This window comes from Kocuria sp. CPCC 205258 (assembly GCF_040981005.1).
Taxonomy (GTDB): Bacteria; Actinomycetota; Actinomycetes; order Actinomycetales; family Micrococcaceae; genus Kocuria; species Kocuria rosea.
In genome coordinates, this window is record NZ_JAVKPS010000003.1 from 57,326 (window position 1) to 111,468 (window position 54,143).

At 72.1% G+C, this 54,143-nt stretch carries 60 protein-coding genes and 1 pseudogene (2 of these 61 running past the window's edge); 33 read left to right on the top strand and 28 right to left on the bottom strand.

From position 1 onward, the window contains the following. From RF644_RS06140 to RF644_RS06150, 3 genes are all read right to left on the bottom strand, one after another. A protein-coding gene (locus RF644_RS06140; RefSeq protein ID WP_368795850.1) for a DUF1801 domain-containing protein crosses the window boundary here: on the bottom strand, positions 1-392 show its 5' portion. It extends 37 nt beyond the left edge of the window; 392 of the gene's 429 nt are visible here — the first part of the coding sequence; the start codon lies at positions 390-392; the stop codon falls past the left edge of the window. Positions 393-608: 216 nt separating this feature from the next. Further along, complete coding sequence (locus RF644_RS06145) at positions 609-920, bottom strand: winged helix-turn-helix domain-containing protein (protein WP_368795851.1); 312 nt, start codon at positions 918-920, stop codon at positions 609-611. Then, positions 917-1,360 carry a hypothetical protein gene (locus RF644_RS06150; RefSeq protein ID WP_368795852.1) on the bottom strand — a complete coding sequence of 148 codons (444 nt, stop codon included), beginning with the start codon at positions 1,358-1,360 and terminating at the stop codon, positions 917-919. Before RF644_RS06150 ends, RF644_RS06145 begins: the two co-directional genes overlap by 4 nt. A gap of 244 nt (positions 1,361-1,604) precedes the next feature. Between RF644_RS06150 and RF644_RS06155 the strand changes: the two are divergent. Together RF644_RS06155 and RF644_RS06160 are read left to right on the top strand one after the other, a co-directional pair. Then, positions 1,605-1,960, top strand: a pseudogene (locus RF644_RS06155) (recombinase family protein). A gap of 188 nt (positions 1,961-2,148) precedes the next feature. Then, a complete protein-coding gene (locus tag RF644_RS06160) occupies positions 2,149-3,357 on the top strand; it encodes a heparan-alpha-glucosaminide N-acetyltransferase domain-containing protein (protein WP_368795853.1) in 1,209 nt (402 codons plus the stop codon). A 229-nt stretch (positions 3,358-3,586) separates the two neighbouring features. Here RF644_RS06160 and RF644_RS06165 read toward each other — a convergent pair whose 3' ends face one another. The 3 genes from RF644_RS06165 to RF644_RS06175 all read right to left on the bottom strand — a co-directional run bounded on the left by RF644_RS06165 (position 3,587) and on the right by RF644_RS06175 (position 6,893). After that, positions 3,587-4,078 carry an excalibur calcium-binding domain-containing protein gene (locus RF644_RS06165; RefSeq protein WP_368795854.1) on the bottom strand — a complete coding sequence of 164 codons (492 nt, stop codon included), beginning with the start codon at positions 4,076-4,078 and terminating at the stop codon, positions 3,587-3,589. Positions 4,079-4,466: 388 nt separating this feature from the next. Then, complete coding sequence (locus RF644_RS06170; protein ID WP_368795855.1) at positions 4,467-4,868, bottom strand: hypothetical protein; 402 nt, start codon at positions 4,866-4,868, stop codon at positions 4,467-4,469. A 993-nt stretch (positions 4,869-5,861) separates the two neighbouring features. Continuing rightward, positions 5,862-6,893, bottom strand: coding sequence for a hypothetical protein (locus RF644_RS06175; RefSeq protein ID WP_368795856.1), 1,032 nt, complete (start codon positions 6,891-6,893; stop codon positions 5,862-5,864). 505 nt (positions 6,894-7,398) lie between these two features. Here RF644_RS06175 and RF644_RS06180 point away from each other — a divergent pair. Beyond that, positions 7,399-7,935 (top strand): DinB family protein, encoded by a 537-nt coding sequence (locus RF644_RS06180; protein ID WP_368795857.1) that lies wholly within the window; start codon positions 7,399-7,401, stop codon positions 7,933-7,935. 355 nt (positions 7,936-8,290) lie between these two features. Here the strand turns inward: RF644_RS06180 and RF644_RS06185 are convergent, their stop codons facing one another. Together RF644_RS06185 and RF644_RS06190 are read right to left on the bottom strand one after the other, a co-directional pair. Next, a complete protein-coding gene (locus tag RF644_RS06185) occupies positions 8,291-8,803 on the bottom strand; it encodes a hypothetical protein (protein WP_368795858.1) in 513 nt (170 codons plus the stop codon). Positions 8,804-8,916: 113 nt separating this feature from the next. After that, positions 8,917-9,861 (bottom strand): NAD-dependent epimerase/dehydratase family protein, encoded by a 945-nt coding sequence (locus RF644_RS06190; protein ID WP_368795859.1) that lies wholly within the window; start codon positions 9,859-9,861, stop codon positions 8,917-8,919. A gap of 93 nt (positions 9,862-9,954) precedes the next feature. Here RF644_RS06190 and RF644_RS06195 point away from each other — a divergent pair, with 93 nt between their 5' ends. Both RF644_RS06195 and RF644_RS06200 read left to right on the top strand, forming a co-directional pair. Further along, positions 9,955-10,602 carry a TetR/AcrR family transcriptional regulator gene (locus RF644_RS06195; RefSeq protein WP_368795860.1) on the top strand — a complete coding sequence of 216 codons (648 nt, stop codon included), beginning with the start codon at positions 9,955-9,957 and terminating at the stop codon, positions 10,600-10,602. Positions 10,603-10,692: 90 nt separating this feature from the next. Continuing rightward, entirely contained in the window at positions 10,693-11,184 is a 492-nt protein-coding gene (locus RF644_RS06200; RefSeq protein ID WP_368795861.1) for a TspO/MBR family protein, read from the top strand. Positions 11,185-11,367: 183 nt separating this feature from the next. Here RF644_RS06200 and RF644_RS06205 read toward each other — a convergent pair whose 3' ends face one another. Beyond that, on the bottom strand, positions 11,368-11,643 hold the full coding sequence (locus RF644_RS06205) for a hypothetical protein (RefSeq protein ID WP_368795862.1): 276 nt from the start codon (positions 11,641-11,643) through the stop codon (positions 11,368-11,370). A gap of 79 nt (positions 11,644-11,722) precedes the next feature. Here RF644_RS06205 and RF644_RS06210 point away from each other — a divergent pair, with 79 nt between their 5' ends. Further along, entirely contained in the window at positions 11,723-12,352 is a 630-nt protein-coding gene (locus RF644_RS06210) for a TetR/AcrR family transcriptional regulator (protein ID WP_368795863.1), read from the top strand. A gap of 373 nt (positions 12,353-12,725) precedes the next feature. Here the strand turns inward: RF644_RS06210 and RF644_RS06215 are convergent, their stop codons facing one another. The 3 genes from RF644_RS06215 to RF644_RS06225 all read right to left on the bottom strand — a co-directional run bounded on the left by RF644_RS06215 (position 12,726) and on the right by RF644_RS06225 (position 15,378). Next, positions 12,726-13,346 (bottom strand): hypothetical protein, encoded by a 621-nt coding sequence (locus RF644_RS06215; protein WP_368795864.1) that lies wholly within the window; start codon positions 13,344-13,346, stop codon positions 12,726-12,728. Between the two features lie 188 nt (positions 13,347-13,534). Next, entirely contained in the window at positions 13,535-14,569 is a 1,035-nt protein-coding gene (locus tag RF644_RS06220; protein WP_368795865.1) for an NAD(P)-dependent alcohol dehydrogenase, read from the bottom strand. After that, positions 14,566-15,378, bottom strand: coding sequence for a DUF4386 domain-containing protein (locus tag RF644_RS06225; RefSeq protein WP_368795866.1), 813 nt, complete (start codon positions 15,376-15,378; stop codon positions 14,566-14,568). The genes RF644_RS06220 and RF644_RS06225 overlap by 4 nt, the downstream gene beginning before the upstream one ends. 389 nt (positions 15,379-15,767) lie before the next feature. Between RF644_RS06225 and RF644_RS06230 the strand changes: the two genes are divergently transcribed. Both RF644_RS06230 and RF644_RS06235 read left to right on the top strand, forming a co-directional pair. Next, a complete protein-coding gene (locus RF644_RS06230) occupies positions 15,768-16,478 on the top strand; it encodes a DUF4386 domain-containing protein (protein WP_368795867.1) in 711 nt (236 codons plus the stop codon). A 473-nt stretch (positions 16,479-16,951) separates the two neighbouring features. Then, positions 16,952-17,257, top strand: coding sequence for a DUF4386 domain-containing protein (locus RF644_RS06235; protein WP_368795868.1), 306 nt, complete (start codon positions 16,952-16,954; stop codon positions 17,255-17,257). A gap of 207 nt (positions 17,258-17,464) precedes the next feature. Here RF644_RS06235 and RF644_RS06240 read toward each other — a convergent pair whose 3' ends face one another. Further along, entirely contained in the window at positions 17,465-18,046 is a 582-nt protein-coding gene (locus tag RF644_RS06240) for a TetR/AcrR family transcriptional regulator (RefSeq protein ID WP_368795869.1), read from the bottom strand. Between the two features lie 90 nt (positions 18,047-18,136). On the opposite strand from RF644_RS06240, the gene RF644_RS06245 reads away from it, so the two are divergent. Both RF644_RS06245 and RF644_RS06250 read left to right on the top strand, forming a co-directional pair. Then, on the top strand, positions 18,137-19,153 hold the full coding sequence (locus RF644_RS06245) for a DoxX family protein (protein ID WP_368795870.1): 1,017 nt from the start codon (positions 18,137-18,139) through the stop codon (positions 19,151-19,153). A 155-nt stretch (positions 19,154-19,308) separates the two neighbouring features. Further along, on the top strand, positions 19,309-20,358 hold the full coding sequence (locus RF644_RS06250; protein ID WP_368795871.1) for a serine hydrolase domain-containing protein: 1,050 nt from the start codon (positions 19,309-19,311) through the stop codon (positions 20,356-20,358). Positions 20,359-20,462: 104 nt separating this feature from the next. Here the strand turns inward: RF644_RS06250 and RF644_RS06255 are convergent, their stop codons facing one another. From RF644_RS06255 to RF644_RS06270, 4 genes are all read right to left on the bottom strand, one after another. Next, positions 20,463-20,867: a hypothetical protein gene (locus RF644_RS06255; RefSeq protein WP_368795872.1), complete on the bottom strand. Its 405-nt coding sequence runs from the start codon at positions 20,865-20,867 to the stop codon at positions 20,463-20,465. A gap of 104 nt (positions 20,868-20,971) precedes the next feature. Continuing rightward, positions 20,972-21,709: a hypothetical protein gene (locus RF644_RS06260; RefSeq protein WP_368795873.1), complete on the bottom strand. Its 738-nt coding sequence runs from the start codon at positions 21,707-21,709 to the stop codon at positions 20,972-20,974. A gap of 53 nt (positions 21,710-21,762) precedes the next feature. Next, positions 21,763-21,915, bottom strand: coding sequence for a hypothetical protein (locus RF644_RS06265; RefSeq protein WP_368795874.1), 153 nt, complete (start codon positions 21,913-21,915; stop codon positions 21,763-21,765). Positions 21,916-22,027: 112 nt separating this feature from the next. Beyond that, positions 22,028-22,495 carry a hypothetical protein gene (locus tag RF644_RS06270; RefSeq protein ID WP_368795875.1) on the bottom strand — a complete coding sequence of 156 codons (468 nt, stop codon included), beginning with the start codon at positions 22,493-22,495 and terminating at the stop codon, positions 22,028-22,030. Positions 22,496-22,585: 90 nt separating this feature from the next. On the opposite strand from RF644_RS06270, the gene RF644_RS06275 reads away from it, so the two are divergent. Both RF644_RS06275 and RF644_RS06280 read left to right on the top strand, forming a co-directional pair. Next, a complete protein-coding gene (locus RF644_RS06275) occupies positions 22,586-23,110 on the top strand; it encodes a flavodoxin domain-containing protein (RefSeq protein ID WP_368795876.1) in 525 nt (174 codons plus the stop codon). A 196-nt stretch (positions 23,111-23,306) separates the two neighbouring features. Next, positions 23,307-23,975, top strand: a complete 669-nt coding sequence (locus RF644_RS06280) for a GAP family protein (RefSeq protein ID WP_368795877.1) — start codon at positions 23,307-23,309, stop codon at positions 23,973-23,975. A gap of 31 nt (positions 23,976-24,006) precedes the next feature. Here RF644_RS06280 and RF644_RS06285 read toward each other — a convergent pair whose 3' ends face one another. Beyond that, a complete protein-coding gene (locus RF644_RS06285; protein WP_368795878.1) occupies positions 24,007-25,149 on the bottom strand; it encodes a calcium/sodium antiporter in 1,143 nt (380 codons plus the stop codon). A 165-nt stretch (positions 25,150-25,314) separates the two neighbouring features. Between RF644_RS06285 and RF644_RS06290 the strand changes: the two genes are divergently transcribed. Both RF644_RS06290 and RF644_RS06295 read left to right on the top strand, forming a co-directional pair. Beyond that, positions 25,315-25,878 carry a DinB family protein gene (locus RF644_RS06290; protein ID WP_368795879.1) on the top strand — a complete coding sequence of 188 codons (564 nt, stop codon included), beginning with the start codon at positions 25,315-25,317 and terminating at the stop codon, positions 25,876-25,878. A gap of 33 nt (positions 25,879-25,911) precedes the next feature. Next, entirely contained in the window at positions 25,912-26,484 is a 573-nt protein-coding gene (locus RF644_RS06295; RefSeq protein ID WP_368795880.1) for a DUF664 domain-containing protein, read from the top strand. A gap of 14 nt (positions 26,485-26,498) precedes the next feature. Here the strand turns inward: RF644_RS06295 and RF644_RS06300 are convergent, their stop codons facing one another. Both RF644_RS06300 and RF644_RS06305 read right to left on the bottom strand, forming a co-directional pair. Next, complete coding sequence (locus RF644_RS06300; protein ID WP_368795881.1) at positions 26,499-26,708, bottom strand: hypothetical protein; 210 nt, start codon at positions 26,706-26,708, stop codon at positions 26,499-26,501. Between the two features lie 94 nt (positions 26,709-26,802). Next, entirely contained in the window at positions 26,803-27,534 is a 732-nt protein-coding gene (locus RF644_RS06305) for a DUF72 domain-containing protein (protein ID WP_368795882.1), read from the bottom strand. Positions 27,535-27,710: 176 nt separating this feature from the next. On the opposite strand from RF644_RS06305, the gene RF644_RS06310 reads away from it, so the two are divergent. Continuing rightward, positions 27,711-28,301: a thymidine kinase gene (locus RF644_RS06310; protein WP_368795883.1), complete on the top strand. Its 591-nt coding sequence runs from the start codon at positions 27,711-27,713 to the stop codon at positions 28,299-28,301. A gap of 33 nt (positions 28,302-28,334) precedes the next feature. Here RF644_RS06310 and RF644_RS06315 read toward each other — a convergent pair whose 3' ends face one another. From RF644_RS06315 to RF644_RS06325, 3 genes are all read right to left on the bottom strand, one after another. Then, on the bottom strand, positions 28,335-28,832 hold the full coding sequence (locus RF644_RS06315) for a hypothetical protein (protein ID WP_368795884.1): 498 nt from the start codon (positions 28,830-28,832) through the stop codon (positions 28,335-28,337). A 404-nt stretch (positions 28,833-29,236) separates the two neighbouring features. Further along, entirely contained in the window at positions 29,237-30,916 is a 1,680-nt protein-coding gene (locus RF644_RS06320) for an MDR family MFS transporter (protein WP_368795885.1), read from the bottom strand. Further along, positions 30,913-31,614: a TetR/AcrR family transcriptional regulator gene (locus RF644_RS06325; RefSeq protein ID WP_368795886.1), complete on the bottom strand. Its 702-nt coding sequence runs from the start codon at positions 31,612-31,614 to the stop codon at positions 30,913-30,915. Before RF644_RS06325 ends, RF644_RS06320 begins: the two co-directional genes overlap by 4 nt. A gap of 164 nt (positions 31,615-31,778) precedes the next feature. Between RF644_RS06325 and RF644_RS06330 the strand changes: the two genes are divergently transcribed. Beyond that, positions 31,779-32,390, top strand: coding sequence for a hypothetical protein (locus RF644_RS06330; protein WP_368795887.1), 612 nt, complete (start codon positions 31,779-31,781; stop codon positions 32,388-32,390). On the opposite strand, the gene RF644_RS06335 is transcribed toward RF644_RS06330, so the two are convergent. Beyond that, complete coding sequence (locus RF644_RS06335) at positions 32,365-33,258, bottom strand: SDR family NAD(P)-dependent oxidoreductase (protein WP_368795888.1); 894 nt, start codon at positions 33,256-33,258, stop codon at positions 32,365-32,367. The two genes, RF644_RS06330 and RF644_RS06335, sit on opposite strands and share 26 nt — an antisense overlap. A gap of 146 nt (positions 33,259-33,404) precedes the next feature. On the opposite strand from RF644_RS06335, the gene RF644_RS06340 reads away from it, so the two are divergent. Beyond that, positions 33,405-34,103, top strand: a complete 699-nt coding sequence (locus RF644_RS06340; RefSeq protein WP_368795889.1) for a type 1 glutamine amidotransferase domain-containing protein — start codon at positions 33,405-33,407, stop codon at positions 34,101-34,103. A gap of 43 nt (positions 34,104-34,146) precedes the next feature. Here the strand turns inward: RF644_RS06340 and RF644_RS06345 are convergent, their stop codons facing one another. Beyond that, positions 34,147-34,350, bottom strand: a complete 204-nt coding sequence (locus RF644_RS06345; RefSeq protein ID WP_368795890.1) for a hypothetical protein — start codon at positions 34,348-34,350, stop codon at positions 34,147-34,149. 185 nt (positions 34,351-34,535) lie between these two features. Between RF644_RS06345 and RF644_RS06350 the strand changes: the two genes are divergently transcribed. Both RF644_RS06350 and RF644_RS06355 read left to right on the top strand, forming a co-directional pair. Continuing rightward, positions 34,536-35,279 carry an MBL fold metallo-hydrolase gene (locus RF644_RS06350; protein WP_035923923.1) on the top strand — a complete coding sequence of 248 codons (744 nt, stop codon included), beginning with the start codon at positions 34,536-34,538 and terminating at the stop codon, positions 35,277-35,279. Between the two features lie 154 nt (positions 35,280-35,433). Next, a complete protein-coding gene (locus RF644_RS06355) occupies positions 35,434-36,441 on the top strand; it encodes an NAD(P)-dependent alcohol dehydrogenase (RefSeq protein ID WP_368795891.1) in 1,008 nt (335 codons plus the stop codon). Positions 36,442-36,484: 43 nt separating this feature from the next. On the opposite strand, the gene RF644_RS06360 is transcribed toward RF644_RS06355, so the two are convergent. Further along, the gene (locus tag RF644_RS06360; RefSeq protein WP_368795892.1) at positions 36,485-37,660 is read right to left on the bottom strand and encodes a CAP domain-containing protein; all 1,176 of its coding nucleotides are present in this window, start codon (positions 37,658-37,660) and stop codon (positions 36,485-36,487) included. Positions 37,661-37,985: 325 nt separating this feature from the next. Here RF644_RS06360 and RF644_RS06365 point away from each other — a divergent pair, with 325 nt between their 5' ends. The 3 genes from RF644_RS06365 (at position 37,986) to RF644_RS06375 (ending at position 41,132) form a co-directional block, all read left to right on the top strand. Then, positions 37,986-38,414, top strand: a complete 429-nt coding sequence (locus RF644_RS06365) for a hypothetical protein (RefSeq protein ID WP_368795893.1) — start codon at positions 37,986-37,988, stop codon at positions 38,412-38,414. 38 nt (positions 38,415-38,452) lie between these two features. Beyond that, positions 38,453-39,790: a M20/M25/M40 family metallo-hydrolase gene (locus RF644_RS06370; protein ID WP_368795894.1), complete on the top strand. Its 1,338-nt coding sequence runs from the start codon at positions 38,453-38,455 to the stop codon at positions 39,788-39,790. 79 nt (positions 39,791-39,869) lie between these two features. Further along, entirely contained in the window at positions 39,870-41,132 is a 1,263-nt protein-coding gene (locus RF644_RS06375; RefSeq protein WP_368795895.1) for an acyl-CoA dehydrogenase family protein, read from the top strand. Between the two features lie 28 nt (positions 41,133-41,160). Here RF644_RS06375 and RF644_RS06380 read toward each other — a convergent pair whose 3' ends face one another. Then, positions 41,161-41,394: a DUF5703 family protein gene (locus RF644_RS06380; RefSeq protein ID WP_035923920.1), complete on the bottom strand. Its 234-nt coding sequence runs from the start codon at positions 41,392-41,394 to the stop codon at positions 41,161-41,163. Positions 41,395-41,434: 40 nt separating this feature from the next. Here RF644_RS06380 and RF644_RS06385 point away from each other — a divergent pair, with 40 nt between their 5' ends. The 3 genes from RF644_RS06385 to mshC all read left to right on the top strand — a co-directional run bounded on the left by RF644_RS06385 (position 41,435) and on the right by mshC (position 44,123). Beyond that, entirely contained in the window at positions 41,435-41,800 is a 366-nt protein-coding gene (locus RF644_RS06385; RefSeq protein WP_126350146.1) for a primosomal protein, read from the top strand. Positions 41,801-41,911: 111 nt separating this feature from the next. After that, positions 41,912-42,742 carry an undecaprenyl-diphosphate phosphatase gene (locus RF644_RS06390; RefSeq protein WP_368795896.1) on the top strand — a complete coding sequence of 277 codons (831 nt, stop codon included), beginning with the start codon at positions 41,912-41,914 and terminating at the stop codon, positions 42,740-42,742. Positions 42,743-42,839: 97 nt separating this feature from the next. Then, entirely contained in the window at positions 42,840-44,123 is a 1,284-nt protein-coding gene (gene mshC, locus RF644_RS06395; protein ID WP_368795897.1) for a cysteine--1-D-myo-inosityl 2-amino-2-deoxy-alpha-D-glucopyranoside ligase, read from the top strand. Between the two features lie 124 nt (positions 44,124-44,247). Here the strand turns inward: mshC and RF644_RS06400 are convergent, their stop codons facing one another. Continuing rightward, on the bottom strand, positions 44,248-45,156 hold the full coding sequence (locus RF644_RS06400; protein WP_109244326.1) for a PAC2 family protein: 909 nt from the start codon (positions 45,154-45,156) through the stop codon (positions 44,248-44,250). 74 nt (positions 45,157-45,230) lie between these two features. Here RF644_RS06400 and RF644_RS06405 point away from each other — a divergent pair, with 74 nt between their 5' ends. The 8 genes from RF644_RS06405 to RF644_RS06440 form a co-directional block, all read left to right on the top strand. Continuing rightward, on the top strand, positions 45,231-45,941 hold the full coding sequence (locus RF644_RS06405) for an HAD family phosphatase (RefSeq protein WP_017833505.1): 711 nt from the start codon (positions 45,231-45,233) through the stop codon (positions 45,939-45,941). Beyond that, complete coding sequence (locus tag RF644_RS06410) at positions 45,938-47,071, top strand: site-2 protease family protein (protein WP_368795898.1); 1,134 nt, start codon at positions 45,938-45,940, stop codon at positions 47,069-47,071. Before RF644_RS06405 ends, RF644_RS06410 begins: the two co-directional genes overlap by 4 nt. 126 nt (positions 47,072-47,197) lie before the next feature. After that, positions 47,198-48,328, top strand: a complete 1,131-nt coding sequence (locus RF644_RS06415; protein WP_368795899.1) for a tRNA (adenine-N1)-methyltransferase — start codon at positions 47,198-47,200, stop codon at positions 48,326-48,328. Positions 48,329-48,402: 74 nt separating this feature from the next. Then, the gene (gene arc / locus RF644_RS06420; protein ID WP_368796165.1) at positions 48,403-50,127 is read left to right on the top strand and encodes a proteasome ATPase; all 1,725 of its coding nucleotides are present in this window, start codon (positions 48,403-48,405) and stop codon (positions 50,125-50,127) included. Then, entirely contained in the window at positions 50,124-51,761 is a 1,638-nt protein-coding gene (dop, locus tag RF644_RS06425) for a depupylase/deamidase Dop (RefSeq protein WP_368795900.1), read from the top strand. The genes arc and dop overlap by 4 nt, the downstream gene beginning before the upstream one ends. 35 nt (positions 51,762-51,796) lie before the next feature. Further along, positions 51,797-52,006 carry a ubiquitin-like protein Pup gene (locus tag RF644_RS06430; RefSeq protein ID WP_109222713.1) on the top strand — a complete coding sequence of 70 codons (210 nt, stop codon included), beginning with the start codon at positions 51,797-51,799 and terminating at the stop codon, positions 52,004-52,006. 5 nt (positions 52,007-52,011) lie between these two features. After that, positions 52,012-53,457 (top strand): Pup--protein ligase, encoded by a 1,446-nt coding sequence (pafA, locus tag RF644_RS06435; protein ID WP_368795901.1) that lies wholly within the window; start codon positions 52,012-52,014, stop codon positions 53,455-53,457. A gap of 124 nt (positions 53,458-53,581) precedes the next feature. Then, positions 53,582-54,143: the 5' portion of an FKBP-type peptidyl-prolyl cis-trans isomerase gene (locus tag RF644_RS06440; RefSeq protein WP_368795902.1), read on the top strand. The gene runs 398 nt beyond the window's last position; only the first 562 of its 960 coding nucleotides appear in the window; it begins with the start codon at positions 53,582-53,584; its stop codon lies off the right edge, out of view.

Here is a 54,143-nt window from a genome sequence, read left to right on the forward strand (position 1 = left end):
ATCCAGGTCCGCAGGTGACCCGCATCCAGCTCATCGATTTCGCGGATGTCGAGGTAGCGCACCTCCTCGTGCTTGGAGGCCTTGGGCGGCACCGGTTCCAGCGAAGCTCCCTTGAAGAACTGCACCTGCACGTAATTGGTGTAGCACCGGAACGACAGGAACCAGCCCTCGTCCTCAAACCCGTAGAACGGCTGGTTCCACTTCACGGCCTTGTGCACCGCAGGAACGGTGTGCACGATCAGGTCATCGAGGCGTTGCCCGACATTTCGTTTCCACCCCGGCATGGCCGCGATGTAGTCCTGCACCGGGCCATCACCTTCGCCCTTGGGGATCTGTGGGTTGCCCCCGGACAGCAACCTCGGTCCTGCGTCTTCCTCGTTGCGGTCAGTCATCGGATGACGCCCCCTGAAAGGTCCGTGGTAACGGCCGAGAATTTCCGTGCCTGCGTCGACGCGCCCCAGTGTAGTTCGGGCTCTCGCGTCGGTCACTGCGACGCCGTGCGTGATCGACACCGGTCAGCGCGCACAGCATGGGACCCGTACCGCTGGCAGCAACCTCCTCTTGTGGATCGGGTGCCGCGTCAGTGCCTTTCCCAGCCGGCGGGACCTTCACAGGCCCTCAGCGATGGCACGCAGGGCGTCGAGGTGGCCGGTGTAGGCCGAGCGCCCGGCGGGGGTGAGGGACAACCAGGTGCGGGGGCGCTTGCCGACGTGCCCCTTGCGGATCTTCACGTAGCCGGCGGCCTCGAGCTGGGTGGCCTGTTTGGAGAGCACCGAGTCGGAGACCTCCACGGTGTCACGCACGCGGGCGAACTCGGCCTCGTCGACCTGGGCCAGGGCGGCAACGATGCTCAGCCGCACCGGGGCGTGGATGAGCTCGTCCAGGCGGTGCCGGGCATGCTGGCCCGCGGTGGCGCTCACTCGGACCCCCAGCGGATCACAGCGGCGGCGACCAGGGCGGGAACGGCGGCGACGGTCGCCCCGGCGGCGACCATGGGCCAGGTGTTGGGTGCGGTCTGGGCGGAGAAGTTGAGCCACGGCAGCACCACGGTCAGCGTGAGCACGAAAGAGGCCACGATCCCGCCCCGCGACCAGGCCTTGGCCCGGCGCGGCACGGTGCGTGCCACCCGCTCGATCCACCACACCGTCACCAACCACGCGGCAGCGAGCACCGCGGTGCGCAGGGAGTGGCTGACCCAGTCGGCCGAGATGTTCTGCGCAGCCATGTAGAGAGCCGTGGCCACCCCGAACACCGCCGTTGCTGCGGCGTGCACCGCGCGGTCACGGGAGATGTCCAGAGTGCGCGCCTGGATGGTGGCCAGCTGCGCGCGGGCTTGTTCGGGGGTGAGGTGATGGTTCATGGGGTCCTACTCGGTCGGGTCGGGCGATGTCACCATCAAAACAAGGACTTTCTGAATTGGCAAGTACTTGTCCTCACGCAACCGGGGCCGGTCGAATCGTCACGTCACCCAGGGGATGCAAGACGTCTCGTCCCGGAAATGCGGCCCGCATGATTCCGCGGTTCGATCTGCTCTCATCTTCGTGCGTTGTCCGCACCCCAGGAATCGGATACTCGACGTTGGTCGCGAGACAGATGAGGTGGGCGTGGAGAAGCTGATCGACTACGCGCGAGTGTCGACGCGGCAGCAGGACGCGGACGGTCAAGTGTCCGACCTTCTGGGTGCCGGCGTGCGGAGCGATGACGTCTATGCGGACAGTGGAGTATCTGGGGGACCCTGTTTCGCATCCCCAGGGGGATCACCGACTCGGTGGCCAAACGCCGGGCCGCCGGCAAGGACCTGGGCGGGCGCCGGCAGACCTTCACCGACTCCCAGATCCGCAACGCCGTCCGGCTGATCGCGGGCGAGGAGCCGGCCACCCAGGTCGCCCGCGACCTGGGGATGTCGAGGGCCACGCTCTACCGCCGGATCCGGGAGCTACCGATGCCGACCACCATGTGAGCGAGCGGTCGTCAACGACTTGAATGCGGCGGAGGTCAGGTTGATGTGCACGGTGGGGCTCGCAGAATCTTATGGAACCTACAGGCTTTCTCAACGGCAACGACAGGTGCAGCAGAGATCCTGAGCACACGATGGTTCCGGGGGCTGGGGCCGTAAATCCTGGGCCCGTCCCGGAGATCGAGGCAATCATGAGTTGGACATCCAGAACGGAGGGGCCCGCCCTGGCGGGTGCCGTCGGCGGTGCCCGCAGGTCCTCGAGGTGGTGGGACGGCATCGACGCGGCCCGCGGGCTGGCGCTGCTCGGGCTGCTGGCGGTGTCTTTTATGCCCGCCGATGACCACGAGATCCAGGAACCGACCTGGTCGGGCCTGCTCCTGTCGGGGGCTCCGGTGGCACTGTTTGTCCTGCTGGCCGGGGTGGGACTCGCGTTCGACTCCGGGGGGCGATTCCCACACCGAGGCAGGTGGCTGGCCGCTGATCGGATGGGGCTGGCCGTGCAGGCGATCCTCCTGGCTGCGGTAGGCCTGGGGATCGGGGCACTGATGCCCGACGGCGCCCCGGCGGACAATATCTTGATCTACTACGCGGTTTTTCTGGTGCTGGCGATTCCGTTCCTGCACCTGTCGGCGACGGCGTTGTTCGTCTGCGCGGCACTCATGTGGATCGTGGGTCCGCTGCTGATGCAGGCCATGACCGAAGTCGTGCCCGCATATGCACCCTCCGCCCCCACCTCCCTCGACGGGGTGAGTGGGGTCGCGGGCGCGATCTCCCAGCTGCTGCTCACCAGCAGTCACCCGATCCTGTCGTACATGACCTGTCTGCTGATCGGGCTGGGCCTGGGACGGATGCGACTGCGCGACACGGGCGTCCAGGTCCGTGTGCTGGCGGTGGGAGCGGTACTGGTGATCTGCGCCCAGGCGGCCTCCATGGTGTCCTACGCCTTCAACGGGTACAACCGGTTCCTGACCGGCAACCGGACAAGCATGGAGGTGCGGGTGTGGGGCCCGGAGGTGTTGCCCACCGACTCGCCCTGGTGGCCGGCGATCATCCCCGCGCCCACTGACACCGCGTGGACGATCGCGGCCGGTCTGGGCGTGGGACTGCTGGTGCTGGGGAGCTTGCTGCTGGCCACCAGGAAAATCGGAGCGTGGTTGCTGCCGCTCTCGACGTTGGGCGCGATGGGTCTGACCTTGTACACCGCCCACCTGGTGGCGCTGTCCTTCCAGGCCCACTACGACCAGCCCTCCCTGGGGTACCTCCTGCACTTGGTAGTCGTAGCGCTGGCTGCCCGGACCTGGCACCGAGCAGCCCTGGGCCGGGGACCACTGGAACGGGTCATCAGCACCAGCGTGGAAACGACCCGCCGCGCTGTGCTGCACCGCGTCCACCACAGGTGAGCACCAGTCAGGGAAGACCTCCACTACGCCAGGCTTTACATAGGGCGGATTGTCGGACACCCCAGCTCTGGAATTTCTGGCCTCTGATGGTGGGCCCGTGTGATCGACCCGGCTCTGCCGGCGCGGTGATGCATGAGGTGGGACAGACGTGTCGGACAGTGATTGCGACAGGTACACCAATGGCACCGGCAACCCTGTGCGAGGGTTACCGGGGCCGTAGGCGTGCGACTCAGGCGGTGCGGGCGCGCCGTCGCAGCAGGAACGCGCCACTAGCGAGGGCTGCAGTCAGGGCCAGGCCACTGGTCACCGCGGCGGCGCCGTTGCTGTCGGTGGTTTCCACGGCCACGCCGGTGTCGGCGCCGCCGACGGGGACCTGCTCGATTTGCGGTGCCTCTTCCAGGCCGGTGCCATCGGGGCCGGCGATGATGCCGGTGTTCGGGGGCAGTGTGTCCCGGGCCAGCTCACGCTGCTCCACGATCTCGGCCACCGTCGCGGCGTCGTAGGCGTACGTGTCGCTCTCACACGCCACGCCGTCGGCGTCGGTGTCCAGAGCGGGGTGGTACGCCGGGCTGTCCTGGGGGATGTTGAACACCCCTGCGGCGAAGGCTGCATCACAGACGGGGAAGATGGGCCCGTAAACGTCGGCCGAGGCCGGGGCGGCACTGAGGGCTGAGAATCCGACGGCGGTGATGAGTGCGGCACTTGCTGCGCTTTTTCGCATCTGTTTGTCGCTTTCTGCAGAGTATTTGTCTTCGCAACGTATCCAGCCGGTCTTCTAGAGCCAACCCCGTCCACGACACAAACCTGATCTGCCCCAGTCTTGTTGACTTCCGGAGTTCAGCAGGCCGAGACGAAACCTAGGCATTGCGCGATAGCCGTCCCGTGCCCGTCCATGGCAATGGGGACCACGCCGTGGATCCCGCCCCGGAACAGCGTCTCCGGTCGCGCTTCGGTGCCCCCCGCCTTCCCGCCGGGATCTGCTGATGCTCCGTTTCACCGCCGGGACTGCGGCGTTGCACATGGGGTTCTCTCAACGACTCATCCCAGTCCAGGGTGTAGTCGAGGCCGTGAGCATGTCCGGCCGGTGTAGCGATGTGAGAGTAGCCCGCTCACCCGAGGCGACTGCGCGCCCCTCGTGACGGTGCCATACTCCGCGGGTTCCTGGCCTGTTTGACGACGGCGCCACAACCCACCAGCAAGACCAGCGCGTAGACCAGCAGCAGGACCCAAGACGCGACCGTGTTTCCATGGGCCAGCGCAGCCATCAGGCAGGCGGCTGCCACCGTGATGCCACCTGTCCACCGGGCACGGGCGGTCAGGAGCAGGACGCCGGCCAGCGCGGCGAGCAGGGATGCGATTCGCACCTCGTGTGCATCTTCGACGCGCAGGAGCTCTTCCTCATCGGTGCCCCAGCTCACCAATGGGGCCGCATGCACCAGACCGAGGTATAGGGCTACCGACGTGGCGAGACCGATCAGTCCCGCAAGGACAGCGAGCAGAATGCGGTACACGGGGACCTGGTCGGGCGGCTGGGGGCGGTGCGGGTCATGGGCTCATTGTCCTCAGTCGGACCCTGAACCGACAGCGAAGTTGTGGTTGGTCTCCGCAGGGCCAGCACCACAGCAATGTCCTCTTGTCGCATGAGCCGCCGGGAGCTGCCTTTGGGTGGACGACGCGGACCGGAAACGCCTCGCGAGCACGATGAGGGCGTTCCACCAGCGGAAATGGGGACATGATGAAAGTCGATCTTCTTCTTACTGGTCGGTACGGTTGGGGTATCACGCACGGTGCTCAGTCGGGGGGCTGGCCCACCCAGCGTGGACCGTGTCGGAGCGCTCAGCCGGGGGGCTGACCCGCTGCCGACCGGTCGAATGGCCGCCGTCCTGGCGGCAGAAGACCTGGGGCCTAGGGTCCCGTCGTCGGGGGGCGACTCTTCTGCTGCCGGGCCGGCGGCCCCACACCGCACCCCTGACCATCCCTCCGGCGCTGTGGCAGCACAACGACCAAGCGCAGGCAGCTGTCCTGGTCAAGGCGGTCCGCATGAACTATGGGCACCGTGCCGGGGCGCACGCCAGGTGGGCAAGTCCTGTGAGAGATCCGCTGTCCCGGGCGGCGGCCTTCGCAGCACTGCGCCCGGCCCTGGAGGTCCTGATGCACCAAGCCGGCGCCGATACCCGGCTGAGCCCGCAAGCCCGTAGTGTGCTGCGCGCGGTGGCCAGCACCCGTCCCGAACACACCCTGGCTTTGGCTGACCTCGCCGCCCGCGCCAGCACGGCCAAGGCTCGGGTTTCTGTCGCGTTGGCGGAGCTGGACGCCCATGGCTATCTCTCCCAGCTGGCATGCATCGCCCCGCACCTGAGTGCAGCACTGCCGCCATCAGCTACCTCCACCCGTGCAGGGACCCCACGGTCGAACCCGCCGACAGGGAAACTGCCTAGACTTACTCGCCCACATTCCGGCTTCCGCGCAGGAACTGGACCAGGCGGGGCCATTTGCAGGGAGGGTTACTCACTGCCTTCTTCAAGCTCGGCGGGCCAGGTGTATGCGTGACCGGGGACAGCGACGACGATGGTGTGCCGTACTCGGTGTTCGGCGAGCCGGTCGTGCAGCTCGGCCGCGGTGGTCAGGGTGGACTCGGGCAGAGGGCCGTCGGAGAGCTGGCCGAACTCATCCCGCGTCTCTGCCCAGAAGCTCAAGCGGCCGTCCTCGCCTCCGTATCCGATCTCCAGTGTGCGGATTCCTCCAGCACTACCCAACCGTGCGCCGGCGACGATGTCTGCAGCCGTGACCCTGTCCATGCCCATCGGGGCCTCGGCCAGCACAGTGGTGTCGCCCTGCCGGCCGATGAGCTGAACGTCCTCGGGTATCGCCTGGCGGGCGTCGAGGAACTCCTGGACCGAGGTCTCCGAAATCAGATCCACATCGCGGTAGCCGATCAAGGTGGCACTGCTATTGCCAACGGGTGCGGACGTCTCCAGGCGGTCCGTGGCTTCCCGGGCCGCGTTCGTCCACTGGTGGGCCAGCGGCAGGACCGACAGGGGTCCTTCTGCCGTCTCGAGGCGGTCGGGCCCGGTAGTGACCAAGACCTTCCAGGTGTCCGGGTCAACTGGGAACATGACCTCCTCGGGGCCCTCCTCGAGGCCCGCGCGGTGGCCCTCATGCATTGGCCAGTCGTGCTCGGCGATGATCCGGTGGGCCTGCGGGAGCAGCTCCAGTAGTCGGGACTGGTCCGTGGCGTCGTCCAGGCGCAGTTCCAGGGTCCCAGAGCGAGGCGGCCAGGCCCCGTGCAGGGATCGGTTGACCCAGTACGGTGTCTCCACCGTCAGCACCGCCCGGTCGACGCCGTCGAGTCGCCCCAGCTGCCGCTCCATGCTCTGAAGATTCCGCCACCAGGCATCGAAGGGAGTGCGCACACCCATCTGCGCGTACATGAACGTGGCGCCGGCCATGGCGAAAAGGAGGAACACCGCCACCAGGACGAGAACGGTGCGCCTTAGGGCACGGTGGCGCGCGGAGGCGTCGACGAGGGGTGGCACCTGCTCAACATAGGGCGCTCTCGGGCGTTCTGGCCGTCATAAGCGCCGTGGTCGGAACCATTGAAGCGCCGGTTGACGACGGGGTATGCCGAGTTGCAGCAGGGGTTCCCGTTTGTGCTGGGAGTCCGCCCGGCGAGTCGGGTGGCAAGGGGCCCTGAAGGCCGATGTTAGGCTTCGCGAACTCAACGGAAGTGATGTCATGCAGACCAATGTCCGAGTCGCAGTGATCGTCGTTCTCCTTCTCGCACTTGGCCTGTTCGCCATCACTGAATGGCTGCCCGCCCTCCTCTTCCTCCCCGCAGCAGGAGGCGCACTCCTGCTGAACGAGACCGGGATGTTCACACCTGGGCGGCCCCGTAACGACAGGGACCGCCCACGCTCCTAATCACCGCAGGTCCAGGGGCATCGGCACGTGCAGTCGGGGTGGATTGAGTGGCTCACCCGCCCCGACCGTGCACCGGTCTGGCGTTCCTTATCCAGCACACCGCACGAGGGGATGACCACGATGAGCGGCACCTCACCCACCCGTCAAGACATCCACGACGAGCTCGAACGGGTCCGGGCGGACTTCCACGCCCTCGTGGCAACAACGACTCCAGCGGATCTGCGCCGGTCCTCATCCGGCACCCGATGGACCAACGGACAGCTGCTGTTCCACATGTTCTTCGGCTACCTGATCGTCCGGCGCCTGATCCCGCTGGTGCGGCTGATGGGTCGTCTCCCCGAGGCGGTCAGTCGTACCTTCGCCCGGGTGCTGGAGGCCGGCACCCGGCCCTTCCACCTCATCAACTACCAGAGCGGCCTTGGAGCCGGGCGGGTGATCCACGGACCCCGACTGATCCGGTGGTTCGACCGCACCCTCGACGTCCTGCAGGACCAGCTGGAGACCGAGCCCGCGGCCGCACTGGGCCGCGGGATGCACATGCCCGTGTCTTGGGACCCGTACTTCCGGGACTGGATGAGCTTGGCCGAGATCTACCACTACGGCACCGAGCACTACGACCACCACCGACAGCAGTTGACCATCGATCGGCCTTCATGAAGAGGTCATGCCACGAGATCGGAATTGCGGGCGAGGTGGCTCAGTCGGCGTTCTGCGTTCTGGGCGGGGCGACACGTCAGGATCGACCAAGCTGATGTTGACGGGGTCATGAGCATGGGGTGAACGTGAAGTCCGTCCCTTCCGCTTTACATACGGCCGGCTACGGGCCATCACGCTATGGGAGCTCTGACGGCCATCTAAGACCGTCTTTCCTGTGGACATCATGATGCGTAGAGCGTGCACCGGATTCTGTTGAGCGATGCTGATGGGCACCTCGCGGTCACGGGGGTTGGAGGCGCGGTGGCCGGGGCAGATGTCATGGTCTTGTGAGGGATTCCGGACAGCGCCGGTGAGTTCACCGCCCTCCCGGGCTAGGTGCTTCCTCGGCGAGGGTCTTCAGGTTCAGCAGTTGTCGTCTGGCCATCACGAGGTCACCGACGGAGAGTGCCGGCGCGAGCAGAGGGTTGATGTCCGCGATGACTTTCAGGAGCAGCCGCGTGGTCTCGTGTTCTCCGGGCACCAGTAGGTAGGACATGTACGCCCCGAGGATCTTTCCGGTCAGGTGACGTCCGCGTACAACGGAGACGATGCGACCCATCTCGCGGCCTCCGGCAGTGGTGTACGCGTCGCCGACTCTTGGCTCAGGCAGGTGGAGGAGTCTGCGCGGTGAGCGACGCCCGAGGTTGTCGATCCAGTCGTAGGAGTACGGCGCGACCCTGACCTGTGTCAGCCATGGCCAGAGTGCTTCTGGCTCCGCCCGAACGGTGACGCCGCGCCACACCTGGAGTGCAGGTGTGGGAAGGAACGCGTCGCACGGGTAGCGCAGTGCGGTCTCACTGTCGGACACTCCCCAGCGGGACCCGATCATGACTCCTCCGCTGTTCCAGGGGTGGCCGACCTCACGCCTTCGAAGCGCTCCACCAACCGGAGGGTTCGCTGCCGAGCCCTCGCGCATGCATACCGCGGACATGTCCGCTCCCATCAGGAGACGGAGTGGTGGCGACCCGCGAGGCGATGAGTCTCGCGCACGCCGACCGCGTACGGGGTCGGCCACAGATCGAACGCCTCCGTGGTCGCTGTTCCGTCGACGACGAACGGCTGCTCGAATTGATACAGCAGCTCGACGCCGGTGCGGGCGAGCGGGACGACGGTGCCGAGCGCGCGAAGGTGCCGGCCGCGGACAGCGGTCAAGGTGTTCCGCCGGCCCGCTTCGCCAGCGGCCAACGCGACCAGTGCGCGCCCAGTGGTGGGTTCCGGGTGCGGGACGTGCCAAGTCGCGCAGTCCGAGGTGTCCTCCCGACCCACCGTGGCGATGGTGCGAGCGAAGTCCTCGATGTACGTCGGCGTGATCGGCAGGTCGGGTGAGCCGAACCAGAAGGCGCGGTCCCCGGGGCCAGGGGCGTTGAACACGTTGCCGGCGATCATCGAGCGCACTCCGGGCCCGTACAGCTCGCCGGCTCGGACGAGGGACAGCCGGATGCGCCCCGCAGCCGCCGCGTGCTGCAGGCGCTCCGCCAGCCATGCGCGCAGCACCCCCAGTGAGCTGACCGGCCGGTAGGGCAGATCCGGGGTCATCGGCCCACAGACCCGCCCGTACATCCAGGTGTCATCGGCGAAGACCACCCGGGCGGCGGCCGCCTCGGCAGCGCTCACGACGGCGTCCGTGAGCAGAGGGAAGTCCTGGCGCCAGCGGCTGATCGGTGGCATCGCGCAGTGATGGATCACCGAGGCGCCGGCCGTCGCCGCCACCAGCGCCGCCGGATCAGCCGCGTCGGCAGCATCGAGCTCCGCCTCCGGGTGACCGATCGAGCGGCCGTCCCGCGTGAGTGCCCGCACTTCGCAGCCGGCCGCGAGGAGGTGGGCGACGACGCGTCGTCCGGTCGCTCCCGCTGCCCCGATCACCACGTGGAGTGGTTGTCCGGACATCGGTGCCCCCCTTTCTGTGCTACACATGTAGCAATACATGTGTAGTGGATACGCTACAGCCGTCGTGCGGAAAGCAGAAGGGGTGTGAGCGCGATGCCTGTCAGGACTGACCGGCCGCGACTGCTGGCCGACGCCGCGATCGGCGTGATCGCAGGTGCCGGGATGCGGGCGCTCACCCACCGGGCGGTGGACGCCGCCGCCGGGGTTCCGTACGGAACGACCTCGTACCACTTCCGGACCCGGCGCGAACTGTTGCGCGGCGTGCTTTCGCGGATCGCGGAGATCAACCACGAGCGGCTGGCCCGGGCGCCGGGTCCACCCCCCGAGGCCGTTGACGTGCCCGCCACGCGGACCGACCGGCTCACGGAAGCCGACCAGATGGCCCAACGGATCGCGGTGTTCGTCGACGGTCAGATCACCCAGCAGCGGGAACACACCCTGGCCCGGATGGCCTGCGAGATCGAGGTCGCCTCAGATCCGGACCTGCGCGAGATCCTGCACGCAGGAGGCGTCTTCCGGGAGATGGCGGTCGCTGCCCTCACCCGGCTCGGCGCCGGTGACCCCCCGCGACAGGCCGACGGTCTCGTCGCCCTGATCGACGGGCTGCAGTTCGACCGGCTCGTGGGGGTGGGCTCGATGTCAGCAGCCGCGCCGGGAACGCCGCAGTCCCAGGCCGAGATCGCCGCGGTGGTGCGCAGCTACCTGACCGGGTTAGTGCCCCCTTCACAGGAGGTTCACTGAGATCCTCACCGTCCGGCTTTCGTGGCGACTCGTCCTGTCCAGCCCTTCCACACCCGGGGCACGGGACGGTGCTGACCGGCTGGAAGTGGCATGCTGAACCCCATGAGGCACTGGGCTCGCGTGCGACAGTGGACCGCCGTGGGCGGGCCGCCCGTGGCCGCCGCAGTGCTGGGGAACGCCTTCATCGGCAAAAAGGCCATGGGCTGGTTCCGTCAGCTGAAGGCTCCGCGGATGCAGCTGCCGCTGCCCGCCTTCGGTGTCGTCGGGGCGGTCTACTACCTCGAGCTCGGTGCCGTACTGTATCGCGCCCACCGCAACGACGACCGGCGAGTTCGGCGGCTCGCGCTCCTCGTGCTCGCGGGCAACGAGCTGTGGAATGTGTCGTTCTTCGGACGGCGCGACCCACGCGCCGGGTTCCTCGGGATCGTGGCGTTCCTGGCGCCACTTCTGGCGCTGCAGAAGGCCGTGGCCTCAGACCGGCCGTCTGTCCTCGCCCTGACCCCGTACACCTTGTGGGTCATCGGCTACGACCTGCCCTGGACGTTCAGGCTGTGGCGCCTGAATCGTGGTGCCCTGCGCTGACCGGGCGACCCCGTTCATCAGCTGCGCCCGGAGCCGGCTCGACGACTCTGTGCCGCAGACCGGGCGATGTCGTCAACCCGGCCCGGACAACCACCGGTGGATCGGGGCCGTGGCGGTCCGTGCTCCGGTCGTCGCATCAGCCGCACGTCGGCGGGACGAGATCCCGACCGTCAGGATGCGGGGCTAACCCCGCACCAGGAACGGGAGCTCGAACTCCTGGAAGCTCAGCGGCGGACCGCCCTCGACGCCAAGCTGCTGCAAGGCCGGCACCATGCGCTCGGCGAAGAAGCGCTCGGCGTCCTCCTTGGTCTCCCACACGTCGAGACTGTGCACGCCCCGCGCGCTGGGGCCTCCCGCGTGCAGGATCAGGCCCTGGACCGGTGCGTTCCCGGCGGCCTCGCCCATCTTGATGTGGGTGTCGAGATCGACGTCGTACTCGGTGAGCGTTGCGTAGGCCATGGCCGTGCCTTCCGTGAAGGAGAGTGCGACCCCATCGATTGGAGTGCTACTCCATTCATTAGAGTGCTACTCTAATCAGGTGTCTGTCAAGAGGTCCTACTTCTCGGCCAAGCGTGCGAACCAGGCCCGGGAAACCCGCCGGTCGATCCTCCAGGCTGCCCAGGAGCTCTTCGTCGCCAACGGGTACGCCGCCACGACGATCCAGGCGATCGCCGACCGGGCCGGTGTCGCCGTGCAGACGCTCTACGCCGTGTTCGGCACCAAGCGTGAACTGTTGCGGCAGCTGATCGAGAGCACGATCACCGGTGGCACCGATCCGGTGCCGATGGCCGAGCGGGCCGAGTCCCGGGCGGTCGCCGCCGAGCCCGATGACCGTCGGCGGGCTGAGATGGACGCTGCCGTGGGGCGGGCCATCATCGAACGCGTGGCGCCCGTCGTGCGGGTCGCCCAGGAGGCGGCTGCTTCCGATCCCGAGCTGGCCGCCATGATGGAGCAGGTGAAGGCCGCCCGGCGCGAAGAGATGATCGCCGCGGTGCCCCTGATCGTCGGTCCCGAGGGGTCGCACCCGGACCCGGAGGAGGCCGCCGCCACGCTCTACGTGCTCTACAGCCCTCAGGTCGCGGACATGCTGATGGGTGACTACGGCTGGTCACCGGAGCGCTACGAGAAGTGGTTGGCGAAGATGCTCCTGAAGACCGTGATTCGATAACACCAGGACACCCACGCCACCCCAAGGCTGGGCCCGAGAACCGTCCTGGAAGTTCTACCCATCCAGGCCCTTGGAGCTGTGTCGGCCGTCCTCACCGCCCACGGTGCAGGGTGCCTGCAATGTCGTCACCCGTCCATAAGACACCAGATGGTGTCTATGAGGCCGGGACGGGCTGACCGTCAGGCGACGCCATCGAGACGATCACATCCGGGGAACTGGTAGCGGACGGCGTCCACACCGATCCCATTGCGGCACAGGTTCCCTTGCCGGCGTCTCACACCTTGAGGCCGCTGGATGACTGGCGCTCTACATCCGGCGCGCATAGCGGTCATCAAGCCCGGATAAGGTGTCATTTCTTGGTTTGTCAGTCCCGTCAGGACAACTGGTGGGTGCTGAGTGCGGTGGTTTCCTCCCAGGCGAGGAAGCTGGTGGATCGATTGAAGAGCCAGATCGCCAGCCATCCGAGACCCACAGCGAGAGTGAGCAGCCCGAGGTCCAGCACCACCTCGGGCACGAAGGCTCGCAGCGCGACCGCGACGGCGCCGATGGCGTAGAGGACGAGCGGCGCCACGGGCACCTCGCGACTGCGGATCATGGCTGTGACGAAGGCGAGAGTGCCGAGCAGGAAGACGATGGACACCGCCGTCAGGGCAATTCCCAACGACCCGCCCCGGAGCGCGTCAACGGTGCTCATCGGGAGGTCGGCGAAGACGAGGTTGATCACGAACTCCACACCGACCAGCGCTGACAGGGCGAAGGCGTTGACCAGGAAGGCGATCAGGCCGAAGGTACCGGTGCGGCGGCCCACGGCGAGATAGAGGGCGGCGACGAACGCCAGGGCAAGGATCTGTGCGAGCGGGGCGACCAGCTGTGTGAAGGTCGAAGTCGGGATGAGTTCGGCGCGTTTGGCGGCGTTGATGAGCAGCACGACGGCGCTTCCGCAACCAGCGGCTGCACCGATGCGATAGAGCGTCGCAGGGACGGGGTTGGACATGATGTGCTCCGTTGGGAATGTGCCTGGGCCGCGGCTGCCGGCCGGGGCCGGTGGATCAAGTGTTTCTGCGGCCCGGGCGCTGAGTGGGTCGGGTGCGTGGTGAGGCTCTGTTCGTTGTCCCGCGGTGGGTGGACGGGGTGCTGGAGGCCTCTCCCTTCCGGCTGTGCCGAGCGTCTGGCCCCGGGGGCTCAGACGGTGATGGCGAGCTTGCCGCGCACCGTTCCGGCCTCGAGGTGGCGCATGCCCTCCGCCGCTCGTTCCAGCGGGTAGGTTCCATCGAGGTACGGCACCACCTGCCCGGTCTCGATGAGTGCGGTGAGCCGGTGGAGGTCTGCGGTGCGGGTGATGGAGACGACGTTGGTGAACCGTTGGCGGATGAACGGTGAGAGGGCCACCGCGCGCAAGGTCCGGCCCATGCCCCCGGTGAGGCGGTCGCCGTCCTCCCCGCCGACGAGCACGGCGGTGCCGGCGGGGGTGAGGGCCCGGCGCAGCCGGGACAGCGGTGGGTTGCCGGCCAGGTCCAGGATGAGGTCGTAGTGGTGGGTGCCGTCGGCGAAGTCCTCGCCGGTGCGGTCGATGACGTGGTCCGCGCCCAGGGAACGGACGTGGTCCAGATGGGCGGTGCTGGTCACCGCGGTGACCTGCGCGCCGAGGGCCTTGGCCAGTTGCACGGCGTAGGACCCGACTCCGCCGGAGGCCCCGGTGATCAACACCTTCTGCCCTGCCTGCAGGTGCCCGGCCTGGCACAGGGCGTGCAGGGCGGTGGCCGCCGAGATCGGCACCACCGCGGCCTGGGCAGCGGTCAGATTCCCCGGGGTGGGGGCGAGCTGGTTCGCCCGGGCCACGGCGTACTCGGCGAAGGATCCACGGGCGATGCCGTACACCGCCTCACCCATGGAGATCCCGGTGACGGCGGCACCGAGGGCTGCGACCGTACCGGCAACCTCCATCCCGGCCACCGGGTTCCTCGGCGCTCGCAGCCCGAAGCCCAGGCGCATCAGGTAGGGCCGTCCCGTCATCAGGTGCCAGGTGCCCCGGTCCAGACCGGCCGCGTGCACGCGCAGCAGCACCTCCTTCGCCCCGGGGGCGGCCACCGGGACCTGTGCCAGGTGCAGGACCTCAGCAGGGCCGTACCGCTCTCGCACGACCGCCCGCATCGAGTTCTCCGGTGCGGGAGTGGCGGTGTCCTGGTCCTCGACTGTGGGAGGTCCTTCAGCTGTCATGACGGTGTTCCTTCCCGGAGAGTGTCCGGTCGGCGCCCGGCAGGAGTCTGTCGGGGCGCGGTGGTGGAGTGGCTTCCCTGGTGGGGTGCCTCGTGGTTGGGTGGCCGCAGCGGCAGGGTCACCCCGAGGGCGGCCACCCACAGGCCCCACCCGGTGCTGCCGATCAGCCCGGCCGGCTCCCACACGGGGAAGCCGGTCACCGCGGTGGCCAGCACCTCGCCCTGGTTGAGCAGGTAGATCCCGCTGACCACCAGCCCGGTCACCCCGAGCCAGCGTGGCAGGAGCCGGTGGTACAGGATGAGAGCGGACACCGTGATCGACCAGGCCAGGGCGAGGACCTGGCCCAGGTGTTCGCCCAGCAGGGCCCCGCCGAACTGGTGCTGGGCCGTCCAGGCGGTCTCCACCGCGACCCGGGCAGCAGGATCCCCAGTGGCGTAGGTGGCGGCCAGGGGCGGGACCACGAACACCCAGCGCAGGAACCCGGTCACCGACAGCACCACCGAGGCCGCCCCCACCCAGGTGGCCGCCCGCAGCACCGGGTCCTGCTGGCGTCCCAGGGCGGCCGGCAGCAGCAGGATCGGCACGGCCAGGATCCCGTAGGTCCAGGCGGTGGCGAACCAGATCCAGACCAGGCCCGGGCTGCCCGCTTCGAAGGCCGGCAGCACCACCCCCGGTGGTTCCCGCAGAATGTCGGGCCAGTCGAAGGTGCTCGACAGCACCGTGGCTGCGGCGGCGAAGGCCAGGGCCCCGACGAGGAACAATCCTCCGGTGACTCGGCGGAGGCGAGGAGGGGTCCTGGGGTCGGTCATGGCCGGACGGCTTTCTCGAAGGCTTCGACATCGTGGTCAACCGGTAGACCTCACCGATCCACATCCGGGTGACCCTCGGTCGCGGAAGTCGTCGGTGGAGCCGAACGACCATGCCGATCGGTTGTGCGCGGCCCGTGCCGGTCAGGGTGAGCGTGTGCGGCGAGGAGGGTTCCGGCTCTGCGGGGTGCTCGCTGGTCACCACCTCGCCGGGGCGATCCCCGGATGTCCGCTGTCGGCGCGACGGCTCGCTCTGACTCTTCATGATCCGCCTGATAGCCGCCCCCCGCACCGTGGAGAGCCCTTTATTAAGCCTGATACCCCGGTCACTACGAGCCCTCTGGGCGCCGCCTCGACCTTCCTGCTTTCCACACTCCGATGGAGGAAAGACCATGGAAGCACCCCAGCGCCTGGCCCGCATCACCGGCGCCTGCTACCTCGCCGTCGCCCTGCTGTCCGTCTTCGCCATCATCTACGTCCAGTCCGTCGTCCTGGTGCCCGGCGACGGTCCGGCCACCGCCAACCGGATCGCCGAGCACCCCGTGCTGTTCCGGCTGGGCCTCGTGGCCGACCTCGGGCAGGCCACCTTCATGGTCTTCGTGGCGATGGGCTTCTACCGGCTCTTCGAGCACGTGAACACCACCGTGGCCCGGGCGCTGCTGGTCTTCGCGGCCATCGGGGTGGCCCTGCAGCGCCTGAACCTGGTGTTCTACTTCGCCGCCTACCTGGTCGCCACCGACGCTTCCTCCGCCACGGCGCTGGGACCCCAGGGGGCCGGGGCCCTGGTGGGGCTGCTCGTGGAGATCTACGCCCACGGGTTCCTCATCGCCCAGGTCTTCTTCGGCCTGTGGCTGTTGCCCATGGGCTGCCTCGCCTACACCTCCGGCATGTTCCCCCGGGTCCTGGGGGTGGTGCTGATGATCGCCTGCGCCGCTTACCTCATCGACCTCCTCGCCCTGTTCCTCGCGCCCACCATCGGTGCGGCCATTTCCGGGATCGTCGTGCTGCCGGCGGTCGTCGGGGAGATCTGGATGGTCTTCTACCTGCTGATCCGGGGTGTGAAGACTCCCCAACCGGTCGGCACGCTCCCCGTCGCGGCCTGAGCACCCACCTCGAAGCATCGCTCCTCCTGTGACGCTCCTTCTGCGAAAGAAGCCGCTATGACTTCCACCCGAAGGATTGCCGTGGCCGCCGGCGTCCTGTTCCTACTCTCCCACCTCACCTCGATCCCCGCGCTGCTGCTGCGCGACCCGGTGCTCAACGACCCGAACTTCATCCTCGGCCTTGGCCCGACATGCCCCCGGTGCCGGCCACGGGCACGGCCGCGCCGCAGCCCGTCACCGCGCAGCCGTAGCCGGTGCGGCCGGCCCGAGTGCGGGTTGCCCACTCCTCGTCAGCCATTCCCGAGGAGCCGAAGCCCACCGCTTTCCTCCAGGACCAACTCGACCAGCACCACGGGCAGATCGCCGCACCTCGGGGAGGTCCGCTGATCCGCAGGTTCTCACCGCCCTACACAGGAGACCGACATGGCCCTCACCGACCGCACCACCACCCCGGCACGGGCCCCGATGGACCCGTGGCGCAGGACGCCCTCAACGCCCTGCTGCTGGGACCCCTGCTCTACCGGTCCCGGCTGGTGCCACGGATCCTGCCCGTCATCGGCCTCATCGGGGCCCCGCTGTTGATCGCCTCGGCCGTGGCCACCACCTTCGACCTGTGGGGACAGGTCTCCGCCCTTGCCGCTCTGACCGCCCTGTCGATCGCGCTGTGGGAGTTCTCCCTGGGTATCTGGCTGGTCGTCATGGGCTTCAAGCCCTCTCCCTTCACCACGGGAACGGCCGCCACCGACACCCCGGCCGCGCACCACGACCTCCACGACTGACAGCCCGGACCAGCAGCAGTGCCCACCCCGAGCCCGTCCACGGTCCGCGCGCGCCCCGTCGGCCCCGCCCCGAGGCGGCGCTGCCGCTCTACCCCGCCTGCACCTGATGCGCACGGGATACGCCCTGATGGGCATCAGCCCTGCCTCATCGCCCACCCCGTCCCCTGGCCGCTGACGGACAGCGTGGTCGTGTGCATCCTCCGCCGGCTACTCCGCCGTTCCCTTGTCGAAGAGGAACCGAGCCACCGCCTGGGCGGACCCGGTGAGATCGCCGTCGTTCCCTTCGCTGATCGCTCCGCCGAGCCAGAGGTCCGCGAAGCCGTGCACCAGAGACCAAGCCGCGAGGGCGGCGACCTTCGGATCCGGTCCCACCACCTCCGGTGGCAACGTCGCGACCCCGTGGGAGAGCGCCTCGGCGGCGGCGGCGCGCGCCTGGACGACGTCGGCACGGGAGGCGTCGTAGAGATCCGGGCGGAACATGACCTGGGTGTGCGCCCGGTGCTCCACCGCGAAGTGCACGTAGGCGACACCGACCTCGAGGAAGCTGCCGGTGCGTTCGAGCACCTCGGTGAGGTGCTCCGCGAGCATCCGGAAACCCTCTGCCGCCAGCGTCGTCAAGAGCCCGGCCTTGTTGCCGAAGTGATAGGCCGGGGCCGCGTGGGAGACCCCCGCCCGCCGCGCCAGGTCCCGCAGGCTCACCTGGGAGGGCCCCACCTCGAGCACGGCCTGCACGGCGGCATCCAGGACCGCACGATGCAGGTCGCCGTGGTGATAAGCGCGGGGAGTCATACCGGCACCCTACCCCATATCTAGGCATTGACAAGATACCACTGGAGGCGCAGGCTTGTCAGTGACAAGATCGACGCCCAGGAGGGCACCATGTCAGTCCTGATCATCTTCCTCACCGCGACCCTAGCAACACTGGGCATCGCCGCGGTCCTCGGGCACCGCCGCCTGCGGGAGGCAGCACCCCCGGCTCTCCGCGGAGGTCTCGCGGTGATGTTCCTCGCCACCGGGGTGTCCCATTTCGCGGGTCTCCGCGACGATCTCGTCGCGATCGTCCCGCCCGTGCTGTCCCACCCTGAGCTGCTCGTCACGGTCACCGGGGTGCTGGAGCTCGCCGGCGCCATCGGACTGATGCTGCCGCGCACGGCCGCCTGGGCAGCCGGTGGCCTGGGCCTGCTGATGGTGGCGATCTTCCCCGCGAACATCTACGCCGCGACCGCCGGACTGACGCTGGCAGGGGAACCGGCCACCGCCCTGCTGCCGCGCACCGCCCTGCAACTGCTCTACATCGCAGCCGCTGTCGTCGTGGTGATCACTCATTGGCGACGCGCGGTGTTCAGCGACTCGCTGGGAAATCTCAACGCCGTCCTGCCACGGGCCTACGGACCCGCCGGAGCAGTAGACGAAGCCCCCAGTGCCGGCATCGTGCTCGTTTCCCGGCTCCGGCTGCGCTCAGCCAGGCACGTGCCGGGCTTCCTGCTCGCTTCGCTGCGGTTGCGGCGGGCTCTGCGACAGGCCCCCGGGGTCCTGTGGTGCGATCTGGCGGCGCAGCCGCTGACCGCCACCTTCTGGACCTGGTCCGGGTGGACGGACGAGGACGCGATGCGCCGCTACACCCGCTCCGCGCTCCACGTCCACGTCATGCGGACCTACCGGCCGCACCTGCAGGAATCGACCTTCCGCTCGCTGCCCGCAACCCAGGCGCCTGCGACGTGGCCAGAGGTCAGAGGCATGCTCGACGCCCCGACGCCCACGCCCGCCGCGGTGGACTCAGGTGTCTGTAGTGGTTCAAGACGGGATCGGCCGTCGTCTGGTGCTGAGGGGCCCAGCGGAGCGCCTTGGCGAACTCCGTCTTCGTCGTCTGTATGGCGTGGACGGTTTCGGTCTTGACACCGCAGCGGGAGAATTTCAGGGTGGCGTCAGACCGTTGCGACGTCCGTGGAGTCGCGCATCTGGGGGATGCCATGCACAGCCATCCGTCTGAGAACCATTCCGATGATTCCGTCACCCAGCCAGGGGAGACCCCTGAGTGGTTGGCGGAGGCGGTGACGACCATGATGCGCACCGGGCGCATCCCGGGCCTGTCCCTGGTCGTGGTCGACTCACAGCGGTCGTTGTACGCCGGCGGGTTCGGAACTGCTGACCTGGCCACGGGGGCGCCCGCGACTCCGGCCACGGTGTATTTGTGGTTCTCCATGACCAAGATCGTGACCGCCACGGCCGCCATGACCCTGGTCGAGGACGGTCGCCTCGAGCTGGACGCCCCGGTGGCCGACTATGTGGACGGTCTGCGCGCCCCGCGTGCCTCCCAGCCCACGGTAGGGCAGCTGCTGACCCACACCGCGGGGTTGTCCAATCCTCTGCCGCTGCGATGGGTGCACCCGGCCGAGCAGGAGCCGCCGGCGGCCGAGGACCTGCTGCGGTCCGTGATGAGCCGACCGCGCGCCTACCGCCACGCCCCGGGGCACAGGGCCCGATACACCAACGTCGGCTATCTTGCGCTGGGTCAGATCATCGAAGCCGTGAGCGGTATGCCGGTGACGTCCTATCTGCAGCAAGCCGTGCTGGATCCGGTGGGCATGACCAGCACCGGGTTCACCTACCGCCCGGAGGCACCAGCCGCAACCGGTTGTGTGCGCGCCCCGCGCGCCGCCGATCCGCTGCTGCGCCGTCTGCTCCCACCCGGGGTGGCCGGGACCCGTCACGGCGCTTACCTGGGCCTGCGGCCCTTCTACGTCGACGGAGCCGCCTACGGCGGTCTGGTCGGCGACGTGGCGGATGCCGGACGGTTTCTGCGGCTGCACCTGGATGATGGCCGGATCGAGGGGCACCGCATCCTGTCCGCCGAGACGGCCCGGTCCATGCGAGTGATCAGGCACCCGGGCAAGCCCTTCGACCACGGCATCGGCTGGTTCCGCCGCCCCACCCGGGAAACGGGTCAGTGGGTCGAGCACTTCGGGGCCGGCGCCGGATTCTGGAACGTCATGCGTCTCTACCCAGAACACGGTCTGGGCATCGTGGTCATGACCAACAGCACCACGAGCTACGACTTCGAGCCTCTCTTCGCCCTCCTCACGACCGCCTCCTGGTCGTAGCAGGCCTGGGGCATGTCCATGAGGGGGGCCGTGGGCGTCCGTCGTGCGGCGGCGCCGGGCTCCCACGGTCCGTGCGGGCGGACGGCGAGCGGCACCGTGGCCGCTCAGGGGTTCGTGGTGATGTCCCCGCCGAGCTCGTCCCGGAGCTGCTGCAGCGGGGCCGCGTCCCTCGAGATGACGACCCAGTTGTCCGCGTGCAGGAAGGAGGCGCCCTGCTCGCTACTGAGGGTGTTCAGCAGCCCCTCCATGCGCTCCTCGGAGTCCGTGACGGCCATGGCCATGCGTCCGTTGGCGCAGTCCAGGTAGGTGGACTCCGGGTCGGCCGGGGCGCGCAGCTGGTCCGTGCCCGGGCAGTCGATGCCGGCCCCGACGACGTCGTCGCGCAGCGCCGTCGCGTCCTCGTAGGCGGCCCCGCCGGCCACCATCGCCTGGATGTCGTCGGCGGTCGGCGCGCAGCCGGTCAGGGCGAGGGCGGAGAGAGCGAGCAGAGCGGGAACGGGTCGGCGCATGGGACGTCCTGTCGTCGAGGGGATCGGGTGGTGTGCTGGGGCCGGCGTGCGGGCGGGGGCGGGCCCGGGTCCGGTGCGCGGTGCGCCGTCCGTCGGCGCCGCGCTCACGGGGTGGCCCCCTGCTCCGGACGGTGGTGCTCGTCGAGGACACGGGTGAGGACCCGGCCCGGGGTGTGCCGGTACCCGGGGTCGATGCGCTCGAGCACGGCGACGATCGCCTCGACGTCGTAGACCACGGACGGGTCACCGCCGTGGTGGCTCCAGCGGCGCTCGGCCACCCACGCCCACACGTGCACGGGCCGGCACCGCCGGCAGGTCCCGTGCTCCGCGGTGAGACAGTCGGGCCCCACCGGCTGGTTGAGCCCGGCAATCTCCGCGGGAGTGCGCCGGTGGCGCTCCACCACGGCCCAGAACCTCTCGTCGGGGATCCGGGAGAGGTCCGAGCTCAGACCGGCCAGGGCTTCTCGCGCCCGGACCACGTCGTAGTAGAAGTCCGGCCTCGACCAGGGCGGAACGCGGTGGCGGGCGCGCAGCGCCTCGACCACAGCCGCCTCCTGCGCCTGGGCGATCTCGGCCGCCGTCCGCGGCGACGGGTCCGCGGCCGAGCGCCAGAGGCCGTCGAACAGGGCCGCGCCCTCGGTGCAGGCCTGACGGACCAGCAGCGTGCCGACGTCCGGGGAGCGCCGCTGGGACCAGAGCGCCCCGGAGAGCCGCTCGTAGACCTGGCCGTCGTCCAGGGTGAAGCTCCTCCGGTCGGCGGCCACGACCACACGGCGGGTGGTGGGCTCCCCGGTGGCTCCGGTGCGGGCGGGGATGACCACTGCGCGCGCACCGGGGTACACGGCACCGCCCTGGTTCAGCCTCCGCCGCTCGTCCACCGTCCGGTGACCCCGGCTCAGCGGACCGGCCGGCGCGGCCGGCTGCGGGACCCGGGGGCGCGACGAGCCCGCGACCCGGCCCCACCGCGGCCCGGGGCGGGGGAGACGGCCGGGGCACCGATCGGCACGAGGACCGGCTCGGTCTGCCGGGCGACTGGCTCAGCGGCCATGGTGGTGCTCCTCGTGGAGTCGGAGTCGGAGTCGGGGTCGACGGGCGACGCGGGCGTCCGGTGCCTGCTGGGGGAACCGTAACAGCCGCCGCGCCCGGGGCGGCGGAGGTCGTCAGGCAACGGGCCGGCGGTCCTCCCCGGCGAGGTCTCTCATGCGGTCCCCGGCGGCGTCCATGCCCAGCGAGGCGAGCACGGCGAGCGCGGCCATCCACCGGCGCGGATGGGTCGCCCCGCGGGCGACCAGCCACCGCTCGAGCATCGCGTCGATCCGCAGCGAGGCGGCCTGGACGCCGCACGTCGCCGCGCCGAGACCCAGCAGCAGCGCCGCCCGCGCCGCCACCGGCAGCCGCTGCGCCGCGACAGGGGTCCCGTCGGCCAGGGGCCCGACCTCGGTGCCGGCATCGACGGAGTCCTCCCCGTCGGTGTTCCGGGACAGCACCCACGCTCCTGCGCCGGCGACCAGGACTCCGGGCACTACGACGTACGCGGCGCGCACCCGGGGCGACCAGCCGGACGGGGAGACCAGCGTCAGCGCTCCGGCGGCCGCGGAGCTGGTCAGGGACAGCACGAGATTGTTCATGGTTCTACGCTACGTCCCGCGTCCCCGGTCGTCACCCGGTCCGGCCGGTCGTCGGCCTACGCTGGGGGCAGGATCGAGAGGGAGACGGAGATGCGGATTCTCGTCGCACATGCCAGCGCACACGGATCGACGGCAGAGATCGCCCGGCGGATCGCCGACGTGCTCCGGGACGAGGGCTCGTCGGTCGACGTCGGGCCCATGGAACAGCACGAGGCTCTCGGCGACTACGACGCCGTCGTGCTGGGCAGTGCCATCCACGACCAGGACTGGCTGCCGGTGGCCACCGCGTTCGTCCACCGCCACCAGGCCGAGCTGCGGACCCGGCCGGTGTGGCTGTTCAGCGTGGGGATGTCCGCGGCCCTGCCCCGCATCCTCCGCGGACCGGCCCGCCGCGCCCAGAACCGGCGGCTGGCCGCGTCCCTGCGGGAGGTGGTGCACCCGCGCGGGCACCTGCTGCTGTCCGGGGCGGCGCAGGCCGAGCAGCTGCCGGGCTGGGCCGGCCTCCTCCTCCGGGGGACCGGGGGGCGCTTCGGCGACCACCGGGACTGGCCCCGGATCGAGGCCTGGGCCCGCGACATCGCCGGGGCACTGAGGACGACCACCCGCGGCGGGTGATCCGCGGCCGCCCCCGCGACCTCCACCCTGGTGGAGAAGGATGTGCCCCCGAGGCCGGTGTTCCGATCGTCCCCGTCGTACGACGGGTGGGCCCCGGTGCCCGGGGCTCCAGCAATCGTCGAAGGGAGCGGTCGGCTCGACCGCAGCCCCGGGCGTCAGCGGCCCGGTCACGGGCACCCGTTCCCAGGAGGTCGTCGTGCCGGCAGCCGCAGCCGCGGGTCTCCCGATCGCGCTGGGACTGCTCGCCGCCTCCCTGCCCGTCGCCGTGATCGTGCTGATGCTGGTCACCAGCGGGACCCGGAGCGCGGTCACCGCGTTCCTGTCCGGCTGGGTCGCCGGGATCGCCGTCGTGGCCGCCCTCACCGTGTTGGTCGTCGACACGACCCTGCCCCGCGACGATCCCGCGCCCTGGGTCGGCGTCCTGCGGGTGGTGCTCGGCGGCACCCTGCTGCTGCTGGGGGTCAAGCAGTGGCGGAGCCGGTCGCGCGAGGGGTCGCAGCCGGCACGGTGGATGACCGCGGTCGACACGATGACGCCCCCGAAGGCCCTGGCCGTGGCCTTCCTGCTGGTCACGGTGAACCCGAAGAACGCGGTGCTGGTCGTCACGGGGGCGGCCGCCATCGCGACGGCCACGGCGTCCGTGGCGCACCAGGTGCTGGCGCTCCTGCTGTTCACGGGTGTCGCCAGCGCCGCGGTCGCCGCCCCGGTGCTGCTCCACGTGGTCCTGGGGGACCGGGCCGCCACGGTGCTGGCGGCCGCGAAGGGGTGGATGAGCGCCAACGGTTCCTGGGTGATGACCGTCGTGCTGGTCGTCATCGGCGCGGTGCTCCTCGGCAACGGTGTGAGCGGACTGCGGTCCGGCTGACCGGAACCGTGCCCCGGCCCACCCGCGGCGGCTAGGGGGCGCCCGCAGGCCCGCCGAGCCCGCGGCGCTCGCGGCGCCGGCCCAGTTCGTGGGCGCTCACCGCCACGAGGGTCATCACGACCAGGGGCAGCACGAACGAGACCATCACGGAGCTGAACCCCTCCAGCGCGTCGTGCTCGGTGGCGGCCAGCAGCACGTACCCGGTGTAGGCGAGGTACAGGAGCAGGAACAGACCGCCCTCCCAGCGGGCCACGGCGAACCCGGTGAAGGCGATGGGCAGCAGCGCCACCACGGCGGCCAGCATCACCGGGATGTCCAGGGCCACGGCCGCCGCCGGTACCGGCAGGCCGTCGTCGACGAGGATCGCCGGCACCCCGAGCACCAGCCCGAGGTTCAGCAGGCAGCTGCCCACGACGTTGCCGATGGCGAGATCCCGCTGTCCCCGGCGGACCGCGACGACGGAGGCCGCCAGTTCGGGCAGGGACGTCCCGAGGGCGACCACCGTGAGCCCGACGACCAAGCCGCTGACGCCCAGGGCCGTGGCGACGTTGACCGCCCCCTCGACGAGGACCGTGGCCCCGGCCACCAGGAGCCCCACCCCCACCACGACGAGGACGAGCGAGACACCGGCCGAGTCCTCCCCGGCCGGTGACCCGTCGACACCGGATGCGGCGGGCGGCCGGTCCGGCGGAGGGTTCGGCGCCCCGGCGGGGGAGGCGGCGTCCCGGCGGCCGATCAGCACCGTCAGGACCCCGTGGACGACCACCGCCGCGAACAGCACCGCGCCGTCCGTGCCGCTGATCCGGCCGTCCAGGGACACGAGCAGCAGCACCGTCGACACGACCACCAGCAGGGGCAGGTCGAAGCGCAGCAGCTGCTGTGTGACGGCCAGCGGCGCCACGAGGGCGGTCAGTCCCAGCACGAGCAGGACGTTGGCGATGTTGCTGCCCACGACGTTGCCCAGCGCCAGCCCCGGCTCCCCGGCCAGGACGGAGCTGACGGTCACCGTCAGCTCCGGGGCCGACGTGGCGAACGAGACGACCGTCAGCCCGATGACCAGGACGGAGAGTCCCATGCGCCGGGCCAGGGCGGTGGCCCCGCGCACCAGCAGCTCCCCGCCCGCGATCAGCAGCACCATGCCGAGCCCGATGCGCCCCACGTCCAGGACCGTCATGGGCGCCAGTCTAGAGCTGCCGCCCGGGAGGACGGAGGCAGTGCGCGGCATCCGTCACGGCACGGGTGCGGCTCGGACGCGGACAGGATCTGTCCGCGTCGGGGAGGACACTGGACCCGTCACCGGACGCTGCGCCGGAGGCGCCCCGACCAGGAGGGAACCGCCATGACCGACCTCGACGTCGCCGCCTGTGCCGCCGACCAGATCGACCGGCACTGGACCCACCAGCTGCGGCCCCGCCTCGCCGGCCTGACCGACGAGGAGTACTTCTTCGACCCCACCGGCGGGTCCGCGTGGACGGTCCATCCCCGGGCCGAGGAACGCACCCCGATGCAGACGGGCCGCGGGGAGCTCGTGCTGGACTTCGCCCTCCCCGAACCGGTGCCCGCGCCGTTCACGACCATCGCCTGGCGGCTGGCGCACGTCGTCGTCGGGGTGCTCGCCGCGCGCAGCCACGGGCACTTCGCCGGCCCCGAGGCGTCCTACCAGAGCTGGGCGTACGCCGGGACCGCGGAGGAGGCGCTCGCCCAGCTCGACCGCGAGTTCGCCCGCTGGACGGCCGGCGTGCACTCGCTGACGGACGCGGACCTGGCGCGCCCGTGCGGCCCGGTGGAGGGCCCGTACGCGGACCTGCCGATGCTCGCTCTCGTGCTGCACATCAACCGCGAGCTGATCCACCACGGCGCGGAGCTCGCCCTGCTGCGCGACCTGTACGCCCACACCCGCTGAGCCCCGCGCCGCACGACACCTCAGGAGCCCACCGTGCCCTTCCTCACTCCCACCGTCACCGACGAGCGCGACGCCCTGGCGGCCTTCGCGAGCCAGCAGATCCGCCAGGTCGCCACCACTCTCCAGGGCCTCGACGCCGAGCAGCTGCGGGCGACCCCCTCGGCGAGCGCCATGAGCCTGGGCGCGCTGGCCCGGCACGTCCTGTTCATCGGCGGGCACGGTCCGTTCGCCGTGCTCACGGATCCCGGCCGGACCTCCGGGGAGCCGCTGGACGACGCCGGCTGGGCCGCCGGGGCGATCCTGCCGGAGGCCGTGCGCCCGGAGGACACCGCCGAGTCCCTGGGCGCGGCCCTGTACGCGCTGGCCGACCGCGTCGAGGCCGGGCTGCGCACCGCGGACCCGGAGGCCCGCATCCCCGTCCCGGACGCCCCGTGGTTCCCGCGGGACCTGGTGACGTGGCCCGCCCGGTGGGTGGCGCTGCACATGGTCGAGGAGAACGCCCGGCACGCCGGGCACGCCGACATCCTGCGCGAGTCCCTCGACGGGCGGACCGCCTACGAGCTCAACGCCCTGGCGGACGGGGAGACGTGGAGCCCGCAGGACTGACCGGCGGGATGCGGCTACTCGTCGTCCGACGGGCGCCCGGTCCCCGCCTCCGGGTCCTCCGGGGGCGGGGCGTCGTCCTCGGCCTCCTCGGGGGGAGCGCCGGCGCGCCGGTTGCTCTCGTCGGTGGTGGCGGTCAGCCAGGTCTCGTCGCGGACGCCCAGTCCCTCCTGGCTCGTCTCCGCCCAGGCCTCGTTGCGGTCCGCGGGCTCGGGGTAGCAGTCCATCTCCGGCTCCTGTCCTGCTCGACGGTGATGGCCCGATCCTATGCCCGGGCCCGGCATCCCGCGCACGGCGTCCTGCGCCCGGCCGGGGATCTCCTCAGCCGCCCTCGAGGAGCCGGCGCAGCGTCAGGGCATTGCGCACGGCGTGGCCGTCGCCGTCGTTGTTGAAGTACGCGTAGACCTCGCGGCCGCCGTGGTGCCACTCCCGGATCCGGTCCGCCCACCAGGCCAGGTCCTCGTCCGAGTAGGAGCCGGCGTAGAGGTGGTGGTGGTCGGGGCCGTGGAAGCGGACGTAGACGAACGGGGCGGTGGCCTCGAGGACGCAGGGCAGCCCGGCCCCGCTCAGCACGCAGTACGCCGCGCCGTGGAGCCGGAGCAGCTCGAAGACCTCCGGGTGCACCCAGCTGTCGTGGCGGAACTCCACGGCGACGGGCAGCCAGTCGGGCAGCCCGGCCAGGAACCAGTCGAGGCGCGCGTCGTCGCGGGCCTGCGCCGGCGGGAGCTGGACGAGCAGCACGCCGCGCCGGTCCCGCAGCTCGTGCCAGGACTCGGCGATCCGCCGGCTCCAGGTCTCGGGCGCGTAGAGCTTCTTCGCGTGCGTCAGTCCGCGGGGGGCCTTCACCGTCATCCGGAAGCCCTCCGGCAGGCGACGGTTCCAGCCGGCGAAGGTGCTGCTGCGCGGCCAGCGGTAGAAGCTCGCGTTGAGCTCCACGGTGGAGAAGGCCCGGGTGTAGATCTCCAGGCGCTTGGCCGGGGCCGTGCCGGGGGGATAGAGGACGTGCTCCCAGTGGTCGTAGCTCCACCCGGAGGTGCCGATGTGCCAGCCCATGGGCTCCAGGGTAGCGGCGGAGGGCGCCGGGTCCGGCCGTGGCGCCGGGCGCCGGCCGGCCGCGCGGCGGACGTAGGGTGTTCACCGGCACGCACGGCGCCCCCGCCGAGCACCCCGCACGATCCCAGGAGAACGCTCATGACCACCCTCGCCCCCCGGCCCGCCGGGACCCGCTGATGGCGAAGCTCTACTTCCGGCACGGGGCGATGAACTCCGGGAAGTCCACCGTGCTGATCCAGGCCGCGCACAACTACGAGGAGCGCGACCAGACGGTCCTCGTCGCCAAGCCCGCGATCGACTCGAAGGGCGCGGACACCGTGGTCTCACGGCTGGGGGAGTCCCGGCGGGTCGACCTGCTGCTGGCCCCGGAGGACGGGGCGCGCGAGCGCTTCCGGGCCGCCGTGCGGGAGCGCGGACCGGTGCACTGCCTGCTGGTGGACGAGGCGCAGTTCCTCGCCCCGGCCCAGGTCGACGACCTGCTGCGCATCGCGGTGCTCGACGGCGTCCCGGTGCTGGCCTACGGGCTGCGCACCGACTTCCGCACGGAGGCGTTCCCGGGCGCGGCGCGCCTGCTGGCCGTGGCCCACACGGTCGAGGAGCTGCGCACGATCTGCCGCTGCGGGTCCAAGGCGATGTTCAACGCCCGCACGGTGGACGGGGAGCCGGTCTTCGAGGGCGACCAGGTGGCCATCGACGGTGCGGCCGTGTCCTACGAGTCGATGTGCGCCGGCTGCTACCTGCGGCACTCCGGCGGGCGCCTGGGCTGAGCCGGGGACCGGCGGGCCGGCCCCGGGACGGCGTCAGGGGGTGACGTCCCGGTCGTCCTCGCGGCCGTGCCGGTCGACGACCGCCCAGAACAGGTCCTCGGGAATCGCCTCGAGGTCGGGGTGCAGGGCGGCCAGCTCGTCGATGATGGCGGCCACGTCGTAGTGGGCGTGCACGTCGCCGCGCCGGGCGAGCCGGTTCGAGGCGATCAGGCCCTCGACGTAGGCGGTGTGGTCGGAGTCGGTGAACGCGCTCAGGACCGCGTCCGCCCACAGCTGCTCGAAGGCCGGGTGGCCCTCGGTGACGAGCCGGACCGGGGCGTGCGCGACGTCGGGCTCGGCCGGGTCGGCCTCCGGGGCGTCCCGCACCGGTCCGGTGGTCTTGGCGAACCGGGTGCCGTCGTCGACCGTGACGGTCCGGTCGGTCTCGTCGACGACGGTGTGCCGCTCGGTGCGCAGGACGGGGCCGCCGCGGACCACCACGGCGCGGGTGCCGACGCCGGTGGCTCCGCCGACGTGGTGGTGCTGGCTCACGGCGACCTCCTCGGGTCTGCGCTGCGGGGGCGGCCGATCCGCCGGGTGCCTGATGCGCAGAACCTAGCAGGCGGCGCCGACCGCCGGAAGCCTCCGGGAACGCGGACGGCGCCGCCGGAGGGGCTCCGGCGGCGCCGAGGGCGCGGGGTGGACCGGGGCTCAGCCGCCGAGCAGCACCGCGCGGACCAGGTCGAAGAACATGCCGAGGATGGCCGTGAAGTTGGGGTTGAAGAACGCGTCGAACTCGCCGACCAGTCTGATCATGACAGTTCCTTCCGAGGGGGGTGGGTGGGGCCCGGGCCGGGCGTGGATCCGGCCCCGGCCCGAGCCTACCGGGGGTGTTCACTGAAGCACATGGCCTTTCGGCCAGTTCCCGCCCCGGGCCGGCCGGACGCCGGGACCCGTCAGGGGGCGGGAGTGCCGGTGGAGGACGCTCGGCGCGCGTCGTCGTGCGCCGCTGTCTCCTGCGCGGCGGCCTCCTTCGCGGCGGCCTCATGCGCTGCGGCCTCCGCGCCGCCGATGGCCTCGCCGCGGGCCACCATGCCGGCGGTGTCGGAGAGGGGGATCTGCTTGAGGAACACCGCGAGGACGAAGGCCAGCAGCATGAAGGGGATGAGGTACCAGAACACCGGGGCGAGGGAGTCGGCGTACGCGGTGACGATGCCCTCGCGGACGGGCTCGGGCAGCTGCGCCAGGGTCTGCGGGTCCAGGGTGGCGGTCGCCTCCCCGGCCTGGGCGGCGGAGGCGCCGGCGCCGGTGAAGACCGCCGTGAGCTGCTCCGAGAGGTTGTTGGTGAAGATCGCCCCGAAGATCGCCACGCCGAGGGCCGCGCCGACCTCGCGGAAGTAGTTGTTGGTGCTGGTGGCGGTGCCCACCATGGACGGGTCCACGGCGTTCTGCACCACGAGGACGATGACCTGCATGATCAGGCCCAGGCCCGCGCCGAGCACGAGGAGGTAGACGCAGATCAGCCAGATGGGCGTCTCGGCCGCCAGCGTGGTCATGGCGAGCATGGCCGAGGCCGTGACGAGCGTGCCCGCCAGCGGGTAACCCTTGTACCGGCCGGTGCGGGAGATCCTGAGGCCGGACCAGATCGAGGTGCCCATCATCCCGACCATCATGGGGACCATGAGCAACCCGGACTCCGCCGCCGAGGTGCCGGAGGACATCTGCAGGAACGTGGGCACGAACGCGATGGCGGCGAACATCCCCAGCCCCAGGGTGAGGCCGATCGCGGTGGCGTTGACGAACACCGGGTTGCGGAACAGGCCCAGGGGGATGATCGGGTCGTCGGCCCGGGTCTCGTTCCAGATGAACAGCGCCGTGGCCACGACCATGCCGCCCGCCCAGGTCCAGGTGGCGACCGCGCCCCAGCCGTGCTCGGCGTTGCCGCCGAACTCGGTGAAGAAGATGAGACAGGTCGTCGCCACGGACAGCAGCAGGACGCCGGCCACGTCGATCCTGCGGGTCGCGCGCTTGTGCGGGAGGGTCAGGGTGAACCACGCGATGGCGAAGGCGGCGATGCCGATGGGGATGTTGATGTAGAAGGCCCACTGCCAGGTGAGGTGGTCCACGAAGTAGCCGCCGAGCAGCGGCCCCGCCACGGCGGAGAGCCCGAAGATGCCGCCGAGCGGGCCCATGTACTTGCCGCGCTCGGAGGCCGGGACGATGTCCGCGATGATCGCCTGGGAGAGGATCATCAGTCCTCCGCCGCCGAGCCCCTGCAGCGCGCGGAAGGTCACGAACTGCCAGAACCCGGTGGCCAGGGCGCAGCCCACCGACGCGAGCGTGAAGAGGGCGATGGCGACCAGGAAGAGGTTGCGCCGGCCCAGGACGTCGCCGAACTTGCCGTAGACCGGCATCACGATGGTGGTGGCCAGCAGGTAGGCCGTGGTGATCCAGGCCTGGTGCTCCACGCCGCCCAGCTCCCCGACGATGGTCGGCATGGCGGTGGAGACGATCGTCTGGTCGAGGCTGGCGAGCATCATCCCGGCGATGAGGGCGGAGAAGATGATCCAGATCCGCTTCTGGGTCAGCACCAGCAGCGGGGCGTCCTGCGCGACCGCGGGCGGGGTGGTGGTCATGGGCTTCCTTCGGTGTCCGGGGACGGGTCAGAGGTGTCGGGGGGAGTGGCTGAGCGGGTGTCCGCGGCGGCGTCCGGCGTCGTCGGCGGGGCGGTGGCGCCGGGGGAGAGCAGGGCCCCGGCGAGGCGGACGTTGCGGGCCAGCAGCTCCGCGAACTCCTCCAGGGGCGGGGACTCGTCCGGGTCGGTGCCGGCCGGCCGGGTCTCGAGGAGCTCGTGGACGGTGTGCCCCGCGAGGTGGGAGACGACGGCGGCGGCCACGGCGGGGAACGGGTCCCGCTCCCCGCAGCCCTGCCGGCGCGCGATGAGCTCCGTCAGCTCGGCCAGCCGGCGTTCCATGGTCTCGGTGAGCCGCTGGAGCAGCACGGGCTCGCGGCGCAGGACGTCCAGCAGCAGGGTCCGGTCGTGGGGGCCCTCCAGCAGGGCGAACGACTGCACGACCAGCTCCTGCAGGGCGGTCAGCAGCGGGGCTCCGTCCGGGGCGGAGCCTCCGGCCACGAACTGCTCGCCGAAGGCCTCGAGCGGGTCCCGGGCCGGGGTGCCCAGCACGGCGTCGTCCTTGGAGGCGAAGTAGTTGAAGAAGCTCCGCCGGGAGATCCCGACCTCCGCGCAGAGCTCGTCCACGGTGAACCCCGCCAGCCCGCGCTCGGCGGTCAGCCGGCGCGCACCGGCGATGAGGGAGCGGCGGGTCCGGCGCATGCGCTGCTCTCGTGCGCCCGCCGTCACCGGAGGCGCCCGAGGTCGAATAGATGTTGCACTCACGACATTATAGTGCAATGTTTTTGTCGGGTGAGGTCCGGTGCGCCGTCGTGCCCCCGTCCGTACGCTGGACCACGTCGGCGCACGACCGGAGGAGACCCGTCATGGCCCAGGAACCGGACCCCCGCCCGCGGCTGATCGGGCTGCACGGGCGCAAGCAGTCGGGCAAGGACACGTGCGGCGACCGCCTCGTGGTCGCGCACGGCTACGCACGGGTGGCCTTCGCGGACCCGCTGCGGCTGTTCCTCACCGAGCTGGACCCCCTCGTGGGGGTCCGGGACGGCCGGCTCGTGCGGCTGGCCGCGGTGCTGGCGGAGGCCGGCGGGGACTGGGGTCTGCTCAAGGACGAGGCGCGGGACCCGGTGCACCGGGAGATCCGGACGCTGCTGCAGAAGGTCGGCAACGAGGCCGGCAAGGCCGTCTTCGGGGAGACGGTGTGGGCGGACCGCGGGCTGGAGACCGCCCGGCGCCTGGGCGGGCCGGTCGTGTTCACGGACGTGCGCTTCGACGTCGAGGCCCAGGCCATCACGGCCGCCGGGGGCCGGGTGGTGCACGTGGTGCGCCCCGGGGCTCCCGCCGCGGAGGACCCGCACCCCTCGGAGGCCGGCATCGACCCGCGCTGGATCACCGCCGTCCTCGTCAACGACGGGACGGTCGAGCAGCTCTGGGCGAAGGTCGACGCGCTGGTGCTCAGCCGGCCGGGTGCCCCGGGGTAAGCCCCACCAGCTCGGCGCTGCGCCGCCACAGGGCGTCCGCGAGCGCGTCGTCGGCCGCGCGAGACGGGGCGCGGGCGGGCCGCCTCTTCTCGAAGTAGCCCCCGGAGCGCCAGTCCTCGCCGGCGGCGCCCTCCGCCAGCCACACCAGGGTCTCCGCGCCCCGTTCCGGGGTGATCATGAGCCGGTGGCCCAGGCGCGTGCGGTACAGGAACCGCAGGGGGGTGGTGGTGCCCGAGGCGAAGTTCGTCGCGACGCCCCCGGGGTGGAACGCCGCGGCGGCGAGGCCGTGCGGCCCGTGCCGGCGGTCGAGGCCGCGGGTGAAGAGGATGTTGGCGAGCTTCGTGTCCCCGTAGGCCCCCTGCGGGGACCAGCGCCGGTCGTCGACGAGGACCTCCGGCGAGAGCCGGCCGATCCGGGCCGCGACGCTGGACGTGCTGAGCACCGCCGCGCCGTCCGCCACGAGCCGGTCGAGCAGCAGGTGGGTGAGCAGGAAGGGCGCCAGGTGGTTGACCTGCCACGTCATCTCGTGCCCGTCAGGCGTCAGCTCTCGGCGGTCGAAGATCCCGCCGGCGTTGGTGACCAGGACGTCGATCCGCGGGACGGACTCCTGCAGCTCCCGGGCGAGCCGGCGCACGTCGTCGAGCCGCGCGAAGTCCGCGGTGAAGTGCCGGAGCCCGAGGGGCCCGGCCACCGCCGCGGTCTTCGCGCCCGATCGCCCGACGACGACGACGTCGTGCCCCCGTCCCGCCAGCTCGCGGACGGCGGCGGCCCCGATGCCGTCGCTCGCGCCGGTGATCACCACCGTGCGCCGCCCCCCGCGCCGGTGGGCGTGCTGCTCGCGGTGCTGGTCCTCGTCGTGCTGGTCCATGGTGACCTCCTCGGTCGAGCCGGAATCCCGGTCAGCATAGCGACGCACCCTGGGCCGCCGGACGGAATAAGCGCGCGGGCGGAGCCGTTGCGGCACGCACGACGGAAAACACCCGGACAGACAGCACAGCTGAGGAGCTGACCATCATGGCCCGTGTTCTGATGATCGTCTCGGCGGCCGACTCCCTCACCATGCGGGACGGCACCGAGCACCCCACCGGCTTCTGGGCGGAGGAGCTCGTCGTCGCCCACCGGGCGCTGCGCCGGGCCGGGCACACCGTCGACATCGCCACCCCCGGCGGGCGCCGGCCCACCGTGGACCGCGCCAGCCTCTCCCCGGACGTCACCGGGGGCCAGGAGCGGGCCGACGAGTTCCGCACCTACCTGGAGGAGATCGACGCCGAGCTCGCCGCCCCCCGCGTCCTGGCCGAGGTCGACGAGCACGACTACGACGCCGTGGTCCTGCCCGGCGGCCACGGCCCCATGGCCGACCTCGTCCACGACCCCTCGCTCGGCCGGATCCTGGCCTCCTCGGACCGGACCGGCCGGCTCATCGCCCCCTTCTGCCACGGCCCCGCAGCCCTGCTCAGCGCCCAGGACGACGGGACGTTCCTCTTCGCGGGCCGCAGGCTGACCGCCTTCACCAACGAGGAGGAGCTCGGCGGCGGCACCGGGGAGAACACCCCCTGGTTCCTGGAGACCGTGCTCCGGGAGAAGGGGGCCGTCGTGGAGACCGGCCCCGCGTGGTCCAGCCACGTCATCCGCGACGCCAACCTGATCACCGGCCAGAACCCCCAGTCGAGCCAGGCCGTCGCCGACGTCCTCGTGGAGGCGCTCGCCGAGTGACCCCCGGCCGCAGACGCACCGGCGGCGGTGGGAGCCGCCGGCCTCAGGAGCTGACGGGCGTCCTCCCGGCCAGGGCGAGGCCGCGGGCGGCGACCACCGCGTCCCGGAACTCCGGGAACGTGCGGCGGACGGCGTGCCCGCCGTCGGCCGGGACGAAGGTCATGGCCCACCGGTTCCGGCGGAGCCGGTGGAAGGGCACGGCGACGATCTCCACGGAGGGCAGGGCATCGGGGCGCTGAGCGTTCACAGCGGGATCTTTCGGGGGTTCAGGTCGGGGGCGGGCGGGGCCTGCTCCGGGCGCTTCGGGGGATCCGCGGACGGGGGCCCTGCGTGCGGCCCATGGTACCGGGGGCGCCGCCCGGCAGGGCGGATGCCTGGCCGGTGTCGGCGCCCGACAGGTACGATCAGCACACTGATCGAGTGAGGAGACCCATGTTCACCCCCGAAGTGGCCGACGGCGTCCACCGCATCACCCACGCCCACGTCAACTGCTACCTGGTCGAGGACGAGGACGGCGTCACGCTCGTGGACGCCGGCCTGCCGAGCATGTGGCCCATGCTGCTGGCGGGACTCGAGGAGCGCGGGCGGCGCCCCGACGAGGTCAGGGCACTGGTGCTCACGCACGCGCACTTCGACCACGTGGGCTTCGCCCGGCGGGCGCAGGAGGAGTGGCGGCTGCCGGTGCACGGGCACCCGGCGGACGCGCGGCTGGCCGCCCACCCGTACCGGTACCGGCCCGAGCGCAATCGGTTCCTCTACCCCTTCACCCACCCGCGGTCCCTGCCGCTGCTCGGCCGCATGGCGGCGGCCGGGGCCCTCGCGGTCCGGGGCGTGCGGGAGCTGCGCCCGCTCGAGGCCGGAGCCGTCCTGCCGGTCCCGGGCCGGCCGGTGGTGGTCCACACCCCCGGCCACACGGACGGGCACTGCGTCCTGGACCTGCCCGGCCGGGGGACCGTGCTCAGCGGTGACGCGCTCGTGACGCTGGACCCCTACACCGGTCGGCGCGGCCCGCAGATCGTCGCCGGGGCCGCGACCCACGACTCCGCCGTGGCCCTCGCCTCCCTCGACGCGGTGGCCGCCACCGGGGCGCGCACCGTGCTGCCCGGTCACGGGGAGCGGTGGACGCAGGGCGCCGAGGCCGCGGCCCGGCACGCCCGCGCGGTGGGCGCCCACTGAGCGAGCCCGGCGGGGTCCGCGGACCGGGCGAGGAGCGGCCGTGGCCGTCGCGGCCCCGCCCCACCGGGGATCCGAAGCGTGCTGATGACACCCCCGGGGGCGGCGGCTATCGTGGGCGGCGACCGACGACCCCGCAGCGCCTGGAGGACCACCCGTGAAGCAACTGACCGTCTCCGCCCCCGGCGGCCTGGACCGGCTCGAGCTCGGGGAGGCACCCGACCCGGGCGCGCCGGGCCCCGGCGAGGTCCGCGTCCGCGTGCACGCCAGCTCCCTGAACTACCACGACTACCTCGTGGTCTCCGGCGGGACGCGGACCGAGGACGGGAGAATTCCGCTGGCGGACGGCGCGGGCGTCGTCGAAGCCGTGGGGGAGGGCGTCGACGACCTCGCGGAGGGCGACGCCGTGGTCTCCTGCTTCTTCCCGCTCTGGCAGGACGGACCCCCCGTGGACGGGAACTTCCGGCGCGTCCCGGGGGACGGGCTCGACGGCTACGCCCGGGAGGCGGTGGTGCGTCCCGCCACGTGGTTCACGCGCGCCCCGGCCGGGTGGTCCCACGCCGAGGCCGCGACCATCACCACGGCCGGCGTCACCGCCTGGCGGGCGCTCGTGGTGGACGGCGGGCTCCGGGCCGGGGACGTGGTCCTGGCCCTGGGCACCGGCGGCGTCTCGGTCTACGCCACGCAGCTCGCCAAGGCCGTGGGCGCCACCGTGGTGGTCACGTCCTCCTCCGACGAGAAGCTCGAACGCGTCCGGCGGCTCGGCGCGGACCACGTCATCAACTACCGCGAGACCCCCGAGTGGGGACGCGCCGTCCAGGAGCTCACGGATGGGCGCGGCGCCGACCACGTGATCGAGGTCGGCGGCCCCGGCACCCTGGCGCAGTCGATCCGCGCCGTGCGGGTCGGCGGCCACATCTCCCTGATCGGCGTGCTCACCGGGGCGGCGGGCGACGTCCCCACGGCGATGCTCATGGCCCGCCAGGCGCGCCTCCAGGGACTGCTGGTGGGCAGCCGCCGGGACCAGGCCGACTTCGTGCGCGCGCTCGAGGCGACCGGGCTGCGGCCGGTGATCGACCGCCGCCGCCCCCTCGCCGAGGCCGCCGACGCGTTCCGGGAGATGGAGTCGGCCCGGCACTTCGGCAAGATCGTGCTCGAGCACTGAGCCCGGCCGGGTGCCCCGGGGAGCGCGCCCCGGGGCACCCGGGTCACCAGCCGGTGACCCACACCTGGCTGGTGGCCGAGGACCAGTTCACCTGGTAGCCGTTGGAGAAGCGCTGGTGGACGGTGCTCCCGTTGCGGATCTCGTCGGTGACCGGGTAGCCGTAGCCCCGCTCGAAGCCGGCGGCCCTCCAGGCGTTGCCGATGGCGCCGGTCTCGAGCACGGCGCGGGCCCCGTGGGTTGGCGTCCACAGCACCTTCGTGCGACGGCCGTCCCGGTCGAAGACCTGGTAGGACGACCCGTCGGCCAGCCGGCGCTCCTCCGTGGTCGGGAAGCCGTAGCCGTTCTCCCGCCCCGCGGCCACGAACCTCTGGCCGATGGCCGTGGGGTTCTCGACCCAGCGGGCGCCCGTGGCGGGGCTCCAGTACATCGTGGTCTTGCGCCCGTTCAGGGAGAACTCCTGGTAGACGCCTCCGGCCCGTAGCCCGCCGCGCTCCGCCGTCACGGGCTGACCGACGACCGCGGCGCCGCCCAGGGCGTGGTACTTCGCGCCGATGGCGCCGGCCACGCCGTAGCCTGCCGGGGGCTGAACGGGCGTCGTCTCATAGGTGTAGGCCGGAGCCCCGCTCACGCGCGTCGAGGCGTCCGCGGGCGCGCCGCCGTTGGCGTACCCGTAGAGGTTGACGGTGGAGAGCACCTGCCAGGGCCGCCCGGAGTTCTCGAGCCGGCCGTCCGCGTAGGTGAGGCCGATGCCGATCACCTCGTGGCGCGGGTCCTTGATCGCCTTGTCGTGGGCGGCCGAGGACTTCCACCACGCCACCAGGGCGCGCACGTCCCGGTGGTGCTCCAGGGCGATGACCTCGTTGGCGCTCGTCCAGGGCCCGGTGCGCGGGTCGGTGAGGAAGGTGGTGCTGTGCGAGAACTTCTCCTCGACGATCTGCCGGTCGGACTCCTTCTGCACCACCTGGGACAGCGTGGCGGAGTACTTGAGCGGCTTCGCGCCGAGGGACTCGCGGTAGCGGTTGATCTCGTCGAGGATCAGCTGGGCGTCGGCCTGACGCGTGGCGGCGTCCACCGCGACGATGTCCTGCGCGGCCGCGTGGGCCGCCGGACCGGCCAGCAGGGAGGTGCCGGCGAGCGTGGTGACGCCGATGCCGGCGGAGAGGGCCAAAGAGGCCATGCGGCCGTGACGGCGCGCGGGAGCGCAGCGATGTTTCGCCATGGGTGCTTCTGCTTCCTGGTCTGTCTGCACGCACGGAGGAAATGGGGGGGGCTTCCGTGCGGCGGGGGGCTATCGTCGTCCGGCCGGACGACGAGACAGATTGGGCTGGGGAAGGCGCCCAGGGAAATGTTAGGGAATTCCCATTGCAAATAGGAAATGTGTGAAATTGTTTCGTCTATCACAGAACAATAACGACGACATCACGGAATGTGCCGGACGGCTGGAATTCCCGTGGTTACAGTGAGCGGTTCTCGTCCCGTCCGCGCGGCGAACGCACCCGTGCCGGTGACGATAGGCTGGGAGCGCACGCCCGGAGAGGAGCCCGATGACCGTCCACGCCACCCGCGCCACCGGCGTCCGGGCCCCGCTGCGGCTGTGCCTCGCCGCCGCCGTAGGCCTGACCGGGTGCGGCCCCGACCTCGGGACGCCCGAGGGCACCACCCGGGCGTTCGTCGACGCGATGGCCGAGCGCGACTGGGACGGCGCCTGCGAGCTGCTGTCCCACGACTACGTGCACCGGGCCACGGAGGGCAACTCGCAGTACTGCGGCGTCCACCTCGAGCGCCGGCACCCGGACACCTCCCGCTACGAGACGCTCGCCGTCCAGGGCGAGGCCGTCGAGACCGCCGAGGGGTACCGGCTGGAGGTCGCCCCCGAGGGCAGCCCCGGGGAGACGGAGGAGGTCCTCGTGGTCGAGGAGTCCGGACGCCTCGTGCTGCTGAGCTACCCCGGCCGCGACACCGCCGTCCGCTGAACCCCACCCGCCCACCAGGAACCCCAGGAAGGACCGCCATGACCGATCCTCAGACCGTTCCCGCCGCGGCGGCCGCGGCGTCGTCGCCCGAGGGCGAGACCGTCGAGATCTGCCGCAACCTCATCCGCATCGACACCTCCAACTACGGCAGCGGCGACGCCAAGGGGGAGCGGCGGGCCGCCGAGTACGTGGCCGGGCTGATCGAGGAGGTCGGTCTCACCACGACCGTCCTGGAGTCGGCGCCCGGCCGGGCCAACGTCTTCGCCCGGATCGAGGGCACCGATCCCTCCGCCGACGCCCTGCTGGTGCACGGCCACCTCGACGTGGTGCCCGCGGTCGCCGCGGACTGGTCCGTGGACCCGTTCGGGGGCGAGATCCGGGACGGCATGATCTGGGGCCGCGGCGCCGTGGACATGAAGGACATGGACGCCATGATGATCTCGGTGCTGCGCCACATGGTGCGCACCGGGGACCGGCCGCGGCGGGACATCGTCTTCGGCTTCTTCGCCGACGAGGAGGCCGGCATGGTGTATGGCTCCCACTGGATCGCGGAGCACCACCGCGATCTCTTCGACGGCGTCACCGACGCCATCAGCGAGGTCGGCGGGTACTCGGCCACCATCGGCGGCCGGCGGGCCTACCTGCTGCAGACGGCGGAGAAGGGCCTCATGTGGCTGCGCCTCAACGCGCAGGGCACGGCCGGGCACGGCTCCCAGATCAACGACGACAACCCGGTCACCCGGCTCTCGAGGGCGCTGACCAACATCGGCGAGCACCAGTGGCCCGTGGAGCTCACCAAGACCACCCGGGCGTTCCTGGACTCGGTCACCGAGCTGACGGGCGTGGAGTTCGACCCGCAGAACCCCCAGCGGCTGCTCGCCGAGCTCGGCTCCGTGGCACGGTTCGTGGGCGCGACCCTGCAGACCACCGCGAACCCGACGATGCTCGAGGCGGGCTACAAGGTCAACGTCATCCCCGGCTCCGCCCAGGCGGGGCTGGACGTGCGCTACCTGCCGGGCCAGCGCGAGATCGTGCTGGCGAAGCTCGCGGAGCTCGCCGGGGACGGGGTGTCCTTCGAGTTCGAGTCGGACGACATCGCCCTCGAGGTGCCGTTCTCCGGCACCGTGGTCGACGCCATGGTCGACGCGCTGCACGCCGAGGACCCCGAGGCGGTCGTGCTGCCGTACATGCTCTCCGGCGGGACGGACAACAAGTCCCTGGACCCGCTCGGCATCACCGGCTACGGGTTCGTGCCGCTGCGCCTGCCCGACGAGCTCGACTTCCCGTCCATGTTCCACGGCGTGGACGAGCGCGTGCCCACGGACTCCCTGGAGTTCGGCTCCCGCGTGCTGCACCGGCTGCTGACCCGGTACTGACCGGCCGCCGGCCCCTCCCGCCCCGGTCCGCCCGACCACCGGAGCACCCACGACCCCGACGACCGCCGACAGGAGCGAGATGCACCCCGCCACCGGACCGCAGCCCGCGACCGCACGACCCGCACCCGCACCCGCATCTGCCGGAGCCGAGGCCCCCGAGGACCGGGCGGCCGGGGACCTGGTGCCCGAGACCCTGCTCCCGGACGACCTGCTGGCGACGTTCCGCGAGCGCGCCGCCGGCTACGACCGGGAGAACCGGTTCTTCGACGAGGACTTCGCGGACCTGGTGCGGATCGGCTATCCGCTGATGCTGGTGCCGCGGGACCGGGGCGGCCTCGGGTTCACGCTGCAGCAGGCGGTCGCCGCGCAGCGGCGGCTCGCGGCGGCCGCCCCCGCCACGGCGCTGGGCATCAACATGCACCACGTCCTGGTGGGCGTGGCGCACACCCTGCGCCTGCGCGGGGACGCCCGGGCCGAGCGGATCTTCGAGCTGGCCGCGGACGGGGAGATCTTCGCCTTCGGCATCTCCGAGGCCGGCAACGACTCCGTGCTCTTCGACTCCGACACCAGCGCCGTAGCCGTGGCGGACGGCTACCGGATCACGGGCACGAAGATCTTCACCTCGCTGTCCCCCGTGTGGACCCGGCTGATCGTGCACGCCCGCGACGACGCCGAGGAGGGCGCGCCGCTGGTGTTCGGCCTCCTGGACCGGGCGGCGGAGGGCATCGAGGTCCTCGACGACTGGGACACCATGGGCATGCGAGCCTCGCAGTCCCGGACCACGGTGCTGCGCTCGGTGCCGATGCCCGCGGAGCAGGTGCTCACCCGCACCCCGGTGGGCCCGAACCCGGACCCGGTGGTGTGGGGCGTCTTCGGCTGCTTCGAGCTGCTGCTGGCCGCCGTCTACACCGGGATCGCGGACCGTGCGGTGGAGCTGGCCGTGGAGATTGCCGGCACCCGGCGGTCCCGCGGCGGGGGAGCGCCCCGTGCCGAGCGCCCCGACGTCCGCCGGCGGATCGCCGAGGCTGCGCTGCTGCGGGACGGGGTGGAGCTGCAGCTGCTCCGGCTGGCCGCGGACGTGGACGCCCTCGGCACCGCCGGCGCCGCGGACCACGGTCCCCGCTGGTTCCTGCTGTTCTCCGGGGTCAAGCACCGGGCCACCGAGGCGGCCCGCCGGGTCGTCGACCTCGCGATGCGCAGCTCGGGCGGGGCCCAGTACTCCCGGGGCGGAGAGCTGGAGCGGCTGTACCGGGACGTGCTCGCCGGGATCTACCACCCGTCCGACGACGAGTCCGTGCACGCGGCCGTGGCCAAGGCGCTGCTGGGCCCGATCGGGGGCTGAGCCCCGCCGGCAGGGGTGGGTCCCGGGCTCAGACGGTGCGCTCCACGCGCATCACCCGGCGGCGCAGCCAGTACTTGCGGGTCCCGCCGTAGAGCAGCACGGAACGGGTCAGCTCCCACTTGCCGTACTCGGCGTGCTCGCTGAGCCGGGCCCGCGCGTCGCCGAGCGGTTCGTGCGGCGCCACGGTCAGCAGGAGGTACTCGTAGCGCTGGTCGGCGTCCCTCGTGAGGGTGGCCGAGCTGGTCCGGACTTGTTCTCTCATCGGTCCCCATTCTGCACGGAATAGCGCTAACGTCTACTCCATGAGCAATGACCCTCGTGCCGCGTTGCAGGCCCTCGTGAGCGCATTCGAAGAACACCTCGTCGCCGCGTCCAACCGGCGCAGCGACGACGACCCGGCCGTCGACGGCGCCTACATCGCCATCGCCGACGCCTTCGACGCCTACGAGGAGGCGCTCTACGACGCCTACGACGAGGTCACCCCGCTGACCGTCTTCGCGGAGGAGGACGACTCGGACGACGACTCCGACGACGACGACTCCGACGAGGACGACTCGGAGGACGACGAGGAGCTCCTGGAGGACAACGAGATGCTCGATGAGGACCTCGTCGACGAGGAGGACTACGAGGACCTCGACGACGCCGACGGGGCGCGCTCGGCCCGCTGAGCCCCGTCCTCCGCACCGCACCCGCAGGAACGGCCCGCACGGCGGGCCGTTCCTGCCGCGTCCGGGCCTGTCCCGCCGTCCCCGGCGCGGAGCGTGCCGTAGGGTGGCCGGGTGAATTGGATCGAAACCATCATTCTCGGCCTCGTCCAGGGCCTGACCGAGTTCCTCCCGGTGTCCTCCTCGGCGCACCTGCGCATCGTGGGCGAGCTGCTGCCCAACAGCGCCGACCCCGGCGCCGCGTTCACGGCCATCACTCAGCTGGGCACCGAGACCGCCGTGATCATCTACTTCTGGCGGGACATCGTCCGGATCCTCAAGCAGTGGACCCTGTCCCTGGTGGGCCGCGTGGAGCGCTCGGACCCCGACGCCCGGATGGGGTGGCTGATCATCCTGGGCTCCCTTCCCATCGGCGTGCTCGGGCTGCTGCTGGAGGACTACATCGACACGGAGTTCCGCTCCCTGTGGATCACGGCCACGATGCTGGTGGTCTTCGGCGTGATCCTGGCGGTCGCGGACCGGGTGGGCCGGCAGGCCCGGCACCTGGACGACCTCACCGTCAAGCACGGCGTGCTCTTCGGGCTGGCGCAGGCGCTGGCCCTGATCCCGGGGGTCTCGCGGTCCGGCGGCACGATCACGGCGGGACTGCTGATGGGCTACACGCGCGAGGCCGCGGCCCGCTACGCGTTCCTGCTGGCCATCCCCGCGGTGTTCGCCTCGGGGCTGTACAAGCTGGCGCAGTCCGTGGGACAGCCGCAGGCGGGGCCCTACGGCATGACCGAGACGCTCGTGGCCACGGGCATCGCGTTCGTGGTGGCGTACGTGATCATCGGCTGGTTCATGCACTACATCTCCAACCGCAGCTACACGATCTTCGTCTGGTACCGCATCGCCCTGGGGCTGGCCATCTTCGTGCTCCTGAGCCTCGGGGTGATCAGCGCCTGAGCCCTGCGTCACCTCCGGATCGGGGGCGGCGGCCGGTCCGGTAGGTTGGGTGAGGCCCCGCGGCCGTCGTCCGATCCCCGAACCACCCGAGGTGAGCATGAAAGCCTGGTCCGCCCGACCCGTCCCCGACCTCCCCGGCGAGGCGGCCCTGCCCGTCGTGCAGGACACCCGGCTGCGGCGGCGGGTGGAGCTGCCCCGGCAGGAGCGGGCGAGCCTCTACGTGTGCGGGATCACCCCGTACGACGCCACCCACATGGGACACGCCGCCACGTACGTGGCCTTCGATCTGCTGCACCGCGCCTGGCTGGACGCGGGGACCCCGGTGGACTACGTGCAGAACGTCACCGACGTGGACGACCCGCTGCTCGAGCGGGCCGCGGCCACCGGCGTGGACTGGCGTGACCTGGCCGCCGAGCAGACCGAGCTGTTCCGCACCGACATGAGCGCGCTCAACGTCCTCCCGCCCCAGCACTACGTGGGTGCGACCGAGGCCGTCGGCTGGATCGTGCCGGCCGTGGAGCGCCTCGTGGCCCGCGACCTCGCCTACCGCGTGGCGGGCCGGAACGGCGAGCCGGACGGGGACGTCTACTTCGACGTGGAGGCCGCCGGCGCGCTGCCCACCGACGACGACGACGCGTGGGTGCTCGGCGACGTCTCCCACCTGACCCCCGAGCAGATGCTGCCGCTGTTCGCCGAGCGCGGCGGGGACCCCGAGCGCCCGGGCAAGCGGCACCGGCTGGACCCGCTGCTGTGGCGCGCGGAGCGCCCCGGGGAGCCCGCCTGGGACGGCGCGTCGCTGGGCCCGGGGCGGCCCGGCTGGCACATCGAGTGCTCGCTCATCGCCCTGGAGCACCTGCCCGCGCCGTTCACCGTCCAGGGCGGCGGCTCGGACCTCGTCTTCCCGCACCACGAGATGGGCGCCGGCCACTGCTGGGCGCTGACCGGCAGGCCCATGGCCCGGCACTTCCTGCACACCGGGATGGTCGGCCTCGACGGGGAGAAGATGTCCAAGTCCAAGGGCAACCTGGTGCTCGTCTCCGCGCTGCGGGCCCAGGGGGTCGATCCCGCCGTGATCCGCACCGCGATCCTCGCCCACCGCTACACCGACGACTGGTTCTGGACCGACCTCGTGCTGGCCGGCGCCGTCGCCCGCGTGGACGCGTGGCGCCGCGCCCTGGCCGTGGCCCCGGAGGGCAGCGCGGCCCCGCTGCTGCAGGCCGTGCGCACCGCCCTGTCCGACGACCTGGACGCCCCCGCGGCGCTGGCGGCGCTGGACGCGTGGGCCGCCGACGCCCTGACCACCGGGACCCCGGGGCCCTGCGGGGCGGACGCCCGGCTGGTCCGGGACCTGGTGGACGCCCGGCTCGGCATCGAGCTCTGAGCCCGCCGGCGGGCCCGGTCCCGCCGGACGGCGCAGGAACGACGGAGGGGCGGCACCCGGGACCGGGTGCCGCCCCTCCGCCGTCCCTGCACCGCCGGTCCCCGTCACCGGGCGCCGGCGGCGCTCACTTCTCGTCGCGGCGGCGGCGCAGGTAGCGCTCGAACTCCTTGGCGATCGCGTCCCCGGTGGCCTCGGGCAGGTCCGTGGTGTCCTTGGCCTCCTCGAGCTGCTGGACGTAGGCGGCGATCTCGGGGTCGTCGGAGGCCAGCTCGTTGACCCCGCGCTCCCACGCCTCGGCGTCCTCGGCGATGGCGTCCAGCGGCAGCGTGATGCTGAGCAGCTCCTCGAGCTCCCGCAGCAGGGCCAGCTCGGCCTTCGGGGAGGGGGACTGCGCCACGTAGTGGGGCACCGCCGCCCACAGGCTGACCGTGGGGAACCCGCCCAGGGAGGCCATGTGGGAGAGCAGCCCCACGATCCCGGTGGGCCCCTCGTACTGGGAGGAGTCGATGCCCAGCTCGTCCTGGAGCTCGGCGGTGTCCGAGGTCTTGGTCACCGGGATGGGCCGGGTGTGCGGCACGTCCGCGAGCAGCGCCCCGACCATCACCACGAAGTCGACGTCGAGCAGGGTCGCCTGCTCGAGCAGCTCCGCGGTGAAGGAGCGCCACCGGTAGGAGGGCTCCCAGCCGTGCAGCAGCACGAGGTCGAGGTTCGTGCCGGGCACGGTGGCGGTGGAGAGCCGGGTCGTGGGCCAGACGATCTTCACGTCGCCGGTCGCCCCCCGGCGCACGAGGGGCCGGGAGAACTGGTAGTCGTAGTAGTCGTCCGACGTCACCTCGAAGACGTCCTTCGCCCCGTAGTGGGCGGCCAGGAACTGCACGGCGTCCGTGGCGGCGTCCCCGGCGTCGTTCCACCCCTCGAACGCGGCCACCAGCACGGTCACGCGCTCCTGGTCACCGTCCTCGCGGACCACGCCGAACGGCCCCGCCTGGGGGCGGGGGAACGTCTCGTCGAAGTTGTTGCTCACGGAACCCACACTACGCGCCGGGACATCGACGGCAAGAGGCCCCGGCACGAGGGGCCCGTGTTGCGGCCACTACGATGGAGGCCATGTCCAGCCTCCCGTCCGCGTCCCCCGACGACCTCCTGCCCACCGCCGTGCTGTTCGACATGGACGGGACCCTGGTGGACACCGAGCCGTACTGGATCGAGGCCGAGATCGAGCTCGTCCGCTCCCACGGGGGCACCTGGACCGAGGCGGACGCCCTGGCCATGGTCGGCACCGGGCTGGAGGACGCCGCCGCCGTGTTCCAGCGCCAGGGGGTGCGCTTAGGTGTCCGGGAGATCGTCGACCGGCTCATCGGCCGGGTCGCGGCCCGCACCCGGGAGCGGGTCGTCTACAAGGAGGGGGCGCCGGAGCTGGTCGCCGCCCTGCGCGAGCGCGGCGTGCCCCTGGCCCTGGTCACCAGCAGCGAGGCGCCCCTGGCCGAGGTCGTCCTCGACGCCTTCGGCGGCCCGGGCGTCTTCGACGTCGTCGTCACCGGCGACCTCGGCCACCCGGCGAAGCCGGCCCCCGACCCCTACCGGATCGGCGCCGCCGGTCTCGCCGAGCGCGCCGGCCGGCCGCTGGCGCGCGCCGGCATGGTGGCCGTCGAGGACTCCCGCACGGGCATCCGCTCCGCGACCGCCGCGGGGATCTTCACCGTGGGCGTGCCCAACATGGTCCCGCTCGACGACGCCGGCGCCGACCTCGTGCTGCCGAGCCTCGCCGGCGTGGGCCCCGAGGACCTCGGCCGCATCGTGGCCGGGGCCCGCGCGTGAGCCGCCCCCGCAGCGAGGGCATCCCCCTGGGCCGGATCGGCGGGGTGCCCATCACGCTCTCCTGGTCCTGGTTCGTGATCGCCGCGGTCACCGTGCTCCTCTACACCCCCGTGCTGATGACCGCCTACCCGCGGCTCGGCGCGCTCAACTACGCCGCGTCCCTGGGCTTCGCCCTGACCCTGGCCCTGTCCGTGCTGCTGCACGAACTGGCCCACGCCTGGACGGGCCGGGCCTTCGGCTGGCCCACCGGCCGGATCGTGCTCAGCCTGCTCGGCGGCCACACCCACTTCGGGGACGTGCGCAGCACCCCGCTGGCCTCCGCCGCGGTCTCACTGGCCGGACCGGCCGTGAACCTCGCGCTCGGCCTGGCCGGCTGGACGCTGCTGCGCACCGGGGAGCCGTCGCCCACGCTCGGCTGGGTGCTGCTCGACCTCACCACCTGGGCGAACCTCATCGTCGGCGTCTTCAACGTGCTGCCGGGCCTGCCCCTGGACGGCGGCCGCGTGGTGGAGGCCCTGGTCTGGGCGGTCACCGGCCGGGAGCACCACGGCACGGTGGTGGCCGCCTGGACGGGCCGGCTGCTCGCCGTGGGCCTCGTCGTCGGGGCCGGGGTCACGGGCCTGTGGAACCAGCCCGTCGCCCTCGTGCTCGTCGTCCTCATCGCCGGCTTCATGTGGCAGGGCGCCGGCGCCTCCCTGCGCGGGGCGGCGGTCCTGTCCCGCGTGCACGGCGTCAGCGCCGCCGCACTGGCCGAGCCCGCCGTGGCGGTGCCGGAGGGCGCCTCCCTGGCCCACACCGACCGGCTGGTCACCGACCACCTCGCCCGCGCCGCCGCCCCGGGCGGCCCGGTCCCGCACGTGCTGGCCGTCTCCCTGGACCGGCAGGTCGTCGGTCTGCTCCTGCCGGCCGCGGCCGACGCCGTACCCCCGGCCCGGCGGGCCGGGACCCCGCTGACGTCCGTGCTCCAGCACCTGCCCGCCGACGCCGTGCTCGACGCCGGGCTGCGCGAGGAGTCCCTGCTGCGGGCCGTCGCCGCCCGGGAGTACCCCCACTACGTGGTGACGGGACCCGACGGCGCCCTCGTGGGCGTGCTGCGCACCGCCGCCCTCGAGCGCCTGCTCGCCGGCTGACGCCGGAGCCCCGCCCCGGCCCCCCGCGCCGCGGTGACACAATGGGGGAGGACCCCCGGGCCGGCGGAGCCTCCGCCGGCCCCCGCACGACCAGACCAGACCACGCCCTGCCCCGAGAGTGAGCCGATGACCGGAACCGCTGACCACACCGCCGCCCCCGCCCCCGCGTCCCCGCGGGGCGCCGCCAACCGGCGCGGGCCCTTCCGGGCCGGGGAGCGCGTGCAGCTGACCGACGAGCGCGGCCGGATGAACACGGTCACGCTCGCGGACGACGGCGAGTTCCACTCCCACCGCGGCGTGCTCAGCCACGGCGAGCTCATCGGCCGCCCGGAGGGCACCGTGGTCGAGAACTCCGCCGGGTTCCGGTACCAGGCCCTGCGCCCGCTGCTCAAGGACTTCGTGCTGTCCATGCCGCGCGGCGCCGCGGTGGTCTACCCCAAGGACGCCGGCCAGATCGTCACGATGGCCGACATCTTCCCAGGCGCCCGGGTGGTGGAGGCCGGTGTCGGCTCCGGCGCGCTGTCCATCTCCCTGCTGCGCGCGGTGGGCGACGAGGGCCGGCTGCACTCCTTCGAGCGGCGGGCGGAGTTCGCCGACATCGCCCGCGGCAACGTGGAGACCATGTTCGGCGGCCCGCACCCCGCGTGGCAGATCAGCATCGGGGACCTCGCCGAGGAGCTCGGCGAGCACGAAGCGCCCGGCTCCGTGGACCGCGTGGTCCTCGACATGCTCGCCCCGTGGGAGTGCCTCGACGCCGTGGCCACGGCCCTGACCCCCGGCGGGGTGGTCATGTGCTACGTCGCGACCGTCACCCAGCTCTCCCGCACCGCCGAGGCGATGCGCGCCGACGGCCGCTTCACCGAGCCCGACGCCTCCGAGACCATGGTCCGCGGCTGGCACGTCGAGGGCCTGGCCGTGCGCCCGGACCACCGCATGGTCGCCCACACCGGCTTCCTGCTCTCCGCCCGCCGGCTGGCCGACGGCTCCGAGCGGCTGGCGCCCAAGCGGCGGGCCTCCAAGTCCGAGTACAGCGAGGAGGACCTGCAGGCCTGGACCCCCGTGGCCCTCGGCGAGCGGGACGTCACCGACAAGAAGCTGCGCCGCGCCGGCCGCGACGCCCTCGGCCTGGCCGAGCGTGCCGCCCGCGCGACCGCGCCGGCCGACGCCCCCGGCACGACGCCCCCGCCGGCACCGGAGTCCATGCCCGAGGCCGCACCGGCTCCCGCACCCGAGCACCCCCACGAGGAGCGCCCGTGAACGAGACCTCCCCGCAGCAGACCACCGGACCGGCCGGCACCGGGCCGGCAGACGCCGAGCAGACCCGCCGGGCCCTGACCAACGCCCAGCGGCAGGTCAACATCCTGCGCGACCAGAAGCGCGCCCTCGACAAGCAGCTCGCCGCCGCCGGCACCCAGAACCAGAAGCTCGTCCGGCTCCTCGACGCGACCCGCACCGAGATCGCCCAGCTCAAGCGCGCCCTCGAGAACGACCTGGTCCCGCCCCTGAGCCAGGGCACCGTGCTGCAGGTCAACCCCGGGCGCACCCCGGTCGGCGAGCAGACGGGCAGCGGTCCCGCCCTCACCGACCGCACCCTCGACGTCCTCGTGGCCGGGCGCCGCATGCGCGTGGCCCTCAGCCCGCTCGTGAGCTTCGCCGCCTGCGAACCGGGCCGCCAGGTCCTCCTCGACCAGAACTACACCGTCGGCGCCGTCCTCGACTACGAGCAGACCGGCGAGATCGCCACCGTCAAGGAGATCGTCGACCACGACCGCGTCCTCACCGTGGGACGCTCCGACGAGGAGCGCGTCCTGCTGCTCTCCGGGCTCCTGCGCCGGAACCGCCCGGAGATCGGCGACGCGGTGTCCATCGACCACCGCACCGGCTTCGCCCTCGAGCCCATCGAGCGCTCCGACGTCGAGCAGCTCGTCCTCGAGGAGGTCCCCGCCGTCTCCTACGACGACATCGGCGGCCTCGGCCCCCAGATCGAGCAGATCCGCGACGCCGTCGAGCTGCCCTTCGTGCACCCGGAGCTCTACCGCGAGCACGGGCTCACCCCGCCCAAGGGCATCCTGCTCTACGGGCCTCCCGGCAACGGCAAGACGCTCATCGCGAAGGCCGTGGCCCGCTCCCTCGCCGAGCGCGCCGCGGACCGCGCCGGGCGCGGGAAGGCCCTGGGCTACTTCCTCAACATCAAGGGCCCCGAGCTGCTGGACAAGTACGTGGGGGAGACCGAACGCCAGATCCGCTCCATCTTCCTGCGCGCCCGCGAGCAGGCGGCCCGCGGCATCCCCGTGGTCGTGTTCTTCGACGAGATGGACTCCTTGTTCCGCACCCGCGGCTCGGGGCTGTCCTCGGACGTGGAGACCACCATCGTCCCGCAGCTGCTCACCGAGATCGACGGCGTGGAGCGCCTGGACAACGTCATCGTCATCGGCGCCACGAACCGCGAGGACATGATCGACCCCGCCGTGCTGCGCCCGGGCCGGCTCGACGTGAAGATCCGCATCGACCGCCCGGACGCCGAGGGCGCCGCCGAGATCCTGCGGCTCTACGTCACCGAGGACCTGCCGCTGCGCCAGGACGAGGTCGACGCCGCCGGCTCCCGCGCCGGGGCCGTCGCCGCCCTCGTGGACGCCGCCGTGGCCCGGATGTACGAGAAGAGCCCCGGCACCCGGTTCCTGCACCTCAGCTACCGGGACGGCACCGAGGAGACCCTCTACTTCAGCGACTTCACCTCCGGGGCGGTCATCCGCAACGTGGTGGACCGGGCCAAGAAGCAGGCCATCAAGGACCTGCTCACCACCGGGGTCCGCGGCCTGGGCCGCGACCACCTGGTCCGCGCAGTGGACGAGGAGTTCCACGAGCAGCAGGACCTGCCCAACACCTCCAACCCGGAGGACTGGGCCCGCATCTCGGGACGCCGCGGCGACACCATCACCGACCTGCGCGTGGTCCTGCACCGCGACCCGCACCCGGCCGGCCCCGGCGGGCGCCACGCCCCGGCGCCGACCGGACCGACGCCGGCCGGACCGGTCCCGGGGGAGGGGCCCGCGTGAGCGTCCGCCGCGTCATGGGCGCCGAGACCGAGTTCGGCGTGCTCGCCACCGGCAACCCGCACGCCAACGCCACCGTGCTCTCCAGCCAGGTGGTCACCACCTACGCCGCCCTCGTGCGGCGCCGCCTCGGCGCGTCCCGGACCGCCGCCGGGTGGGACTACCACGGCGAGACCCCCCTCGAGGACGCCCGCGGCTTCACCGTCCCCCGCGACCAGGCCGACCCCTCGCAGCTCACCGACGTCGCGCCCGTGCTCACGGCCGAGGAGGTCGCCGCCGAGGCCCTCCGGGAGATCGGGTCCCACGCCGAGTCCCTGGACTGGCGGCAGGTCGTGATGAACACCGTCCTGCCCAACGGCGCCCGCCTCTACGTGGACCACTCGCACCCCGAGTACTCCTCCCCGGAGGTCACCACCCCCCGCGACGCCGTCCTCTGGGACGCCGCCGGGGACCGGGTGGCCCTCGACGCGGTCCGGGCGATCGCCGCGAGCGCCGCCACGACCGGCCTCGACGTCGTGAACCTCTACAAGAACAACACCGACAACAAGTCCGTCTCCTACGGCGCCCACGAGAACTACCTCGTGCCCCGCGCCGTGCCCTTCGCCGCCCTCGCCGCCGGGCTGCTGCCCTTCTTCGCCTCCCGGCAGGTGGTGTGCGGCGCCGGTCGCGTCGGCATCGGGGACCGCGGCGGGCGCCCGGGCTTCCAGATCAGCCAGCGCGCCGACTTCTTCGAGCGCGAGGTCGGCCTCGAGACCACCGTCCACCGGCCCATCGTCAACACCCGCGACGAGCCCCACGCCGAGCGCACCCGCCACCGGCGCCTGCACGTCATCATCGGCGACGCCAACCTCTCCCACACGTCGAGCCTGCTGAAGTTCGGCACCACCTCCCTGGTCCTCGGCCTGATCGAGGCCGGTGCCGCCCCGGACATCGCCCTCGCCGACCCGGTGGCCGCCCTGCAGGCGATCAGCCACGACCCGGGGCTGACCACCACCGTCCTGCTCCGGGACGGCCGGCGGCTCACGGGCGTCCAGCTGCAGCGGCTCTACCTCGAGGCCGCCCGGGCGCACGAGCACGCGACCGGGGGCCCGGACCCGGACACCCGCGAGGTGCTCGAGCTGTGGGCGGAGGTCCTCGACGCCCTCGAGACGGACCCCCTGTCCCTCGCGGACCGCCTGGACTGGGTCGCCAAGCACGCCCTGCTGCTGGGCTACCGGGAGCGCGACGGGCTGGCCTGGGACGACCCGCGCCTGACGCTGATCGACCTGCAGTACGCGGACGTGCGCCCGGAGAAGGGCCTGCACCACCGGCTGGTCGCGGCCGGCCGGATGCGCACCCTCTTCACCGCCGAGGAGGTGGAGCGCGCCGCCGGCCTGCCCCCCGCCGACACCCGGGCGTGGTTCCGCGGCCGGCTGATGACCCGCTTCCCCGACGACGTCCTCACGGCCAACTGGGACTCGGTCTCGCTCACCCTGCCCGGCGTCCGCCGCGGCGCGCGGATCGCGATGCCCGAGCCGCTCGAGCTGACCCGCGAGGACGTCGACCCCCTGCTGAGCGCGGCACCCGACGCCGAGCACCTCGTCCGCGCCCTCGCCACCGCCCGACCCGCCCTCGTGCACACCGGCTCCCTCGGCTGAGCACCCCGACCACCATCCCCAGGAGGAACCCCGTCATGGCCCAGGAACGCATCTTCGGCACCGGCGCCCAGCGCCGCGAGGAGTCCGAGCTCCCCGAGCCCGGAGCCCCCGCCCCCACGGCACCCACCGCCCAGTCCCAGACCACCGCGACCAGCGCCGACGACCTGCTCGCCGAGATCGACGGCGTCCTCGAGTCCAACGCCGAGGAGTTCGTGAAGGGCTTCGTCCAGAAGGGCGGCCAGTAGCCCCCATGGACCGCAGGATCTACGGGGTCGAGACCGAGTTCGGCCTCACCCACAGCGCCCCGGGCGCCCGTCCGCTCAGCCCGGAGGAGGCCGCGCGCACCCTCTTCCGCCCCGTGGTGGCCTGGGGCCGGTCCTCGAACGTGTTCCTGCCCAACGGCGGGCGCCTCTACCTGGACGTGGGCTCCCACCCCGAGTACGCCACCGCGGAGTGCGCCACGCTCGAGGACCTCGTCGCCCAGGACAAGGCCGGCGAGCTGATCGTCGACGACCTCCGGCGGCAGGCCCAGGACGCCCTGGCGGAGCAGGGGGTGGGCGGGCAGCTGTACCTGTTCAAGAACAACGTGGACTCGCGCGGCAACTCCTACGGCTCGCACGAGAACTACCTGATCGCCCGGCGCACCGAGTTCGCCCGGCTCGTGCAGATCCTCATCCCGTTCCTCGTCACCCGCCAGCTGCTCGTCGGCGCCGGCAGGGTGCACCCCGCCGGGCCCGAGGACTTCGGCGCCGTCCGGATGGGCGACGACGCCGGGACGCCCAGCTACTCGTTCTCCCAGCGCGCCGACCACATTTGGGAGGGCTCCTCCTCGGCCACGACGCGCTCCCGGCCCCTCATCAACACCCGGGACGAGCCGCACGCCGACGCCGAGCACTACCGCCGGCTGCACGTCATCGTGGGCGACTCGACGATGTCCCAGACCACCACGGCGCTCCGGATCGGGACCACCGACCTCGTGCTGCGGATGATCGAGGCCGGGCAGATCCTGCCCGACCGCACCATGGCGGACCCCGTCCGGTCCCTGCGGGAGGTCTCCCACGACCTCACCGGCACCCGCCCGGTCCTGCTCGCCGACGGCACCCGCCGCTCCGCCCTGGACCTGCAGCACGAGCACCTGGAGTCCGTGCGCCGGTTCGTGGACCGCGAGGGGGCCCACCACGACCGCGTGCCGTGGGTGCTCGACCTGTGGGAGCGGGCCCTGGACGCCGTGGCCCGCCAGGACACCTCGGCGATCGACACCGAGATCGACTGGGCGATCAAGAAGAAGCTCCTCGACGGCTACGCCGCCCGCGACGGCCTGGACCTCGCCGCGCCCCGGATGGCGCAGCTGGACCTCGCCTACCACGACACCGCCCCGGAGCGGGGGCTCTTCGACCTCCTGCAGCGCCGGGGACGGGCCGCGACCTTCGTCCCCGACGAGCGCGTCCAGGAGGCCGCCCGCACCCCGCCCGCCACGCGGGCCGCCGTGCGCGGCCGGTTCATCGAGGCGGTGCTCGCGTCCGGGCACGAGTACACCGTCGACTGGGTGCACCTGAAGGTCAACGACCGCGGCCGGCGCACGGTGCTGTGCAAGGACCCGTTCGCCGTGGAGCACCCCGAGGCCGACGCCCTGATCGCCGCCCTCGGCGAGCGCGACACCGCGGGGCGGGCCCACGGGGACGCCCCCGTGGTCTGAGCCGCGCCGCGGGGGCGCCCCGTCCAGTCAACGCCCAGCGCCCTGCACTAGGCTGGCCGCCGTCCCGGCCCGAGCCGTCCGACCCCACCGCCCCCACCCGGGCCGACCCCTGAGGAAGACACCCGTGCGAAAGACCCTGACCACCTCCGGCGCCGCCCTGTCCCTGGCGCTCGTCCTCACGGGCTGCTCCGGGCCCGGCGTCGACTCCGTGGAGCTCAGCAACGAGCCGGACGCGGGCACGGCCCCGTCCGTCACGTTCGAGACCCCGCTCAACGCCGAGGAGGCCGGCGCGAAGGAGCTGCGCGAGGGCGACGGCGAGGAGCTCGCCGAGGGCGACACCATCCTCCTGCAGGCGGCGCTCTTCAAGGGCTCCGACGGCACCTCCATCGGCGAGACCTACTCCCGCGGCGCCGGGCAGGTGCTCCAGCTCGAGCAGGGCCTCCAGGAGTCGATCCCGGAGATGTACGACGCGCTCGTGGGCGCCAAGGAGGGCGCGATCATCGCCTACTCCTCCCCGGAGACCTCCGGGGCCGCCGGCGACGAGTCGACCTCCGTGGAGGTCTACGAGGTCGTCCGGAAGATCCCCACCGAGATCGAGGGCGACATGCAGGACAGCCCCCGGGGCCTGCCGGAGATCACCGAGAACGACGAGGGCGTGCCGGCCGTGGCGAAGCCGGAGGGCAAGG

Bases quoted from the DNA above. Each gene is read 5' to 3' on its own strand.
- RF644_RS06285 (WP_368795878.1), bottom strand. From the start codon at position 25,149: ATGACGGTCCTGGACGTGGGGCGCATCGGGCTCGGCATGGTGCTGCTG.
- RF644_RS06275 (WP_368795876.1), top strand. From the start codon at position 22,586: ATGCGGATTCTCGTCGCACATGCCAGCGCACACGGATCGACGGCAGAG.
- RF644_RS06360 (WP_368795892.1), bottom strand. From the start codon at position 37,660: ATGGCGAAACATCGCTGCGCTCCCGCGCGCCGTCACGGCCGCATGGCC.
- RF644_RS06205 (WP_368795862.1), bottom strand. From the start codon at position 11,643: ATGGCCTACGCAACGCTCACCGAGTACGACGTCGATCTCGACACCCAC.
- RF644_RS06215 (WP_368795864.1), bottom strand. From the start codon at position 13,346: ATGTCCAACCCCGTCCCTGCGACGCTCTATCGCATCGGTGCAGCCGCT.
- RF644_RS06220 (WP_368795865.1), bottom strand. From the start codon at position 14,569: ATGACAGCTGAAGGACCTCCCACAGTCGAGGACCAGGACACCGCCACT.
- RF644_RS06195 (WP_368795860.1), top strand. From the start codon at position 9,955: ATGCCTGTCAGGACTGACCGGCCGCGACTGCTGGCCGACGCCGCGATC.
- RF644_RS06240 (WP_368795869.1), bottom strand. From the start codon at position 18,046: ATGACTCCCCGCGCTTATCACCACGGCGACCTGCATCGTGCGGTCCTG.
- RF644_RS06150 (WP_368795852.1), bottom strand. From the start codon at position 1,360: ATGAACCATCACCTCACCCCCGAACAAGCCCGCGCGCAGCTGGCCACC.
- RF644_RS06160 (WP_368795853.1), top strand. From the start codon at position 2,149: ATGAGTTGGACATCCAGAACGGAGGGGCCCGCCCTGGCGGGTGCCGTC.
- RF644_RS06385 (WP_126350146.1), top strand. From the start codon at position 41,435: ATGAGCAATGACCCTCGTGCCGCGTTGCAGGCCCTCGTGAGCGCATTC.
- RF644_RS06340 (WP_368795889.1), top strand. From the start codon at position 33,405: ATGGCCCGTGTTCTGATGATCGTCTCGGCGGCCGACTCCCTCACCATG.
- RF644_RS06265 (WP_368795874.1), bottom strand. From the start codon at position 21,915: ATGGCCGCTGAGCCAGTCGCCCGGCAGACCGAGCCGGTCCTCGTGCCG.
- RF644_RS06370 (WP_368795894.1), top strand. From the start codon at position 38,453: ATGACCGATCCTCAGACCGTTCCCGCCGCGGCGGCCGCGGCGTCGTCG.
- RF644_RS06375 (WP_368795895.1), top strand. From the start codon at position 39,870: ATGCACCCCGCCACCGGACCGCAGCCCGCGACCGCACGACCCGCACCC.
- RF644_RS06225 (WP_368795866.1), bottom strand. From the start codon at position 15,378: ATGACCGACCCCAGGACCCCTCCTCGCCTCCGCCGAGTCACCGGAGGA.
- RF644_RS06325 (WP_368795886.1), bottom strand. From the start codon at position 31,614: ATGCGCCGGACCCGCCGCTCCCTCATCGCCGGTGCGCGCCGGCTGACC.
- mshC (WP_368795897.1), top strand. From the start codon at position 42,840: ATGAAAGCCTGGTCCGCCCGACCCGTCCCCGACCTCCCCGGCGAGGCG.
- RF644_RS06290 (WP_368795879.1), top strand. From the start codon at position 25,315: ATGACCGACCTCGACGTCGCCGCCTGTGCCGCCGACCAGATCGACCGG.
- RF644_RS06180 (WP_368795857.1), top strand. From the start codon at position 7,399: ATGAGCGGCACCTCACCCACCCGTCAAGACATCCACGACGAGCTCGAA.
- RF644_RS06245 (WP_368795870.1), top strand. From the start codon at position 18,137: ATGTCAGTCCTGATCATCTTCCTCACCGCGACCCTAGCAACACTGGGC.
- RF644_RS06415 (WP_368795899.1), top strand. From the start codon at position 47,198: ATGACCGGAACCGCTGACCACACCGCCGCCCCCGCCCCCGCGTCCCCG.
- RF644_RS06270 (WP_368795875.1), bottom strand. From the start codon at position 22,495: ATGAACAATCTCGTGCTGTCCCTGACCAGCTCCGCGGCCGCCGGAGCG.
- RF644_RS06255 (WP_368795872.1), bottom strand. From the start codon at position 20,867: ATGCGCCGACCCGTTCCCGCTCTGCTCGCTCTCTCCGCCCTCGCCCTG.
- RF644_RS06310 (WP_368795883.1), top strand. From the start codon at position 27,711: ATGGCGAAGCTCTACTTCCGGCACGGGGCGATGAACTCCGGGAAGTCC.
- RF644_RS06190 (WP_368795859.1), bottom strand. From the start codon at position 9,861: ATGTCCGGACAACCACTCCACGTGGTGATCGGGGCAGCGGGAGCGACC.
- RF644_RS06330 (WP_368795887.1), top strand. From the start codon at position 31,779: ATGGCCCAGGAACCGGACCCCCGCCCGCGGCTGATCGGGCTGCACGGG.
- RF644_RS06200 (WP_368795861.1), top strand. From the start codon at position 10,693: ATGCTGAACCCCATGAGGCACTGGGCTCGCGTGCGACAGTGGACCGCC.
- RF644_RS06300 (WP_368795881.1), bottom strand. From the start codon at position 26,708: ATGGACTGCTACCCCGAGCCCGCGGACCGCAACGAGGCCTGGGCGGAG.
- RF644_RS06165 (WP_368795854.1), bottom strand. From the start codon at position 4,078: ATGCGAAAAAGCGCAGCAAGTGCCGCACTCATCACCGCCGTCGGATTC.
- RF644_RS06335 (WP_368795888.1), bottom strand. From the start codon at position 33,258: ATGGACCAGCACGACGAGGACCAGCACCGCGAGCAGCACGCCCACCGG.
- RF644_RS06380 (WP_035923920.1), bottom strand. From the start codon at position 41,394: ATGAGAGAACAAGTCCGGACCAGCTCGGCCACCCTCACGAGGGACGCC.
- pafA (WP_368795901.1), top strand. From the start codon at position 52,012: ATGGACCGCAGGATCTACGGGGTCGAGACCGAGTTCGGCCTCACCCAC.
- RF644_RS06320 (WP_368795885.1), bottom strand. From the start codon at position 30,916: ATGACCACCACCCCGCCCGCGGTCGCGCAGGACGCCCCGCTGCTGGTG.
- RF644_RS06430 (WP_109222713.1), top strand. From the start codon at position 51,797: ATGGCCCAGGAACGCATCTTCGGCACCGGCGCCCAGCGCCGCGAGGAG.
- RF644_RS06185 (WP_368795858.1), bottom strand. From the start codon at position 8,803: ATGATCGGGTCCCGCTGGGGAGTGTCCGACAGTGAGACCGCACTGCGC.
- RF644_RS06305 (WP_368795882.1), bottom strand. From the start codon at position 27,534: ATGGGCTGGCACATCGGCACCTCCGGGTGGAGCTACGACCACTGGGAG.
- RF644_RS06350 (WP_035923923.1), top strand. From the start codon at position 34,536: ATGTTCACCCCCGAAGTGGCCGACGGCGTCCACCGCATCACCCACGCC.
- RF644_RS06405 (WP_017833505.1), top strand. From the start codon at position 45,231: ATGTCCAGCCTCCCGTCCGCGTCCCCCGACGACCTCCTGCCCACCGCC.
- RF644_RS06365 (WP_368795893.1), top strand. From the start codon at position 37,986: ATGACCGTCCACGCCACCCGCGCCACCGGCGTCCGGGCCCCGCTGCGG.
- RF644_RS06230 (WP_368795867.1), top strand. From the start codon at position 15,768: ATGGAAGCACCCCAGCGCCTGGCCCGCATCACCGGCGCCTGCTACCTC.